Below are 54705 nucleotides of genomic sequence, written 5' to 3' on the forward strand. Positions count from 1 at the left end.
AACTCATTGTCCACGGCGCGGAACTTCTTGCGCATCCGCTTCACGTGGCTGTCGATGGTGCGGTCGTCGACATAGACCTGGTCGTCGTAGGCGGCGTCCATAAGGTTGTCGCGGCTCTTCACGAAGCCCGGACGCTGGGCCAGGGCCTGCAGCAACAGGAATTCGGTGACGGTCAGCTTGACCGGCTTGCCGTCCCAGGTCGATTCGTGACGGGCGGGGTCCATCGACAGCTTGCCGCGCTTGATCGCGCGACCCGAGACCTCGGCCGCCGTCTCCGGCTCGCCGCCGTCCGCGCCCGTGCGGCGCAGCAGCGCCTTGACCCGTTCGATCAGCAGACGCTGGCTGAACGGTTTGTGGATGTAGTCGTCGGCGCCCAGGTTGAAGCCGAGGATCTCATCGATTTCCTCGTCCTTGGACGTCAGCATGATGACCGGAATCTGCGAGGTCTGGCGCAGGCGACGCAGCACCTCCATCCCGTCCATGCGCGGCATCTTCACGTCCAGGATCGCCAGATCGGGCGGCGAGGATTCCAGCGCGGCCAGGCCCGATGCGCCGTCGTGATAGGCGGTGATCTTGTGGCCATGGCTTTCCAGCGCCAGCGATACGGACGCCACGATGTTCTCGTCGTCATCGATCAGGGTGATGTTGGCCAAGTCTGTCTTCTCCTGAACTTGCGTTCTCGCGAACGACAACGCGCAACAAGCGTAACCGTTCGATCGCGGTCACATTAGGGCTGGAGCCCGGCGGGCAGAAGGGAATTCGATCCACAATCTCCAACAGCGCGCGAACGCCCAAGATGGTTCGTCGCCCCGCCCATTTCAACGCGGCGCCAAATTCGCCTCTGCAAACCTCGCCTTAAAGCCTTGCCCGCCAAGGTGGCGCAATGGCCGGTCCGATCCACTACGAAGTCTATGTCCGCAAGAGCGCCCCGTCGTCGTGGACCCTGCTGATCGCAACCGAAGACCGCAAACACGCCATCGAGACCGCCGAAGACCAATTTCACGACCGCCTCGCCGTCGCCTCGCGCGTCACCAAGGAGACGCTGGACCCCGACACGATGGAGTTCAGTTCCCTGACAATCCTGACGCTGGGCGCGCCGGAAGAGAAAAAGAAGAAGGTCGCCGACCCGGCGATCCGCCCGGCCTGCAGCGGCCCGGCCGATTTCTATTCCCCCCACGCCCGCGCCCTGATCGGTCGGGTGCTGGAGGACTGGCTGAAGCGCGAGGGCGTCACCCCCTTCGAACTGCTGCACCGTCCCGACGTCGCTGAACGGCTCGAAGCCTCGGGCGTCGAGCTTCAGCACGCGATCCAGAAGGTCTCCGTTCCTGAAAGCCAGGCCACGGGCCAGGACGTCCACTCCGTCGTCCGCCACTATCAAAAGCTGGTCGATCAGGCGATGGCCCGCCTGCGCAAGGCCGGGCGCGACGGACTCTTCCCCGAGCTGCAGGATCGCTCGATCGCCGACCTGGCGCACCGCCTGGCCGGGGCCTCGACTCGCGCCTTCAGCATGGGCGGCGTCATCGCCGACGCGATCAAGGATCGACGCGGCGCGCGCGAACGGCTGGGCTTGCTGATGGACCTGATGGATGGAGCGCCGATCGACGGGCCGCCGCGCGCCCTGGTGGTCGTCGCGGTCGAACAGATCGTCGCCGAAATGCTGGAAGTGCGATCCAACCTGACCGAAATCCTCGGCCCTTCGCTGGATCAGGGCGCGAATCTCGCGGCCATCGTGCGAATGGTGGCGCCGTCCGAGATGGACAGCCTTCTGCGCATGGACCCGCGCCTGGCCCTGATGATGCCCGATGTCGAAGGCCCGGCCGCACGCCTGGGCCTGCACCTGGCCGCCGGCGAGTTTCCGCTTTTAGCCGCGTCTCTGGCCCGGCTGGTCACGCGCGAACTCACCAGCCAGCGTCGTCTTCGCCCCCAGGATCCGGTCGGAGAGATCGACATCCTGCGCCTGCTGGCCATGGCCCTGACGGCTTCGGCCGGTCGTCTGCTGACTTTGGAAGAGGTCCAGGCGGCGTTCGTTGAACGTTCCAAGAGCTTGGTCACGGCGGACTTCGTCGGCGCCTACGTCAATCCCTGCCCCACTGTCCTAGCCGAGGCGGAGCAACTAACCCGACTGTGCGAGAACGTCACCGGCGGGGCCAACAAGCGCGCGGCCGCTCGTTGGCTCGGGGCCTGCATCGGCTCCCTACGGTTCGAAAAGGAGATGCGCCAGTCGCTTCCGGGCGGCCCCAGCGCGTCGCAGAAGCTGGCGATCCTGGCCCGGTTGCAGCGCTCGGTTCAGGCGGCGCACCTGGGTGAACACGACGAGAGCCAGATCGCACAGGCGCTCGGCGTGATCGGGGGCAATCTGGAAGCCGACGCCAAACTGGTGGCCCATATCGTTCGCGCTCAGGCCCCCGCGCCCCAAAAACTGACGGCCCTGCTCAAACTCGCCACGGGAGAAGCCGGCCCATTGGGTCCGGCGGCCGACCGCGCCCGGTCGGAAGCGATCAAACTGCTGCGCGCGCCGGACATCCGCACAGCTCTGTCGTCCGCACCCGAAAGCGTAGCCTCCCTCAAGGGCCTGATGCAGGCGGCAGGTCTCGCCGCCTGACGGTTCAGTCGAAGATGTCGAAGATGCTGTCGCGCTTCTTTTTCTTGTATCGATAGTCGTCGTCGCCGTGGCGGCCGTCGCGGTATTTGTCGCTCTTGTAGCCCCGGTCGTCGCGATAGGGCTGTGGCGCGGCGCCGCCCCAGGGCTGAGGCGGGGCCTGCATATGCGGCTGGGGCTGAATCGGCGGCGGGGCGTAAGCCTGCGCGGGCGCGGCCGGCGGCGCAGAAGCGCGGCCTTCCTCTACGGCGGCGGCCATCAGTTTTTCCAGTTCGCCGCGATCCAGCCAGACGCCCCGGCAGTCGGGGCACATGTCGAACTGGACGCCGTTGCGCTCCAGCGTCTGCATGGCGGCATTGTCGTTGGGGCACATCAGAAGAGGCATTTCGGGCTCCGTTCGAAAGAGTCAGGATCGGGCGGTCGATACGACGGGCCAGGAGGGGGGAGAAAGCCCCATCGCATCGACGCACCCGTGCGGTCCGACATCGCGTCGCACAGCCCGGCGCAAGGAAGGGGGAACGCCAGACCGCAACAACGCCAGAGGGGCCCGTTCCGCTCCCTCAAGCTAGGCGCCGCCCTGCCCCGCCGCCATGCGTCGCGGGGCCGCAGGCGTCGCATTTCGCGGCGCACCTGCGCCAGCCGGCATGGTTTCAGTGATGAAGCGTCGCGTTTACAGCGACTTGAGATCAAGCAACGGCAATCGACCATACACACCAGCGACAGGGGCTATGATCCCCCTTCGGTCTTTGACATCGCCATTGGAACGGACGGGAACAGACTGGACTGTTTTCGTTTGGAATTGAGACCGTCTGAATTTTGTCGAACGAAAAGTTGTTTTGAAACAGAGGCGCGATCTTGGAAGTGCACACTATGCACTCTGTTTTTGTCGCGGCCGGAGTCTGAAACCTGTCCGCCTAGCAGACCTGCCCGGCCGCCCAGCCAGACGACCAGGCCCACTGGAAATTATAGCCGCCCAGCCAGCCGGTCACGTCCACCGCCTCGCCGATGAAATACAGGCCGGGAACGGCCTTGGCCTGCATCGTCTGCTGATCCAGCGCCGCCGTATCCACCCCGCCCAGGGTGACCTCGGCGGTGCGATAGCCTTCCGACCCGACCGGCTTGACGGCCCAGGCGTTGACGGCCTGATCCAGACGCCTCAGCACCTTGTCCGACAGGTCCGCCAGATTGCCCGACGCGCCCTCGCGCACGCACAGGCTTTCGGCCAGGCGACGCGGCACGATATGGCCCAGCGCCCTATGCACGGCCTGACGCCCGTTCGTCGCCTTGGCCGTCTTCAGTTCCTCGAACACGTCGCGGCCCGGCGCCATGCTGGCCACCACCGCCTCGCCCTCGCGCCAGTAGGAGCTGATCTGCAGAATGGCCGGGCCGCTCAAACCCCGGTGTGTGAACAGCATCGCCTCGTTGAAGCTGGCCTTGCGCGCCTTCGCCCCTTCGGGCGCCGAGGCGACCGAGGCGTCCACCGCCACCCCCGCCAGCGGAACCAGCGTCTCCAGCAGCCCCGCCTCGAACGTCAGCGGCACCAGGGCCGGCCGCGTCTCGGTGACTCGAATGTCGAACTGGCGCGCGACCTCATAGGCCCAGCCGGTCGCGCCCATCCTGGGAATCGACTTGCCGCCGGTCGCCACGACCAGGGACGCCGCCGCGACCTCCGATCCGTCCGACAGGGTCGCCGACCAGCCGTCGCCCGAGCGCGCGATCCGCTCCACGCCGGTCTTCATGTTCAGGGTGACGCCCGCCGCCGCCATGTCGTCGGTCAGCATACGGACGATCTGCTTGGCGCTGTCGTCGCAGAACAGCTGGCCCAGCGTTTTTTCGTGCCAGGCGATACCGGCCTTGTCGATGCGCTTGATGAAGTCGTGCTGGGTATAGCGCCTCAGGGCCGAGGTCGCGAACCGGGGATTCTCGCCCAGGAAGTTCGCCGGCCCGCAGCCCAGATTGGTGAAGTTGCAGCGCCCGCCGCCCGAGATGCGGATCTTCTCGCCCGGCCGGTCGGCATGATCGACCACCAGCACCCGGCGCCCGCGCCGCCCCGCCTCGATGGCGGCCATCATCCCGGCCGCCCCTGCCCCCACGACGAGGACGTCGAACGACGCCCTCGTCATGACAGGTCCCTCGGTATGAGGGTCTTAGTAACGGTAGTGGTCCGCCTTGAACGGGCCTTCGACCGGCACGTTGATATAGTCGGCCTGGTCCTTGGTCAGCACGGTCAGCTTGGCGCCCAGCTTGGCCAGGTGCAGCATGGCGACCTTCTCGTCCAGATGCTTGGGCAGGGTATAGACCTTGTTGTCGTAGGCCTTGGCGTTGGTCCAAAGCTCGATCTGGGCCAGGGTCTGGTTGGTGAAGGACGCCGACATCACGAACGAGGGGTGGCCCGTCGCATTGCCCAGGTTCACCAGACGGCCTTCCGACAGCAGGATGATCTTCTTGCCGTCCGGGAACTCGACGTGGTGGACCTGCGGCTTGATCTCGTCCCACTTGAAGTTCTTCAGGCCGGCGACCTGAATCTCCGAGTCGAAGTGGCCGATGTTGCAGACGATGGCGTTGTTCTTCATCTGGCGCATGTGGTCGACGGTGATGACGTCCTTGTTGCCGGTCGTCGTCACATAGATGTCGGCGCGGCCGGCGGTGTCGTCCAGCGTCTGGACCTCATAGCCTTCCATCGCGGCCTGCAGGGCGCAGATCGGGTCGATCTCGGTCACGATCACGCGGGCGCCGCCCTGGCGCAGCGAAGCGGCCGAGCCCTTGCCCACGTCGCCGTAACCGCAGACCACGGCGACCTTGCCCGACAGCATGACGTCGGTGCCGCGACGGATGGCGTCGACCAGCGATTCACGGCAGCCGTACAGGTTGTCGAACTTGGACTTGGTGACGCTGTCGTTGACGTTGATGGCTGGGAAGGGCAGCTCGCCCTTTTCGGCCATCTGATACAGGCGGTGAACGCCCGTGGTCGTCTCTTCCGACACGCCGCCGATGGCGTCGCGGATGGCGGAGTAGAAGCCGGGCTTCTCGGCGATGTAGCGTTTCATCACCTTGAAGAGGGCTTCTTCTTCTTCGTTCTGCGGATTGGCCAGGACCGAGATGTCCTTCTCGGCCTTGGGACCGAGCACGCAGAGCAGGGTGGCGTCGCCGCCGTCGTCCAGGATCAGGTTCGGATAGCCGCCGTCAGCCCATTCGAAGATCTTGTGCGCATAGTCCCAGTATTCTTCCAGGGTCTCGCCCTTGGTGGCGAAGACCGGCGTGCCGGCTGCGGCGATGGCGGCGGCGGCGTGGTCCTGGGTCGAGAAGATGTTGCACGAGGCCCAGCGCACTTCGGCGCCCAGGGCTTCCAGCGTCTGGATCAGGACCGCCGTCTGGATGGTCATGTGCAGGCTGCCGGCGATGCGGGCGCCCTTCAGGATCTGCTGCTCGCCGAACTCCTCGCGCAGAGCCATCAGGCCCGGCATTTCGGTTTCGGCGATCTCGATTTCCTTGTTGCCCCAATCGGCCAGGGTGATGTCGCGCACGATGTAGTCGGTCATGTCAGGGCTCCGAGCCGCAGGAAGGTTTGGGGCCTCTTAGCCCGGTGAGCGCCAACTATCAACAAACACATAAAGATATCCTTATGCGATCTGGATGCGCGACGGCGTTAACGCCTCGAAAACCCACACAGACTATGGGGACAATACCGTGACGGGGGCGTCCGGCAATCAGTAAGAGGCTTGCGTGCATGTCACAGACGTCGATCCAGCAGCGAACGGCCTTCGCCGGCCTGTCCAGCCCGTCGTCCGCCTACAAGGCGATCCAGAGCACAATTCGCCGCGCCGTGCCGGCCGCCCTCGACGCCTTCTACGACCGCATCCGCGCCACGCCCGAGACCCGGCGCTTCTTCCGTGACGAGACCCATATCGGCCGCGCCAAGTCCGCCCAGGTGGGCCACTGGGATGCAATCGTGGAAGGGCGCGCAGACGCCGACTATGCCCGCGCCGTCACCGTCATCGGCCAGACCCACGCACGCATCGGCCTGGAGCCGCGCTGGTATATCGGGGGCTACGGCGTGCTGCTGGCCGAGGTGATGAAGGCGGTGGCGACGCGGCCCCGCAAACGGTTCGCCGGCGCCGCCCACGACCGCGAAACCGGCGAGGGCCTTGCCGAATTGACCCAGCGCGCCCTGCTGGACATGGACCTGGCCATCTCGACCTATTTGGACGCGCTCCAGCAAGAGCGGGACAGCGCCGCTGCGGCCAAGGCCGAGGCCGATGCGCGTCAGGCCGAGGTGGTGGCGGCCCTGGGACAGGCCCTGAAAACCCTGGCCAGCGGCGACCTCAGCATCGCCATCCAGACCGAATTCCCCCAGGAATATCGCACGCTGAAGGACGACTTCAACAGCGCCGCCGCCAGCCTGCGGAGCGCCTTCGGCGCCGTCGCCGAGAGCGCCGAGGCGGTGCGGACAGGCTCGGACGAACTGGCCAGCGCATCGGACGACCTGGCCAACCGCACCGAACGCCAGGCCGCCGGGCTGGAGCGCACCGCAGCCACCACCGAAGAGATCGCCGCCGGGGTCGAACAGACCGCCAAGGGCGCCCAGAACACCGCCCAGGCCGTCGCCGCCGTGCGCCGCGACGTCGAGAACGGCGGCGCCGTGGTCGGCGAAACGACCCAGGCCATGACCGCTATCCAGGAGTCGTCAGTCGAGATCGCCCGCTTCACCTCCCTGATCGACGAAATCGCCTTCCAGACCAATCTGCTGGCCCTGAACGCGGGGGTCGAGGCGGCCCGTGCAGGCGAGGCCGGTCGCGGCTTCGCCGTCGTCGCCTCCGAAGTCCGCGCCCTGGCCCAACGCTCCGCCGAAGCCTCCGGCGAGATCCGCACCCTGATCGCCACCTCGGCCGCCCAGGTCGCGCGCGGCGTGGACCTGGTCGAACGCGCAGGCCAGGCGCTGGACCGGATCGGCGAACGGGTCGCGGCGGTGGACGACCTCGCCGGCGACATGGCCTCGGCCTCGCGACATCAGGCCGACCGACTGTCCGAGGTTCGCCAGGCCCTGGTCCAGCTGGACGAGATCACCCAGCAGAACGCCGCCATGACCGAACAGGCCACCGCCGCCAGCCGCCAACTGGCCGGAGAAGCCGAGACCCTGGCGCGTCAGATCGCGGGCTTCCGGTTCGAGGCCTCGATCGATGACGGCCGCTCCCCGCACCGCCGCGCGGCGTGAGGGTTTCTTAAGCCGTCGGGACTAGGGTCGATCTCATGGAACGCCGCGCCCTTCTCGGTCTCGCCGTCGTCGCGACGGCCGCCGCCTCATCGACCGCTCGCGCTTCGTCGAGCGGCGGCGCCGCGCCGTCCGCCGACACCTATTTCCGCCTGCCTGTCATCACCGCCTCGATCATCCAGGCCAGCGGCCGTCGCGGCGTCCTGACCATCGAGACCGGCGTCGATGTGCCCGACGCGGCTCTTCGCACCCGCGCCCAGCAGTCGGCCCCGCGCCTGCGCGCCGCCTACAACACCGCCGCCCAGCGCTTCGCCAACGGCATCCGTCCCGGCGCCGTGCCCAATATCGACCAGTTGTCGGCCGAGCTTCAGGCGGCGACAAACGCCACCCTGGGCCGGGCCGGCGCCCGCGTGCTGCTCGGCACGGTGATGGCGGTCTAAGCGCTTACAAGAAAGAATAGGGGTCCACGTCCACCGTCAGGCGGACCGAGGCCGGGACCTTCACCCGCGCCAGCCAGGCCCGAAGGAAGGCCTGGATATTCACGTCGCGGTCGGCCCGCACCAGCAGCCGCTTGCGCCGTCGCCCCCGCACCAAGGCAAGCGGCGCGTCGGCGGGGCCATAGACCTCCAGCCGTTCAGCGTTGGGAATGGCCTGGGCCAGATCGTTGGCCGTCTTCTCCACCGCAACCGCATTCTCGCTGGACAGGATGATCGCCGCCAGCCGGCCATAGGGCGGCAGGGACGCCGCCTCGCGCTCGGCCATCTCGGCCTCGACGAAGGCGTCCCGGTCGCCCGCCGCCAGCGCCATCAGCACCGGATGCTCGGGCGTCCAGGTCTGCAAAATGGCCCGTCCCGGTCGATCGGCCCGCCCCGCCCGCCCCGTCGCCTGGGCCAGCAGCTGATAGGTCCGCTCGGCCGCGCGCAGGTCTCCGCCGCGTAGCCCCAGGTCCGCGTCCACCACCCCCACCAGCGTCAGGCGCGGGAAGTTGTGGCCCTTGGCGGCGGCCTGGGTGGCGACAAGGATGTCGATCTCGCCGTCCGTCATCCGCTGGATCAGGGCGCGCGCCGACCTGGCGTCGGGCGCGGTGTCGGAGCTGAACACCGCCGTCCGCGCCTCGGGGAACAGCTGGCGCACCTCCTCCTCGACCCGCTCCACCCCCGGCCCGACCGAGACCAGCGAATCCTCGGCCCCGCAGGACGGGCACAGCTTGGGCCGCGCCATGGAAAAGCCGGTCAGGTGGCAGACCAGCCGGCCGGTATAGCGATGCTCGACCAGCCAGCTGTCCGTGTCCGGGGCCGTCAGCCGATGCCCGCAGGCGCGGCACAGGACGACGGGCGCATACCCCCTCCGGTTCAGAAACAGCAGCGTCTGCTCGCCCCGCGCCAAGGTCTCGCCGATGGCCAGCCGCAGGGGCTGCGACAGCCAGGTCTGGGGATCGGGCGTATTCTGGCGCAGGTCCAGCAGGGCGATGTCCGGCAGCACCGCCGTCCCGTGCCGCGCGCCCAGCTTCAGCCAGTCGTAACGCCCGCTCTGCGCGTTCCACAGAGTCTCCAGCGACGGCGTCGCCGAGGCCAGAACCACCGCCGCCCCCTCGATCCGCGCCCGCGCCACCGCCAGGTCGCGCCCGTGATAGACCAGCCCTTCTTCCTGCTTGAACGAGCCGTCGTGCTCCTCGTCCACGACGATCAGGCGCAGATTGACGAAGGGCAGAAACAGGGCCGACCGCGCCCCGACCACGATGTTGCAGCGCCCGGCGACCACCGCCTCCCACACCTGGCGACGGCGCGGCGGGGCGACGCCGGAATGCCATTCGGCCGGGGCGGCGCCGAACCGGGCCGTGATCCGCTCGATCAGGGCCTGGGTCAGGGCGATCTCAGGCAACAGGATCAGGATCTGCGCCGCCGGATCGGCCCGCAACACCCGCGCGATCGCCTCCAGATAGGCTTCGGTCTTGCCGGACCCCGTCACCCCGTCCAGCAAGAAAGGACGAAAACCGCCGCCCGTCACGCCGTCCGCCAGGGCCGTCGCCGCCGCCGCCTGGTCGCCGTTCAACGAGGCGGGCGCATGGTCGGGATCGGGTCGGTCGAATGCCGCCTCGGCCGCGATCTCGATGATCTCCAGCACGCCTTCGTCGATCAGTCCCTTGATCACGCCCGACGACACGCCCGCCGCCCGCGCCAGATCGGCGCCCGCCATGGACCGCTCGCCCAGGGCCTCCAGCACGCCCGTCCGCGCCGGGGTCGCCCGCGACGGCAGCCGCTCGCCCACCCGCCGCACCCGGCGTTCCGGTCGGGGACGCGGCGCCCGCAGGCCCTTCAGCGCGGTCGCCGCCATCTCGCCGGGTGGGGACAGGGTCCAGCGCCCGGCCCATTCGACGAAATCCACCACCCGCGACGGCAGGGCCGGATCGTCCAGCAGACTGTCCACCGCCTTCAGCCGCCGGTTCGACCCGGTCGTCTCGAACACCTCGGACACGATGCCCCGCATCAGGCGCGGTCCCAGCGGCACGGCGACCTGATCGCCGCGCGCCAGGGTCAGCGCCTCGGGAACCTCGTAATCGAAGGCCTCCGGCACCGGCAGGGGAATAAGGACTGACGCGACTTTCACTTGATCCTCCCCCATCGGGGGAGGGGGACCGCCCGAAGGGTGGTGGAGGGGGCTGACCGCGAACAGGATGTCTGGGGCTGGCCCCCTCCACCGCTTCGCGGTCCCCCTCCCCCGATGGGGGAGGATTGGGCTCGATTCCTGTCGTCGGTGGCGCTAAAAGCCCTGCCCATGAAACTCTTTCTCGATACCGCCGACGTCGCCGTCATCAAGGACATGGTCCCCACCGGAATGGTGGACGGCGTCACCACCAATCCGTCGCTGATCGCCAAGTCGGGTCGGAACATCGCCGAGGTCATCGCCGAAATCTGCGCCCTGGTCGAGGGGCCCATTTCCGCCGAGGCCGTCTCGCTCGATTTCGAGACCATGGTCAAGGAGGGCGACAAGCTGGCCGCCATCGCCCCGAACGTGGTCGTGAAACTGCCCCTGACCTGGGACGGCCTGCGCGCCTGCCGCGTCTTCACCGACAAGGGGATCAAGACCAACGTCACCCTTTGCTTCTCGGCCGCCCAGGCGCTGCTGGCCGCCAAGGCGGGCGCCACCTTCGTCTCACCCTTCGTCGGCCGTCTGGAAGACAATGGCGCCGACGGCATCGGCCTGCTGGAAGAAATCCGCGTCCTGTATGACGTGCACGGTTTCGACACCCAGATCCTGGCGGCATCCCTGCGCAACGTGGCCCATGTGGCCGCCGCCGCCGTCGCCGGATCGGACGCCGCCACCTTCGGCGCCGACACCTTCAAGGCCCTGGTGAACCACCCGTTAACCGACAAGGGTCTTGATGCCTTCGTGGCGGACTGGGCCAAGACCGGTCAGTCGATTCTGTAACATCGCGTTTCCCGGAGAGGTCTGTTTGAGCGGCTCATTGGACCTTTTCGAAACGTCGGAAGCGGACGCAACGCCCCATGTGGGCGACGGCCTGCATTGGCCCGACGTGCGCGGCTGGCTGCAGACCCATCCCCAGACCCTGCTGGACGACCGGTCCCTGCTGGAAGAGATCGGCCTGCGTCCGCACGGCCGCAACGTGATCGAGTTCGGCGCCGCCGCCCTGACCCGGCTTGAGGCGGTGGTCGAGCGCGAGACCGGCGCCCGGCGCGAGATCGAACTGATCGCCCGCGCCAACTTCGCCGCCCAGACCCAGACGCACGTCGCGACCCTGGACCTGATGGAGGCGCGCAACCATTCCGACCTGGCCCGGCGGCTGGATGCGGCGGCGCAGGGTCGGTTCGGCCTGGCCGGTGCCGCCATCGCCCTGGAAAAACCCGGCGGCGTGCCCTTCGGCTGGCGCGCGCTGGAAGAGGGCGACGTCGACAACCTGCTGGGCGAGCACGGCCTGACCTGGCTGGGTCCGATGATCTCGGGGCTGAACTTCTTCGGCGCGACCGAGGATCAGGTGAAGTCCATCGCCCTGGTCCGCATGGCCCCGCACCTGACGCCCGGCGGCCCACCGCGCCCCTGCATCTGCGCCTTCGGCTCGCCCGAGCCGGAAGGCTTCACCCCGAACATGGGCTGCGAACTGGCCGCCTTCCTGGCGCGGGTAACGGAGCGGATGGCCGAGCGATGGCCCGTCCTGAACTGAAAAGCTCTCAACTGACCGCCTCCGACGCCCTGCGCGCCTGGCTGGACCATCTGGCGCACGAGCGTCGGCTGTCGCCGCGCACGCTGGAAGCCTATGGCCATATCGGCCGGCTCTATGTCGCCTTCCTCGAACGCCATCGCGGCGAGACCCTGTCGCTGAAGGACATGGGCACGATCACCGCCGCCGAGGTCCGCGCCCACATGGCCGAGCGACGCTCGGGCGACCACCCGCTGGCGGCGCGGTCGCTGAGCCAGAGCCTGTCGGCCATTCGTGGATTTCATGCCTTCCTCGACCGGCGGCTGGACACCCCCGCCCCGCAACTGGCCCTGGTGCGCGGGCCGAAGGTCAAACCGTCCCTGCCCCGGCCGGTGACCGAGGATCAGGCGCGCGGGCTGCTGGCCGAACCGGACGCCGATCCCGACGCCGAACCGTGGGAGGCCGCGCGCGACCGGGCGGTGCTGACCCTGCTCTACGGCTGCGGCCTGCGGATCTCCGAGGCCATGTCCCTGACCCGCGCCGATGCGCCGCTGGGCGAGACCCTGCGCATCGTCGGCAAGGGGTCCAAGGCCCGGATCGCCCCCATCCTGCCCGCCGTGCGCGCGGCTGTGGACGCCTATCTGGCCCTGCTGCCCTTCCCGCTTCAGCCCGCCGACGCCCTGTTCCGCGCCCGACGCGGCGGCCCGCTCAGCCCCCGTCACGTCCAGGCCTCAGTCCAGAAGCTGCGCGGGCGGTTGGGCCTGCCCGAACGCACCACCCCCCATGCCCTGCGCCACAGTTTCGCGACCCATCTGCTGGGCGCCGGCGCCGACCTGCGTTCGATCCAGGAACTGCTGGGCCACGCCAGTCTGTCGACGACCCAGAAATACACCGGCGTCGACGCCGATAGACTTTTGACCGCCTATGCGGCCGCCCATCCCCGCGCCTAGAACGGCCGGATGAGCATCGACATCCTGGCCATCGGCCTGCCCGCCCTCGCCGACACGATGCTGACCCAGCGCGCGCCCGACCTCGGTTGGACCCTGCATCGTCCCGGCCCCGACGGCCTGGCGCCGCCCGAGGTCGCCGACCGGATCGTCGGCGTCGCCGCCTCGGGCGCCGCGACCGTGGACGCCCGACTGATCGACGCCCTGCCCGCGCTGAAGATCGTCTCGGTCCATGCTGTCGGCTACGACCTGACCGACGTCGCCTACGCCCGATCGCGCGGCGTGATCGTCACCCATACGCCCGATGTCCTGAACGAGGATGTCGCCGACCTGGCCCTGCTGCTGACCCTGGGGACCTTGCGTCGCCTACCGGCCATGGACGCCTATATCCGCGCCGGGCGCTGGGTGTCGGACGGGCCGCCGCCGCTGTCGCGCAGCGCCACGGGCCTGCGTTACGGCCTGCTGGGCCTGGGCCGGATCGGCCAGGCCATTGCGCGGCGGCTGGAGCCGCTCACCGGCAATATCGCCTATCACACCCGCAATCCGGTCAAGGATGCGCCCTGGCGGCACGTGCCGAACCTGGTCGATCTGGCGGCAGAGGTCGATGTGCTGATCGTCATCGTGCCGGGCGGCGCTGCGACGCGCGGCCTGGTCTCGGCCGAGGTGCTGGACGCCCTGGGTCCGACCGGCGTGCTGATCAATGTCGCGCGCGGCGAGGTGGTGGATCAGGACGCTCTGGTCGCCGCCCTGACCTCGGGCCGGCTGGGCGGCGCGGGCCTGGATGTCTTCGCCGACGAGCCAAACGTGCCCCAGGCCCTGATCGACAGCGACCGCTGCGTCCTGACGCCCCACGTCGCCTCGGCCACCATCGAGACCGCAACGCCATGGCCGAACTGATGATGGCCAACCTGGAGGCCGTGCTGGCGGACAAGCCGCCGGTCACACCTGTGCCGGATTAGCCTACTGACCCGGCCGTGAGGCACGGTGCGGCGTCACCGACACGGTCGGGCCGAACACACGGCCCAGGGCGCGCGGTTGATCGGGGATCGCATAGCTGATCGGCAGGGGACAGTTGTTCCGGTCGCGCCGATCCAGAAGCAGATAGCGCCGCGCCTGGCCGTCATCGAGAGAACGGTCAAGCAAGGCCTCCGCGCGGGCGCCTGTCCTCTGCTCGGCCTGCATCAGAGGGTCGGGGCAAGGCATGGCCGCCCGGTTCACGACAGGCGCGCCCCGGACCATGGCATGGTCGGCGACAGGCGCAGGCTGGACGGTCACGGCGTTCGACAAGGCCAGCATCAGCAAGGTCAGCATGGCATTCCTCCCAATTCCGGCCAGAAGCTACACCCGCAACCCTCGATTGACTAGATCGCCTTGATCGCTCCGCCGTCCAGCCGGATCAGCGAGCCGGTGACATAGGCCGCCAGGGGGCTGGCCAGGAAGGCGGCTGTGGCGCCGAACTCCTCGGTCGTGCCGATGCGGCCGACGGGGATGGACTTGACGGACTCGGCTCGCGCCTCCTGCGGCGTGAGCCCGGTGCGTTCGGCCGCCGCCTGGTCCAGCCGTTCGATGCGCGGGGTGTCGATCCGGCCCGGCAACAGGGTGTTGACCGTCACCCCGTCGGGTCCCACCTCGTTCGCCAGCGTCTTGGCCCAGGCGGCGACCGAGGCCCGCAGGGTGTTGGACACGCCCAGCGCCGCCGACGGCTCCACCACCGTGATCGAGGCGACGTTCAGAATCCGCCCCCAACCGGCCGCCCGCATGCGCGGCAACACCCGGTCCGTCAGGCGGAAGATCGACAGCACCATCGATTCGAAATGATCGCGCCAGACCGCCGGCTCCAGCCCCGACACCCCCGACGGCGGCGGCCCGCCCGTGTTGTTCAGCAGGATTTCGATATGACCGCCCAGCAGCTCTTCGGCGAGGTCCGCCGCCTTCAGCAGCGCCTCGTGATCCGCCAGGTCCGCCGTGACCACGACCGCCCTGCCCGGCCCGGCCGCGTTCAGCGCATCCGCCACGGCCTGAAGCTTTTCCGCATCGCGCGATAACAGGGCGACATGCGCCCCCTCGGCGACCAGGGCCGTCGCCACGGCGCGGCCCAGGCCGGAGGATCCGCCGCAGATCAGGGCGCGCTTGCGGTCCAGTTTCAGGTCCATGGTCGATCTCCGGCTTTCGATTTCCAGCCCCGGATATCGGACGCCCGCCTGCCCGGCGCAACGCGGCGTTAACCGACGGGGCGCACCTTCATGCCGAAGCGGCCGCCATCAGCCGCCATCAGCCGCCAGGACAGGCCGGGGAGGGCTCGCCCATGTCGACCAAAATGACGTCGAGCATCCGCCGACACAGCGATCATTTCGAGCCGCAGGACACCGATCCCCAGGAACAGCGGCGCCTGCGCGGTCAGCTGGAACAGATCGACTACGCCGCCTACATCGCCAACAGGGAGGTGATCGGCCAGGCCCTGACCGGCGTCGACGCCTCGTCTCTGCAAAAGCTGGCGGTCATGACCGCCACGGCCCGCGCCAAATGGGTGGCGGAATCGCTGCGCCTGGCCCACTCCGGCTCAGCCGTGACGCCTGACCAGGTCGCCCGCCTGACCGCCGCCCGCACCGCCTACGACGAACTCGCCGAAGCCTACGAGGCCCTGCGCCGCATCATCGAGCGGGGTTACATCGCGCTGCGGTGAATCGCCTTCAGGAACCCGGCTCCAGCTAGGCCGTTCAGCGGCGATGAAGATCGCACGCACAGCCGCCATCGCCCTTCTCGCCGGCGCAGCCCTGGCGCTGGGCGCCTGCGCCACCCTGCAACGCGGCCCCGTCGGAAACGCCGCCGTGCCCCAGCCGGCCAAGGCGGTGGATCTGAACCGCTACGCCGGCCTCTGGTACGAGATCGGACGCTACGAGAACGGGTTCGAACGCGGCTGCGAGGGCGTGACCGCCCAATATACGGTGCGCGACGACGGTCTGGTCGGGGTGCTGAACACCTGCCGCCAGGGCGCGACCACCGGCCCGGTCAAGACCTCCGAAGGCAAGGCCAAGGTGGTGAAGGGCAGCGACAACGCCCGGCTGAAGGTCTCCTTCTTCGGCCCCTTCTACCTCGGCGATTACTGGGTGCTGGATCACGCCGACGACTATTCCTGGTCCATCGTCGGCGAGCCGTCCGGCCGCTACCTCTGGCTGCTCAGCCGCACGGCCCAGCCCTCAGCCCAGGCCCGCGACGCCATCCTGACCCGCACTCGCGCCCTCGGCTACGACCTGACCTTGATCAGGCCCACCCAGCACTGATCGACCCGCATCCGGCGTGACGCCGACCGCGTAGAACCTCGAACTGTTCAAGGATCCTCCCATGCGTATCGCAACCCTCGTCGCCCTGTCCGCCACCCTCTTCTCGGCCGCATCGGCTTCGGCCGAGACGATCTCGACCCACGTGCTCGACCTCGCGCGCGGCGTGGGCGGGCGCGACGTGCCCGTGACCTTGGAAATCAAGGATGCCGACGGCGGCTGGCGCCAACTGGCGACCGTCCGCACAGACGAGAACGGCCGGGTGCGGTCATTCGGCGATCAGATCACGACCCAGGCCGCCACCTACAAACTGACCTTCGACATGTCGCACTATGGCGACACAGACGCCCAGCCGTTCTTCCCCGAGATCGACGTGGTGTTCCAGGTCCGCGACCCCAGCATCCACTACCACGTCCCCGTCGTCGTCAGCCCGTACGGCTACAGCACCTACCGCGGTAACTAGGCTGATTAGCGTGGTGAACGACTTGTTGCCGTTGTGGCAACTTTTGGTGGGTGGCACGAGACGCAACGGCTGCCACCAAGAGTGGGCTTCGCCACCACTGCATGTTATCGCTATGCATGCCTCTTCAGCCGCGCATCGCACCCATCGAAAGTCTGAAACCGCAAGAGGTGATGGGTCGTAATGGTCGTTGCTGGTGCGGGTCAGGCGATAAGTGGAAGGCCTGCCACCGCAACCGGCACTTAGAACCACGCCCAAGCTATCACGAAGTGAAGCCTGGGATGGCGAAGCTATTCGCCAAAGGGGAATGTGGTCACCCAGATGCCCCCAAAGGCTGTAGCGGAGAAGCGATAAATTCACACACGCTTCAAAAAGGCGGAGCGCTTGCGGCATTGGCGGAGAACGGCCACGTGATTTCGGCTCGCCAAGCCACGCAACGGCTTTTCCAGAATAAGGGACGACTTGTCCCGCAGAAGACGGGTGTGAATTCTGCTTCAACCTTCCCGGGTTTTTGCAACGCCCACGATACGGCGTTCTTTTTGCCCATCGAGTCTGGAGTCTTGCCGCTCACTAGAGCGTCGGCGTTCCTATTGAGCTATCGAGCTATGGCTTACGAAAGGCATACTAAAACGGCTGGCCTGGCGGGCCTTAGCGAGATGCGCCGGAAGGGAGATGCTGGTTTGCCATTTTCTGCTCAGGTTGATGTGCAGCAGGGCCTACATCACATGACTGCAGGAATGCGCCTTGGCCTTGAGGACCTAAGGGTTTGGAAGAACCAACTCGACCAGATGTACAGATCAGGCGACACGAGCGACATCGGACTTATGGCAGTAACCTTCGAAGGAGTACTTCCTTTCGTGGCTGCCTTTGGGAAACTCCCTACGGTGGATTTTCAAGGACTAAAACGTCAGTCTCTGATGTCTCGTAACGTCCCAACTCTCTCGCTGACGGTTACCGTCGCGGCAGGTCGAACCATTGCAATTTTCTCATGGTTCGATGGCCCCAAGAGCGCCGGAGCGAAAATGGCCGAATCCTTCTCCAACGTTGGGGAAAACGAAAAGCCGTCGGCATTGTTGCGCTACTGCCTGAGCAGTTCTGAAAATATCCATATGCGACCCTCTTGGTGGGACGGCCTGACGATGGAAGATCTTTCAGATGCTGACGTTCTAATCCACATGGGTCTGCCACTTTCGGACGAAGGCGACCCAGCCCACTTCGTAGTCGGCAAGGGGCCTTTAAGTCTTGCCCCTATGGCGTCCGAGGTCGTTCATCTATGATGTGAAGGCCTTGAGTAGGTCTTGCTCGCTCTTAGAATTCAGGCATGTCTTCGAATTCAGGCATGTCTTCACATCACCGCAGGGAGATATACGACCGGTTGGATGATGCGTCGCAGAGCCTCGTAGTTTTCGGGTGCCTGGTGGAGCCGAGGGGAGTCGAACCCCTGACCTCGTCATTGCGAACGACGCGCTCTACCAACTGAGCTACGGCCCCGTTTCCAGCGTGGGATCGGGTTCACAGGCGTCGCGGACATAGAAGGCGGGCGGGCGTGGTGTCAACGGGCTTGTGCGCGCAATCCGCGCAGCTCGGAAACGGCCGTTGTCGGACCGGGTGCGAACACGCTAGAAGCGCCGATCCAAGCAGGAGTTACGGTTCATGGGCTACGCCCTCGTCTGGTTGATCAACGCCATCATCAGTCTGATGATCTGGTTCATCATCGCCCAAGCCATATTGAGCTGGCTGGTGGCGTTCGACGTCGTCAACTATCGCAACCGCTTCGTCTATTCGGTCGGGACCTTCCTGGACCGGGTGACTGCGCCCCTGCTGGAGCCGTTTCGCCGCATCATTCCGAACCTGGGCGGCATCGACATCTCGCCCATCGTGGTGATCCTGCTGCTGCAGTTCATCAGCGTGTTGTTCAACCGCACGGCGGCGCCGGCCCTGGTCCAGTTGCTGGGCTGAGGCGACACGGCGGGCGGAAATCTGACGTCGGGGGGCCGATCCGCTCTTGCGCCGCGCGCCGTCCTTCCTAAAGGTGCCCGCCCGACCACTTTCGACCACGGTTCATGACCACGATCACCACAGTCGCCATTCTGGGCGCCGGACAGATGGGCGCAGGCATCGCCCAGGCGGTGGCGCTCGGGGGCTATTCGGTCCGGCTCTATGACGTCGTCGCCGACCGGCTGCCGCTGGCGCAGGGCGAGATCGCGGCCAGCCTGTCGCGCCATGTCTCGCGCGGCTTGATCGATCAGGCCGCCGCCGACGGGGCGCTGGCCCGCATCGTCACGGCGCAGGTGATGGCCGACGCGGTCGCCGGCGCCGACCTGGTCATCGAGGCCGCGCTGGAAGACGAGGCGATCAAGAAGGCGATCTACGCCCAGGTCCTGCCGCACCTGGGACCGAACACCCTGCTGGCGTCCAACACCTCTTCGATCTCGATCACGCGCCTGGCGTCCTCGACCGACCGGCCGGATCGGTTCGTCGGCCTGCACTTCATGAAGCCGGCGCCGATCATGAAACTGGTCGAGATCGTGCGCGGCATCGCCACCTCGGCCGAGACCCATTCCGCCGCCGTCGCCTTCGCCGAGAGCCTGGGCAAGACGACCACGGACGCCGAGGACTTCCCCGCCTTCATCGTCAACCGCATCCTGGTGCCGATGATGAACGAGGCGATCTTCGCCCTGTACGAAGGCGTCGGCAACGTCGCCTCGATCGACAAGGCGCTGCGCCTGGGCGCCAACCATCCGATGGGGCCGCTGGAGCTGGCGGACTTCATGGGTCTGGACGTCGTCCTGGCCATCATGAACGTGCTGTATGATGGCTTAGCCGACAGCAAATACCGGCCCTGCCCCCTGCTGGTGAAATATGTCGAGGCCGGCTGGCTGGGCCGCAAGAGCGGACGCGGCTTCTACGACTATTCCGGCGCTGCGCCGGCGCCGACGCGATGAGCCGGTTCGAAAGCTATTCCGACCTGCCGGGTCAGGCGACCATCGCCGCACGGCCCGCGCCTCTGTATCCGATACTGGCCTGTTTGGCGGGCGCGGCCTGGCCCCCGCTGTGGCTGACCCTGCCGTTCTGGCGGCCCCATGCCTTCATGCCCGGTCGCGACATGGACTGGCGGCTGGTGGTGATGGTGATCGGCCTGATCACCGTGCCGCTGGCGCTGTATCGCATCCTGAACGAGCGCAAGCGCGACGGACGTCCCGGCACGCGGCTGGGCGTCGTCTGGCGCTTCATGATGTACGGCGGCCTGGCGGCGGCCCTGGTCCAGATCGTCGTCGCCCTGGGTATGAGCGTCATGGGCTGGATCGAGGCCGGCGACTTCATGCAGGCCCTGGGCGCCACCGAGACGACCCTGCTGATCTTCGGCGTCGGCGGCCTGCCAATCGCCATGATCGTGGGCGTCAGCTACGCCCTGTGGGCCGGACTGTGCGCCGCCTTCATCGCCTTCGAGGCGCGGCCGGCGGTCAAGGACAGACTGGGTTTGATGCCCAAGCGCTGAGGCGGCCGCGCTTAAGGCTGACATCTGGGGATTGGGGGATCCGCACATGACCATGGACGATAACGAAGCCGACGCCGCGCCGATGCTGTCGCCGGTCGTCGCGACCTCGCGCATCGCCAGCCTGGACGTCATGCGGGGGCTGGCGGTGCTGGGCATCCTGGCGGTCAACGTCGTCTCCTTCGCCCTGCCCTTCATGGTCTATGAAGACGCGAGCCTGAGCCCGTTCGCGGTGACGGGCGCCAACGCGATTGCGCGCTGGACCATGGACGTCTTCTTCCACCAGAAGTTCATCACCCTGTTCTCCATGCTGTTCGGCGCCTCGATCTTCTTGGTCGGGGGCGAGCGGGGCGATCCGGCGCGCGGGCGGTTGCTGCGGCGGCGCCTGTTCTGGCTGGCTGTCATCGCCCTGATCCACGGCTTGGCCTTCTGGTACGGCGACGTGCTGCTGCTCTACGCCTGGTCCGGCCTGTTCGTGATGCTGATGCGGTCGATGCGCGCCGGGACGCTGATCGGGGTCGGCCTGGGCGTCACCCTGGCGCTGGGCGCGATGCAGGCCCTGGCCACCTGGCTGATGGTCGCCGGACCGCCCGAAGTCACCGAGGCCATGGGCCAGGGCGGGCCGCACTACACCGCCGCCATGGTCGCCGAGGCCATCGCCGCTTATCGCAGCGGTTGGGCCGGGGCGATGGGCCAGAACCTTCAGAGCTGGATGTTCCTGCAAGGGGCCAGCCTGACCATGTTCGTCTTCTCGACCGTGGCCCTCATGATGCTGGGGATGGGACTGTTCAAGTCGGGATTCTTCAGCGGTCGGGCGCCGACGTGGGTCTATGCGACGCTGATCGCCGTGGGCGGGGCGGTGCTGGCCCTGCTGGGCGTGCTGGAATGGACCGAGGCCATGGCGGCGCCGAACACAGACCCGACGCGCGGCTTGGCGGGGGCGGTCGCCTCATTCCCGATCTTCGTCACCCTGGCCTATGTCAGCCTGATCGTGCTGGCGACAACGCGAGGTCTGGCGTGGATCACGGCGGCGCTGCAGCCCGTGGGCCAGATGGCCTTCACCAACTATCTGACCCAGACCCTGATCATGACGACGATCTTCTACATGCCTTGGGGGCCGCGCCTGTTCGGGCAGGTGGACTATGTGCAGATGTGGGGCCTGATCCTGGGCGTCTGGGCGCTGCAGCTGGTCTGGTCGCCGCTGTGGTTGTCGCGGTTCAGCATGGGGCCGCTGGAGTGGGTTTGGCGCTGTCTGACCTATGGTCGTCGGGTGCCGATCCAGAAACCCGGCTGACGGCGCTTTTATCGCAGGCGCGAAGGGATTAACTGAGGGCCATGGCCGCCCAGGATACTCCCGCTGAAACCTTCAAACGCGCGCTGGGTCATGCCGCGCGGGCGCTGGCCGAACAGCCCGAGCTTGAGGTGACGTTCGGATCCGACGGCCCAAAGCTGTCGAACGGCGTCCTAACCCTGCCCCATCCGCCGCGCGATCCATCCGGGCCCGAGAGCGCGTCCCTGCGCGGCCAGGCCGACCGGCTGGCGCTGCGGCTGGCCAATCACGACGCGGCGGTGAACGTGAAGATGCGGCCGGCGGACGCCAAGGCCGCCGAGGTGTTCGATGCGGTCGAGCAGGCGCGGGTCGAGGCGTTCGGCTCGGAGCATCTGGCCGGGGTGCGCGACAACCTGGGCGCCGCCCTGATCACCCGGCTGGAAAAGACCGGCGCCCTGCGCATCAATGACGCCGACCGCGTGCCGGTGTCCGAGGCCGTGGCGCTTCTGGTGCGCGAGCGGCTGACCGGACGGCCCGCCCCCGACGGCGCCAGGGCCATGCTGGATCTGGTCCGCGCCAATATCGAGGCCAAGGCGGGCGCCAAGCTGGACGCCCTGGCGGGGACGGCGGGCGACCAGGAAGGCTTTGCGCTGAAGATGCGCGAGGTGCTGCGCGCCCTGGACCTCGACCCCGGCGACGGGCGTGGCGAGGACTCTTCCGAAGATCCCGGCGACGAGGAACCCGATCCCCAGGATCCGGCCGCCGACGACGATCAGGACGAGGAGGAAGAAGAGGACGGCGGCGAGGGCTCCCAGTCGATGGAGGGCGACGCCGACGATCAGTCCTCGGACGAAGAACGCGAGAGCCGCCCCGAGGGCGCGCCCGCCGATCCCGACGGCGAAGGCTCCGACGACGGCCCAGAACTGCAGGAAGGCCAGCAGCCGAACCGCCAGCAGACGGCCGACGACGGCCGCGCGGTCGACTTCTACCGCGTCTTCACCACCGCCTTCGACGAGGTGGTGGACGCCGCCGACCTGTGCGACCCGGTCGAACTGGACCGGCTGCGCGCCCTTCTGGACGGCCAGCTTGCGATATTGTCGAGCGTCGTCTCGCGCTTGGCCAACAAGCTGCAACGCCGCCTGCTGGCCCAGCAGAACCGCTCCTGGGTCTTCGATCTGGAAGAGGGGATGCTGGACACCGCCCGTCTGACGCGGATCGTCACCGACCCGACCGCGCCCTTGTCGTTCAAGGCCGAGAGCGAGAGCCCGTTCCGCGACACGGTCGTGACCCTGCTGCTGGACAACTCCGGCTCGATGCGCGGGCGGCCGATCATGGTGGCGGCGGTCTGCGCCGACATCCTGGCGCGCACCCTGGAACGCTGCGGCGTCAAGGTCGAGATCCTGGGCTTCACCACCCGCGCCTGGAAGGGCGGACAGAGCCGCGAGGCCTGGATCACCGCCGGCAAGCCCGCCAATCCGGGACGCCTGAACGACCTGCGCCACATCATCTACAAGGCGGCCGACGCGCCCTGGCGCCGGGCCAAGAAGAACCTGGGCCTGATGATGCGCGAAGGCCTGCTGAAGGAAAACATCGACGGCGAGGCTCTGCAATGGGCGCACAATCGCCTGCTGGCCCGGACCGAGCAGCGCCGCATCCTGATGGTCATCTCCGACGGCTCGCCGGTCGACGATTCGACGCAGTCGGCCAATGCGGCGCTGTATCTGGACAAGCACCTGCGCCAGGTCATCGCCGAGATCGAGGATCGCTCGCCCGTCGAACTGCTGGCCATCGGCATCGGCCACGACGTGACCCGCTGGTACCGCAAGGCCCTGACCATCGTGGACGTGGAACAGCTGGCGGGCGCCATGACCGAGAAGCTGGCCGAACTGTTCGAGAACGAAGGCTCGGCCGGTCCCACGCGACGGACGCGAAAGAAGCTGGCGGCATGAGCCGTTTCGGTCGTCTCGCCTCCGTCTGGATCGCCCTGTCGCTGACGGCCTGCGCCGCCTCGCTCGGCGCGCCACGGCCCTATCCACTGTCGTCGGACGGCTGGACGCCGGCGGTCGCAGAACTGAGAAGCGTCAGCCTGGGCCTGCCCGGCGGGGCGCAGTTGGCGGAGGGCGTGCGGTTCGCCGGAGGCCTGCAGCTCATCGCCGCCCCGACTTCGCCCCTGCACAGCCTGTCGGACCTGAAACTGACCGGCGACGGCGGCTTCGTCACGGTATCGGATGCCGGCGATCTGGTGCGGGGCGACATCCGCCTGGACGTCGGCGGGCGACTGATCGGCCTTGATCATTTCCGGTCGCGTCGGCTGACGCTGGAAGACGGTCGGGCGATCTCCGACAAGCAGGACGGCGATGCCGAAGGCCTGCTTGTCACCCCGTCCGGCGATCTGCTGGTCAGTTTCGAACGGCGTCACCGGATCTGGAACTACGGCCCACTGTCGGCCCTGAAGGGCCAGCCGACGCCGATGCGGGCGCCCGACTTCGCCTTCACCGAAAACGACGGGATGGAAGGCCTAGCCGTCGCGCCCAACGGCTGGCGCGTCTCGGGCGAGGCGGGCGGCGCCTGGGACTGCTCATCGGCCCGGTGCACCGTCGTGACCGCTCCGCCCGAGAAGCCCATTCCCGACAGCGATTACCACATCACCGGTCTGGATCGCGATCCGTCCGGCGACGGATGGTTCGTGGTTCAGCGGCTGTACCGCGCGCCCATCGACATGCGCGCACGCGTTCGCCGGATGGCCCCGGACGGAACTCTGGGGCCGATCCTGATCGAGCTGAAACTGCCCGGCACCACCGACAATTTCGAGGGGATCGCCGCCGAGACGCGCCACGGCAGGACGCGCCTCTACATCCTGTCCGACGACAACTTCAATCCGGCCCAGCGCACCCTTATGCTGGCCTTCGACCTGAGCTGATCTTCAGGCGGCTCCGGCCCACTGGGTCGATTGGGCCGTCGTGTCGTCGGCGCTCAGAGCACGCACGAAGTCGTCGCGCCAGATGCCCACGTCGGTGGCGCGCACCACCTCCATCAAGGCCTCCCATTTCCGAATACGTTCGGCCTGCGGCATGGTCAGCGCCTTCTGGATGGCGTCCGACAGCTCCTCGCGGCTGTAGGGATTGACCAGCAGGGCCTCGCCCATCTGTTCGGCCGCCCCGGCAAAGCGCGACAGGATCAGCACGCCCGGATCTTCCGGATTCTGGGCGCAGACATATTCCTTGGCCACCAGGTTCATGCCGTCGCGCAGCGGCGTGACCAGGCCCACCCGCGCCGCGCGATAGATGCCGGCCAGCTGGTCCCGGCGATAGGTGCGGTTCAGATAGCGGATCGGCTGCCAGTCCATATCGCCGAAGGCGCCGTTGATCCGCCCCGCCAGGGCGTCCAGCCGCGCGCGGATATCCTGATAGGAATCCACGTCGTCGCGCGAGATCGGCGTGACCTGCAACAGGAAGACCTCGCCTCGCATCGAGGCGTTGTCCTGCAGGAACTGCTCATAGCCGAGCAGCCGCTCCTCCAGCCCCTTGGAATAATCCAGCCGGTCCACGCCCACCATCATCGACCGGAAGGCCGAGGACGCCGCCATCCGGTCATAGGTCCGCGCCCCCAGGGTCGAGTTCCGCGCCGCCAGGAAGCCGTCCACGTCGATGCCGATGGGGAAGACGCCAGTCTGAACCTTGCGTCCGAAACACTCCAGCCCGCCAGTCCCATCCAGTTCGCCTTGAGCCTCCGAGACCACATAGTCGGTGAACAGATCGCTCCATTCCTGGGTGTGGAAACCGATCAGGTCGAAGTCGAACATCGACTCCACCAGCCGCCGGTGATGCGGCAGGGTCACCAACAGCTGACGCGCGGGCCAGGGCGTGTGCAGGAAGAAGCCGATCCGGTTCCTAATGCCCAGGCGGCGCAGATCCCGCGCCATCGGGATCATGTGATAGTCGTGGATCCAGATCATGTCGTCGGGCTGGATCAACGGGGCCAGCACCTCGGCGAAGCGGCGGTTCACCCGCTCATAGCCTTCGCCATACGACCGCTCGTACTGCGCCAGGTCGATGCGGTGGTGGAACAGCGGCCACAGCGTCTTGTTGGCGTAGCCGTTGTAGTATTCATCGACGTCCTGGGCTTCTAGATCGACCAGGCCCACGGTCACGCCGGCCCGGTCCTCGATCTTCACCTCGCCGGTGTAGTGGTCGATCGTCTCGCCGGACCAGCCGAACCACAGGCCGTCGTATTTTCTCAACGCAGCGGACAGGGCCATGGCCAGGCCGCCGGCAGACCCTGCGGCAGGGTCTGCCGGGGCGGAGACCCGGTTGGAAACGACGATAAGGCGGCTCATGACTTCACTTCGAACGGCGACCCCAGCCCCGGGGTCCGGATATTAACGCACATCGGTCCACGAACGGCTCAACAGCACGGCGCAATTGATGATCCCGACAAGCGAATAGGTCTGCGGATAGTTGCCCCACAGTTCGCCGTCGTCGATCGAGATGTCCTCGCTCAACAGGCCTGCGGCCGTGCGGCGGTCCAGCATTTCCTGGAAGATGGTGCGCGCCTCCTCGATCCGGCCGTTCTGGTGCAGGGCCTCGATGAACCAGAAGGTGCAGAAGTTGAACGCCGTCTCGGGCTCGCCGAAGTCGTCCGGCTCGACGTAGCGGAACAGGAACGGCCCCTTCTTCAGATCGCGCTCGATGGCGTCGAAGGTGGCGACCTGACGCGGATCATGCGCCTCCAGGAAGCCCAGATCGGTCATCTGCAGCAGCGAGGCGTCCAGCTCGCGCCCGCCGAAGCTGGCGGCGAACCGGCCTTCGTCGGGCAGGTAGGCCTCGGCCTCGATCCGCTCGCGGATGATCCGCGCCCGCTCGCGCCAGAACTCGCCCCGATCCGGTAGGCCCAGATGGTCCGCCGCCTTGGCCAGACGGTCGCAGGCGGCCCAGCACATGACGGAGGAATAGGTGTGGACCCGCGCGATGGTGCGGAACTCCCACAGGCCCGCGTCGGTCTTGTCGTGCATGGCGAAGGCCCGCTCGCCGATGGTCTCCAGCGCATGGAAGTCGTCGAGCGTGCCAGGGCGCAACAGGCGCACGTCGTAGAAGGCCTGGACCAACGGCAGGACAATCTGTCCGTACACGTCATGTTGCAGATGCTCGTGCGCCTGATTGCCGATCCGCACCGGCTTCATGCCGCGATAACCCTCGACGGAATCGACGATGCTTTCGCCGATGCCCGGCTCCAGACCCACGCCATAGACCGGCTGGACGTGACCGCCGGCGGAATCGTCGACGAGATTCCTCAGATAGACGAGGTAGTTCTCCAGAATATCCACGGCACCCAGCCGGTTCAGCGCCCGCACCGTGTAATAGGCGTCGCGGATCCAGCAGTAGCGATAGTCCCAGTTGCGCCCGCTCTCCTTGAACTCGGGCACCGAGGTCGTCATGGCGGCGACAATGGCGCCGGTCTCTTCATAGGCGCAAAGCTTCAGCGTGATCGCCGCGCGGATCACCGCCTCCTGATAGTCGAGCGGCAGATAGAGTTTGCGCACCCAGTCCTGCCAATAGGCGACGGTGCGATCCAACGCGCCCTGGACCCCGTGACCGACATCCTGGTCGTAACCCTCGTCCGGACCCAGGAAAAAGGCGTGCGGCCGTTCGAGGCGGAACACCCGCTCTTCCAGCACGTGCGACACCGGACAATCGGTCGTCAGGCGGAAGGTGACGTCGGCGCACATATAGCGGACGTGGTTGGAGCCGGAGGTATGCGGCGCCGGCCGCGCGCCCCAGTCCGTCGAGGGACGCAGCCTGACCCGAATGCGCGGCGTGCCCGACAGCGGCCTCACCATCCGCGCAAAGGCCAGCGGGCGATAGGTGCGCGAATGTTTGGGATGGCGCGGAGCGAAGTCGATGATCTCGGCGCTCGACCCGTCCTCGGCCGTCATCACCGTGCGCAGCACCGGGGTATTGCGGACATAGGCCTGCTCGATCGATGTCATCCCCTCCATCTCGATGGCCCAGAAACCGTGCTCGGGTTCCTCGCCGTCCATCAGGGCGGAAAAGACAGGGTCGCCGTCCACGCGGGGCGCACAGGCCCAGACGAAGCGGCCCTGACGGTCGATCAGGGCGCTGACGCCGCAGTTGCCGATGGGGAAAAGATCAAGATTGGGCTTCATCGGTTCAGGCCTTCGCTACGGCTTCAAGCCAGGTCAGTACGGCGTCGACATCATCTAAGCGGTAACGCGCCGCCGTCTCGCGTTCAGGTCCGACCAGCACGCCATAGCCGCCCAGGACCGCCGCCGCCTCGAACCCGTATTCATCGGTCAGGTCGTCGCCCAGCATGACCGGAACCGCGCCCTTGAACGGCGCCTCCTGCATGAAGGCGGTGACAGCCGTGCCCTTGTCGGCCCCCGGAGTCTTCAGTTCCAGCACCATATGGCCGGGTTGAAGCGTCAGGCCGGTTTCGGATTGAAGCTCGGCGGCCAGCGCCTTGGCGGCGCCCGCCTCGTCTGGCGCCTGTCGGTAATGCAGGCCGACCGATACACCCTTGTCCTCGACGATGACACCGGGTCGGTCGGCGGCAAAGGCCTCGAAGGCCTCCATCGCCTCGGCGACCCCCGCATCCGCCGTCTTTCGCTGGATCGAGCCGTCTTTCAGACGACGCTCCAGCCCATGCACACCGGAGCCAGACACCAGAGCGTGGTCGGAGATGCGGTCGATCTCGGCGATGGTGCGCCCGCTGACGATGGCGACGCGACCGGACAGGCGCGCCTCGACCGCCTTCAGCGCCGACGTGCGTCGCGCTGTGGGCAGAACCGCGTCAGGCGTCGGAGCCATCGGCGCCAGGACGCCGTCCATGTCCAGAAACAGGGCGATCCCGTCGGCGACGACAGGCGGTGTCGGGAGCAATAGCGAAGCGGCTCCGGCATGAGACGGCATTGACGATCAGACTCTTTGTTTGGCTTCCCCGACGATCCTAACGCGCCAATGCGGCAAAGGTTGACCAGAAACCGACAAAGTCGTCTGAAAGGAGGGCGGCGCGCGCCAAGCAGTCACGGTGGATCGCGCACGTCAAAGAAGGAGAGCCCGGTTGCGGGCCGTCAAAGCATGACCGAGATCGTTCACTCGACCCCCGAAGACATCGCCGGCATGACCGACCGCGCGCGCGAGGTCGTCCGACTGAACATCGAGGCGCTGGAGGCGCTGGAGCGTTCGATCGATGTGTCGATGGCCCGCGCCGTCGATGTGATCATGAGCCGGCCCGGCTATGTCGTCGTCACCGGCATGGGCAAGTCGGGCCATATCGGCAACAAGATCGCCGCGACCTTGGCTTCGACCGGCACCAACGCCTTCTTTGTCCACCCGGCTGAAATGAGCCACGGCGACCTGGGCATGCTGCGCCCCGACGTGACCCTGCTGGCGCTGTCGAACTCGGGCGAGAGCCGCGAACTGCGCGACCCGCTGATCTATTGCCAGCGCAACGGCATCCCCGTCATCGCCATCACCCAACGCCCCGCCAGCTTCCTTGGCCGCAACGCCGCCGTCTGCCTGACCATGCCCAAGGTGGCGGAGGCCTGCCCCAACGGCCTGGCGCCGACGACCTCGACCCTGATGGCACTGGCCCTGGGCGATGCCTTGGCCATGGTGCTGATGGATCGTCGCGAGTTCACGGCGATGGACTTCGGCCTGCACCACCCCGGCGGCGCCCTGGGCATGAGCCTGCAGAGCGTGCGCGAATGGATGGGCGACAACGCCGCCGCTCCGGCCAGCGTGCCGCTGACCGCCAGCTTCGGCGACGTGGTGTCGGCCGTCACCGAGGGCCGCAAGGGCGCCGTCGCCGTGCTGAATGACGATGGAACCCTGGCGGGGATCGTCACCGACGGCGACCTGCGCCGCGCCTTCCAGCGCGACACCACTCGCTTGACGGCGGCCGACATCATGGGCGCCAACCCGATCACCGTCGATCCCGACGCCCGCATGAGCGACGTCGTGGACCTGCTGACCGCCAACAAGATCGCCAACCTGTTCGTGATCGAGGACGGAAAGCCTACAGCCATCGTCCATGTCGCCGAACTGATGCAGGCCGGTTACGTCGCCTGACATGCGTATTCTCTATGACGCCAGCCGGCTGATGAGCCGGGCAGATCGCTCCGCCCCGACCGGCGTGGACCGGGTCTGTCTGGCCTATGCGGAATGGTTGCTCGCCTCGCCCAACGTGACGACCATTCCGGTGCGGGGTCGCAAGAACCGGCTCGTCGCCGTCGAGATCGACTGGTTCCGACGTTTCGTCGTGAACCTGCGGGCCAAATGGAACGGGGCGGCCAGCTCGCCCGCCGATCTGGCGCACGAACAGCGACTGCTGGCGGCCCTGACCTCAGAGACGCGACCCGCCGCATCGGTGCTGGGCGCGCCCCCGGCCCCCGTTCAGGAGAAGCCCGCCGACAAGACCCGCGTGCTGAAACAGTTCTTTCGGTCCCGTCATGCCAAGTCTTTGCCGGAGGCCGACCTTTATTTGACCGTGGGGCACACCACCCTGCACGATCCTGCGGCGCTTGAAGATCTTCAGGCGGCCGGAATCGAGCGGGTCGTTCTGATCCACGACCTGATCCCTGTGACCCATCCCGAGTTCTGCCGCCCTGGCGACGGCGAGAAACATCATGCGCGCGTCGCCAACACCCTGCGCCTCGCCAGCCGGATCATCGTCAACTCGGCCTACACAGGCGAAGAATTGCGCGCCTTCGCAAGTCGTGAAGGCCTGCCCCAGCCACCCATCCACGTCGCCCACCTTGGGCTGGAGCCGGCCTTCGTCGCCGGCGACGCTGTCGCGGCGTCACGCCCCTATTTCGTCCATGTCGGCACCATAGAGGCGCGCAAGAACCTTGCCCTTCTGCTGACGCTGTGGCGCCGGCTGGAGGAGCGGCTGGGCGAGCGCACCCCGTCACTGGTGCTGGTCGGCCGCTACGGCTGGGAGAACGAGGCTGTGCTGGACCACCTGCAACGCTCGCCCAATCTGCAGGGGGTGGTGCATCAGGCCTCCAACCTGTCCGACGCCGTCCTCGCGCGTCTGATGCGCGGCGCCCGCGCGGTGCTGGCCCCCTCCTCCGTCGAGGGGTTCGACCTGCCGGCGGTCGAGGCCTGCGCCATGGGTTTGCCCCTGATCGCCTCCGACATTCCGCCGCACCGCGAGTTGACGCCGAACGCCGAGTTGATCGACCCGCTGGACGGCCTGGGATGGCTGGCCGCCATCGAGCGCGCGACGCAGGCGGCCTCGGCCTCGCCGCCGGCCTATGTCGCCCCGGACTGGCCGGGGCATTTCCGCATCGTCGCCGACGCGATCGGCCTTGAACACGCCTAGCCTCTGGCGAGCGCGTTCAAAGGCTTGTAATCAATCCGCGAACAAGGGCTATCGCGCTTCATGACTCGCACCATCCTGCCGCTCGCCATCGTCGCCATTCTGGGCGGCTGCTCCACCCTGCCGCGCGACGGACCGTCGGGCGCCTCGGTCAACGCCGGCGCCACCACAGCTTCCGCCTTGGGCAGCTACGCTCTGGTGCCGCTGACCTATGAGGTCACCGAGCGGATGAAACAGGTGCCGCCGCAGTTCTTCGGCACGCTGGCCGCCGGATCCAGCGATCAGCCCGCCGACGTGATCGGCGAAGGCGACACCCTGGCGATTTCGATCTTCGACCCTTCCGGCTCGCTGTTCGGCGGAACCCTGGGCTCCGGCTCTTCGTCCTCCAGCCGCACGAACACGACCCTGTCCGGCGGCAACCAGGCCCTGCCGGGCGCCGTCGTCGATCGCTCCGGCTCGGTCGCCATTCCGTTCGGCGGTCAGGTTCGCGTCCAGGGCCTGACCTCGACCCAGGCGGCGGCGGCCATCCGACGCGCATTGGTCGGCAAGGTCGCCAACCCCCAGGTTCTGGTGTCGATCGCGGGCAACGCCTCCAACACCGTCAACGTCCTTGGCGACGTGCGCCAGCCGGGCCGTGCGCCCCTGGGCGTCAACAGCGACCGCATCCTGGACGTCATCGCGGCGGCCGGCGGCTCGGCCCGCACCACGGACGACCTGATCATCTCGATCCAGCGCGAAGGCCAAACCTACACCGCCCCCTTGTCGGCTGTGACGACCGAGTTCGGCGAGAACGTCCGCCTGCAACGCGGCGACGTGGTCAATGTCCAGTACAAGCCTCGCCGTTTCTCGACCTTCGGTGGTTTGAACGCCGTGGCCCAGGTCGACATGCCGGCCGGCCCCATGACCCTGACCGGCGCCATGTCCAAGGTGGGCGGGCTGAACACAAACACCGCCAACGCCCGTCGCGTCCTGATCTTCCGCTTCGAACGTCCCGAGGTGGCCCAGGCCCTGGGCATCACCCAGCCCGCCACCCCGCGCGGCGTGCCGGTGGTCTATGAGCTGGACTTCAGCGACGCCGCCAACGTCTTCGCCGCCACCAACATGCAGGTCATGCCGGAAGACGTGATCTATGTGCCCCTGGCCGGCGCCGCCGAGCTGCGCAAATTCTTCGAGGTGGTTCAGAGCCTGACCCGCGTGGTCTACGATGTGTCGGTGACCAGCACCCTGAACAACTGATCATGGCCGGACGGCGGGCATTGCTGTCGGGACTGTTTTCACGCAGGCCCGCCGCGCCTGCTGAAGACCACGTCGACCCGTTCGAACGCCCCGCCGATCTGGACCCCGCCGAACCCGACGCTCTCAGCCTGGCGCTGGACGAGATCGAGACCGGCGCGCTCGACATCTACGCCGGCGCCGGCCTGCCGACGCGGCCCGGTCACTACCAGCGCGAGCCCGACAGCGAGGATTGGACGTTTCTGGCCGCCGACATTGGGCCATCCGAACGGTTCGCCCTCGCGCTGGAATATCCGCCGGAAAAGGGCTGGCGGTTCGCCCCACTTCAGGATCTGGGCGCGCGCTCGGAGCGCGAAGACCTCCGCGCCGCCGCCCATCTGCTGAGCGATGTCGCAGCCTTGCGAAACTCCCGGCGGGAAATCCTGACCCAGGATCACCTTCTCACCGCGATGGAGCTTGGCGCCGCCTGGCGTGCGCTGCGTGACGCCCAGGCCGTGCGAACCTCTCGCCTGGCCTTGTCTGTGCCTGCGCGAACAAAATCGCTCAAAGGCGACAAGCCGCAAAAGCCGCGCTAGAGAGCCCGCCTCCCCGAACAGCAGGCCTCTTTCATGTCCGACGCCCCCGAACACCCGCCCGAGTACCAGCCCGTCGGCCGCATCATCGCCATGCCGGCGGACACCAATCCCGAGGGCGACATCTTCGGCGGCTGGCTGCTGGCGCAGATGGACGTGGCGGGCGCGACGCCGGCGTTTGAACTGGCCTGCGGACGCTGCGCCACAGTGGCGCTGGACGGCATGGTCTTCCACCAGCCCGTCTCGGTCGGCGACGAGGTCAGCATCTACGCCCATGTCGTCAGCACCGGCCGCACCTCCATCCGCGTCCACGTCGAGGCCTGGAAGCGCGCGCGGGGCCAGCCCCAGGCCGCGTCCGTCCGCGTGACTCAAGGCGTCTTCACCTATGTCGCCATCGACGAGCACCGCAAACCGCGCGCGCTTCCTGGCAAGGAATAGGCGCAAATCTTGACCTGACGCCGGGGCGGGCTTACGTCCCGGCCATGGCCATCCGACGCATCCTCACCATCGACAACGCCGCCGACCTGGCGATCCTGAAGCAGGTTTCCACGCCCGTCGCGGCGGTGGACGACGCCGTCCGCGCCCTGATGGACGACATGCTGGAGACCATGTACGACGCGCCGGGCATCGGCCTGGCCGCCGTGCAGATCGGCTCCCTGGACCGGGTCATCGTCATGGATCTGGGCGATCGTGACGGCACGATCCCCGAGACCGAGGAAGAAGACACGCCCGAGGCGTTCGAGGCGCGCAAGAACCCGCGCTTCTTCGCCAACCCGGAGATCCTGTGGACCTCGGACGAGCTCTACACCTACGAAGAGGGTTGCCTGTCGATCCCCGAGTATTTCGACAAGGTGGAACGCCCGGCCCGCGTCCGCATTCGCTATCTGAACCGTGACGGTCAGTCGGTGGAGGAAGAGGCCGAGGGTCTCTACGCCGTCTGCATCCAGCACGAGATGGACCACCTTAACGGCGTGCTCTTCATCGACCATCTGTCGCGTCTCAAGCGGGATCGCGCCGTGACCAAGGTCAAGAAGGCCGCCCGCGACAGGATCGCCGCCTGATGACCAAGATCGTCCGCCCCGAACGTATCGAACGCGCCGCGCGCCGCATCGCGCCGTCCATTCCGCGCGGCCGCTCGCTGATCATCGATTCCTCGGGCCGTCGTCGCCTGACCCGCAGCCAGAAGATCGGCGTCGCCGGGGTCGCGACCCTGGCCGGCGTGGCCCTGCTGGGCGTGGTGGCGGGCCTGCTGCTGGACAAGCTGCTCGACTTCGACGACGCCCTGGATGCGGGCGGCGAGTGGGACGAGGGCGGCGGCGTCTTCACCCGCTGGCAGTAAACCTCTAAAGGCGTGCCCATGCGCCTTGCCTTCATGGGAACTCCCGACTTCGCCGTGCCGTCTCTGGCCGAGCTGATCGCCTCGGGTCACGAGATCGTCGCCGTCTATTCGCAGCCGCCGCGCCCCAAGGGCCGGGGCCAGAAGCTGACGCCGTCGCCGGTCCACGCCTTCGCCGAGACCATGGGCCTGCCCGTTTTCACGCCCGAGAGCATGAAGTCGCCCGAGGCCATCGCCGACTTCCAGAGCCTGGACCTCGACGCCGCCTGCGTCGTCGCCTACGGCCAGATCCTCAAGGCCGAGGTGCTGGATGCGCCCCGCCTGGGCTGTTTCAACCTTCATGGTTCGCTGCTGCCCCGCTGGCGTGGCGCCGCCCCGATCCAGCGCGCCATCATGGCCGGCGACGCCCAGACCGGCGTCCAGATCATGCAGATGGGCGTCGGCCTGGACGAAGGCCCCATCCTGCTGACCGAGCTGATGGACATCCGCGCCGACGATACGGCCGCCACCCTGTCCGAGCGCATGTCTCATGTCGGCGCCGGCCTGTGGCCCCGGGCGCTGGCCGCCATCGAGCGCGGCAGCGTCACCGCGTCGGAGCAAGTCGGCGAGCCGACCTACGCCAGAAAGATCACCCCCGCCGAAGCCCGCATCGACTGGGCCCGTCCGGCCGCCGAGGTGGACGCCCATATCCGCGGCCTGTCGCCCTTTCCCGGCGCCTGGTTCGAGGCCCCGTCTGAGGCGGGGCCAGTGCGGATCAAGGCCCTGCTATCGGCGCTGGCGGCGGGTTCGGGCGCGCCGGGCGAGACCCTGGACGACGCCCTGACCGTGGCCTGCGGGACCGGCGCCGTGCGCCTGATCCGGGTTCAGCGCGAGGGCAAGGCGGCGCAGTCGGCCGAGGAGATGCTGCGCGGCTTTTCCCTGCCGGCCGGGACCATATTAGGCTGAGAGATTGAACTCGCGGCCTAGGATTTCCCAAAGAGCCTTGGCGCTGTCCGAGGTCAGCTGAAAAGTCTGGCTCTGGCTGTTCGGTTTGGCTCTATCTGCTGATCCGAGGGTGTCGATCTGCAAAAAGGCGCGGCCATCACGTTTAAAAACGCCATAGTGGCCGACGACGTGAGTTGGGTGCAGCTTGAGCTCCCGCTCTCTATCGAGCGGCTGGAACTGGTCGATGACGGCCATGTGGAGTCCTGAGTGCCTAGGTACAAACTGACTATTGAATACGACGGCACGGCCTACAACGGCTTTCAGGCTCAAGAGGACCAGCCGACGGTTCAGGGCGCGGTCGAGGCCGCGATACTGGCCTTTTCGGGCGAGCGCATCCGCATCGCCGCCGCCGGCCGCACCGACACCGGCGTTCATGCGACCGCCCAGGTCATCCATGCCGATCTAGACCGCGACTGGCCGGTCGATACGGTGCTGAACGCCATCAACGCCCATCTGATCAAGCAGGATGTCTGCGTCCTGTCTGCGGACTATGCGCCCGATCCCGAATGGCACGCGCGGTTCTCGGCCACCGGCCGGGGCTATCTGTACCGGATCCTGAACCGCCGCCCCCAGCCGGTGCTGGAGCGCGACCGGGTCTGGCACGTCAAGAAGAGCCTGGACGCCGAGGCCATGCACCATGCGGCCCAGGTCCTGGTCGGCCTGCACGACTTCACCACCTTCCGCGACGTGGGCTGCCAGTCCAAGTCGCCGGTCAAGACCCTGGACGTCGCCCGCGTCAGCCGTTTCGGCGAGGAGGTGCATCTGGTCTTCCAGGCCCGCAGCTTCCTGCACCGCCAGGTTCGGTCGATGGCCGGGACCCTGGTCGAGGTGGGTCTGGGGCGCTGGACCGCCCATGACGTCAAGGCGGCGCTGGAGGCGAAGGACCGCGCCCGGTGCGGTCCCGTCGCCCCCTCGGCGGGGCTCTATCTCAGCGGCGTGCGCTACGACTGAACCCCGCTTGGAGACTGGTCAGCCGCGCTGCTGCACCAGAACCTCGGCGATCTGCACCGCGTTCAGGGCCGCGCCCTTCCTCAGATTGTCGTTTGAGACGAACAGGGCCAGGCCGTGCTCGACCGTCGGATCGGGACGCACCCGGCCGACGAAGACAGGGTCCTGTCCCGCCGCCTCCAGCGGGTTCGGTACGGCGGTGACGACCACGCCCGGCGCCTGGGCCAGCAGTTCCAACGCCTGGGCCGCCGACAGCGCCCGCTCGAACTCGACATTGATCGACAGCGAGTGGCCGGTGAAGACCGGCACGCGCACGCAGGTGCCGGACACCGGCAGGCCGGGGATCTCCAGGATCTTGCGGCTCTCGTCGCGCAGCTTCAACTCCTCATCGGTATAGCCGTCCTCACCGAGGCTGTAGTTCAGGGCCACGACGTTCGCGGCGATCGGCACGACCCACTTTTCCGGCGCGCCGAAGTCCACGGCCCCGCCGTCGCGGGCCAAGGCGGCGCCCTGTCCCACGGCCGCCCGCGCCTGGTCCTCCAGCACGCGGATCCCCTCGACCCCGCCGCCCGAGACGGCCTGATAGGTCGAGACGGTCAGACGCTTCAGGCCCGCCGCATCGTGCAGGGGCTTCAGCACCGGCATGGCGGCCATGGTGGTGCAGTTGGGGTTGGCGATGATCCCCTTGGGCAGGTTGGCCAGGGCGTGGGGGTTCACCTCGGCGACCACCAGCGGGACCTGGGGGTCAGAGCGCCAGGCCGAGGAGTTGTCGATCACCACCGCCCCGGCCGCCGCGACCTTGGGCGCCAAAGCCTTGGACGTATCGCCGCCGGCCGAGAAGAAGACGATGTCCAGACCGGCGTAGTCGGCGCTGGCCGCATCCTCGACCACGATGTCGGTCTCGCTGAAACGGATCGTCTTGCCCGCCGACCGGGCCGAGGCGAACAGGCGCAGTGAGGCCAGCGGGAAGTTCCGCTCGGCTAACAGCCCGCGCATCATCTCGCCGACGAGGCCGGTGGCGCCGACGATACCCAAGTGGACGGGGCCGACATGCGGCGGATTGGACGGGGAAAAGGACATTCAGGCGTCTCCTGGAAGGATGGAGGCGCGGGGTTCAGCCGGATCGACCGCCCCGCGCATCGGCGGGGTTCGGGATCGGGGTTCGGCGCTTCAGACCTTGCGCACACCCGAAACCGCCCCGCCGAAGCCGGTGGTTTTCGAGGTCATCGCTTTGGTCAGGCGCTGGGTCACGGCGACGCTCTCTAAGGGTGAGAATCGGTCGTGTAAACAGCCAAGTTGAGAATGATCGGGCGCGGGCGCCCCCATTGAGAGTCCCGCGCGCAAAAACTTCGTCATCCCCGCCCTTGTGGCGAGGATCCAGACTCCCGGTCCATCCGCAGGGTGCGCCATCGTTGAACACCGGGCGTCTAGATCCCAGGGACAAGCCCTGGGATGACGGGTAATCGGTAGAGGGTCAGACCTTCGACAGGATCAGCGTGCCGTTGGTGCCGCCGAAGCCGAAGCTGTTTGACATGACGTGGGTCAGTTCGCCCTCGTGGCGCTGACGCAGGATCGGCATGCCCTCGAACGCCGGATCGAGAGTCTCGATATGGGCGCTCTCGGCGGCGAAGCCGTTCTGCATCATCAACAGGCAGTAGATGGCTTCCTGCGCGCCCGCCGCGCCGAGCGAGTGGCCCGTCAGCGACTTCGTCGAGGAGATCATCGGCATCTGGTCGCCGAAGACGGCGCGGACGGCCTCCATTTCCTTGGAGTCGCCGACCGGGGTCGAGGTGCCGTGCGGGTTCAGATAGTCGATCCGGGGATTGCCGGCCTGTTCCAGCGCGATCTTCATGCAGCGCTGGGCGCCCTCGCCAGAGGGGGCGACCATGTCGTGACCGTCGGAATTGGCGCCGTAGCCGGTGACTTCGGCATAGATGGTCGCGCCGCGCGCCTTGGCCCGTTCGTATTCCTCCAGCACCACGATGCCCGCGCCGCCGGCGATGACGAAGCCGTCGCGGTTGACGTCATAGGCGCGCGAGGCGACCGACGGATTGTCGTTGAAGTCGGACGACATGGCGCCCATGGCGTCGAACATGTTCGACATGGACCAGTCGATGTCCTCGCAGCCGCCGGCGAAGACCACGTCCTGCTTGCCCCACTGGATCTGTTCGACCCCGGCGCCGATGCAGTGGGCGCTGGTCGCGCAGGCCGAGCTGATCGAATAGTTGACGCCGCGCATCTGGAACCATGTCGACAGAACAGCCGACGGGCCGGACGCCATGGCCTTGGGCACCGCGAACGGGCCGATGCGCTTGGGCGAGCCGCGCTCCACCGTGGTGGCGGCGGCCTGCAGGATGACCTGGGTCGAGGGACCGCCCTCGCCCACGATCAGACCGATGCGGTCGTCCTTGATCTCGTCGGCCGTCATGCCCGACGACTTCAGCGCCTCTTCGAAGGCGATGTGCCCCCAGGCCGTGCCGTTGGCCAGGAAGCGGGCCGCGCGACGATCCACCAGTTCCTCCCACGGGCCGATCTTGGGCGGCGCCCAGACTTGGCTGCGGAAGCCGTATTTGGCGTGATCGGGGGCATGGACGACGCCCGAACGGGCTTCGCGCAGGGACTGGGTGACCTCTTCGGCGCCGTGACCGATGGAGGAGACGATGCCCAGGCCAGTGACGACGACACGACGCATGGTGTTTCCTTCTGATGCTTCTCGACCCGAGGGTCTTCCGCCTTGTTCGCGGTTATATAGGGGCTTAAGCGCCCGCCGCCTCATCCTTGGCCCCGAACAGGCCGACCCGCATGTCATTGCAGGTGTAGATGACCTGACCGTCGGCCTCCAGCACGCCGTCGGCGATGCCCATGACCAGTTTGCGGTTGATGACGCGCTTCAGGTTGATCTTGTAGACCACCTTCTTGATGTCGGGCGTGACCTGACCCGTGAACTTGACCTCGCCGACGCCCAGGGCGCGGCCGCGGCCCGGGCCGCCGATCCAGCCGAGGTAGAAGCCGACCAGTTGCCACATGGCGTCCAGGCCCAGGCAGCCGGGCATGACCGGGTCGCCGATGAAGTGGCACTGGAAGAACCAGAGCTCGGGATTGATGTCCAGTTCGGCCTCGACATAGCCCTTGCCGTGCTCGCCGCCGTCCGCATTGATCGTCGTGATCCGGTCGAACATCAGCATCGGAGGGGCAGGCAGCTGGGCGTTGCCGGGACCGAACAGTTCGCCGCGGCCCGAGGCCAGCAGGGCCTCATGATCAAAGGACGAAGGGTATTGGGACTGGGTCAAGGCGCTTCCGTTTCTTGATACGTTGCGCGCGGGTTACACGACCGCGCCGCTTCGCTCAACAGCGTGCGGTCAGTTGCGCCCCGTGCCCGCCGGCCGATTGGCGTTGCACAGCGCCCTTTCCTGGGTTCCGAACACCGCCCGTTGCGCCACCCAGCCTTCCAGCCGCCGCGCCCGGACCTTGCACCAGCCCTCTTCGCATTCGTCCAGCAGCACCAGGGCGCGCGGCGACAGGCGCGCGCGCACCGAGGCCGTCTCGGACCGGCCTGAGCGGATCGGCACTTCTTGAGCGGTCGTGTTGAAGACATAGCGCCGCCCCGACGAGACGGTGCGGTGGATCCAGGCCACGGCGCCGTCCGGATCGCAGATCTTGCGCCATTCAGTCGTCTCGGCGATCACCTGAACCGGCAGGCCGGCGGCGCGGTATTCCCACAGGATCGGATAATCCAGCCCCGGCCCCTGACGGGCGCGCACGTGCGAGGACTTCAGAGAAATCCAGCGCGGCACCTCCAGCCCGGTCGGGGTCGGGCGGCCGTCAGGCATGGTCGCGCCCCCGCTCGCCATCACCCCGAGACCGAGAATCGCCAGAACGACGGCGGTGCGGCGTCGCAGGCTTTGGAAGATGGCGGCGGCTTTGCTAGACACTGAATGGAACGACCCGTCGCGCGGGCTTTCGATCCGTCTGAATCGCCGCCCGCAAACCAAGGCCCGCAATGTCCGCCCGCAAGCTTAAGGTCGTATTAACCAGACGCCTGCCCGACGCGGTGGAAACGCGGATGCGCGAGCTGTTCGACGCCGAACTGAACCTGAAGGACCAGCCGATGGACCGCGCCGCGCTCCAGGCCGCCGTCCAGCGCGCCGAGGTTCTGGTCCCGACCATCACCGACGTCATCGACGCCGACCTGATCAACGACGCGGGCGAGCAGTTGAAGATGATCGCCAACTTCGGCGCCGGGGTGGACCATATCGACATCGACGCCGCCGTGGCGCGCGGCATCATCGTCACCAACACCCCCGGCGTCCTGACCGAGGACACGGCCGACCTGGCCATGAGCCTGATCCTGGCCGTCAGCCGCCGCATCGTCGAGGGCGCCCAGGTGGTCGCCGAAGGGCGGTTCGAGGGCTGGACCCCCACCTGGATGTGCGGCCGCAAACTGTGGGGCAAGCGGCTGGGCATCGTCGGCATGGGCCGGATTGGCCAGGCCCTGGCCCGCCGCGCCAAGGCCTTCGGGCTCCAGGTCCATTATCATAACCGCAAACCCGTCCCGGCCCTGATCGAGGAAGAACTGGGCGCGACCTATTGGGACGATCTGGACCAGATGCTGGCGCGGATGGACATCGTCTCGCTGAACTGTCCGGCGACGAAGGACACCCATCACCTGCTGTCGGCCGAGCGTCTGGCCCGGCTCCAGCCCCACGCCATCCTGATCAACACCGCGCGCGGCGAACTGATCGACGAGGCGGCCCTGTCTCAGGCCGTGGCCATGCGCGCCTTGTCAGGCGTCGGCCTGGACGTGTTCGAGAACGAGCCGGACATCCACCCCGGCCTGCTGGGCCAGCCGAACGTCGTCCTGCTGCCCCACCTGGGCTCGGCCACCCTGGAGGCCCGCCAGGACATGGGCGACCGGGTCATCGCCAACGTCATGACCTACCAGAACGGCCACCGCCCGCCGGACCGCGTCATTCCAGCGATGCTCTAGGGCGCAGCCAGCAACCGCTCGGCCGCATCGGGGTATTTTTGCGCCAGCCGCGCCGCCCAGTCCGTCTTCAACGGCAGCGGCGCTCGGACCTCGCGGATGCGGCGCTCGACCAGGTCGGCCGCCTCTCTGTGCGCGGGCCAGTCCATCAGGAAGCCCAGCGCCGTCTCGAAATCGGCATAGGTGGCAGCGTGGGCCAAGGCGCGGTCCAGCGCCTCGACGTCATCGAAGTCCGGCAGGCCCGCCAGATAGGCCCTCAGCACCGGCGCCGACAGGTCGCGTTCGAACATGGCCCAGCGAAGCTCCTGCGCCTCGTCCTTGCGGCCCTCGGCTTCCAGCAGGTCGATCGAGGTCGCCTCCCAGGCTGGCGTCAGGCTCGGCGGGCCGGCCTGGGGCGAACGCCCGAACGTCCAGCGCCGATTGCCCGCCGACGGCGCCAGCGCCGCCTCCAGCGCCTGTCGCGCCTCTGGGATGCGGTCGGCGACCAGCAACCGCTTGGCCATCACCGCCGCGAAATCCGGCGAGCCCCGCTCCTCCGGCGTGGTCAGCGACAGCCACAAATCGAGATCGCCCGCCCGATCCGCCAGCCGCCGCATCACCGTCCGCATCCCGCGCGCGCTCGATGTCTTGTCCAGAGGGTCCAGCAGCCGCCTGGCCAGGTCTGCCGTCAGTTCCTCGCCGCCCGCCCCGATCCAGCGAGCGTATTCCAGCGGCTGACGCTCCACCGCCTGAGCCAGCGGCGCGACAGCCTTCTCGTCGGCCTGAACCGCAGCCCCGGCAACCCGCCACAGGTCCGGCGCCGCCGTCTCGAACGCGGCCGCCACCTCGCCCTTCTGATCCTTGACCCGCGTCGCCAGACCGCGAAACAGGTCGAACCAGGCGATCAGCCGCTCCAGCCCCTGCCCCGGCGCCGCCACGGCCAGATCGTCCACGATGGCCCCGCGCAGGATGTCCAGATCGCGCAACAGGTCGGGGCGCTTGCGCCACGACACCCGCGCGCGGCTGGTGGCGATGGTCGACAGACGCTTGTCCAGTTCCAGCGCCAACAGGTCCGGCCCGGCCTCGGCCGCCAGCACCAGCCGAAGACGGCGCTTCAGAATGGCGTCCGCGTCGGCCGCCTGCATCAGCAGCTCGCCCAGGCGATCAGCCCCCAACCCGCTCAGATTGGCGGCGTTCAGGCGTTTGGGCGAGGCGGGACGTCGGGCCATCGGGCCTCCTTTTCACAAGTCTGTCGGACCGGACTCACACGGCTGTCGAAAACCACGGGCAGGGGAGGAACCGCCGCGAGCGGGCTTCGTTTCCGGCGACCTGTCTGAGGAAGTGTTGCGTTGGACTCCTACTATTGCATCGTCAACCTGCCCGGCGTTCCGGTGCGGGACATCTGCGTGCTCGACGCCGCCAACGACACGGCTGCCAATCAGGCGCTGGAGGGGATCGCCCGCAACTGGGTCGGGTTCGAGACCCTGTATCTGTATTGCGGCGAACGACTGGTGACGGTGCTCAGCAATCCCGCCCTGGGTTTCGCCGCGCCCTTGCCGGATCTGGACCTGGCCGACATCCGCTTCGCCACCGCCGCCTGAGGCTCAGCCGCCGCACACGTGGCAATGGGGGTCTGCCCCCACCCGCACGGTGCGCGCCGTGCCCGCCAGACCGTCATAGAGCAGCAGCCGTCCGGTCAGGGCCTCGCCCGCCCCCGTGATCAGCTTGATCACCTCCAGCGCCGCCATCGACCCGATCACGCCCGCCAGCGCCCCGACCACCCCGACGCGCGAGCAGGTTTCCGCGTCCGGCGGAATCTCCGGCGTCAGGCATTGATAGCAGGGCCGGCCCGCAAACACCCCGACCTGACCATTCCAACGGCCCAACGCCCCCGACACCAGCGGCTTGCCCACCGCCACACATGCTGCATTGACCCAGAGCCGGGTCTGGAAATCGTCGGTGCCGTCCAGCACGATGTCGAACGCGGCCACCCGCGCCGCTGCATTGTCGAGCGTCAGCCGCTCGGCGAAGGTCTCGACCGTCACATGAGGATTGAGACCACCCAGCCGTTCAGCCGCCGCCTCGACCTTGGGCCGGCCGACCTCCGCAGTGGAAAAGGCGATCTGGCGCTGCAGGTTGGACAGGCCCACCACGTCGTCGTCGATCAGGCCCAGCGTCCCGACGCCCGCCGCCGCCAGATATAGCGCCGCTGGCGATCCCACGCCGCCCGCGCCGACGATCAGCACCCGCGCGCGTTTCAGCGCCTGCTGCCCCGGCCCGCCCACTTCGGACAGGACCAGATGCCGCGCATAGCGTTCGACTTCGTCTTCGGAAAAGATCACCGCCCTATCTAGCCCTGCCGACGACGGGGCGCGAGGGGCGCCGCGTCAAACGGCGTCGGCCATTCTCTCGACCAGGCGCGCCAGAACGCGATCCGCATGGACCGCCGCGTCGGGCTGCATCAGGTCCGAGGCCATGAACGCCTCGGCCTCGGGCGTCGTCTCCAGCCGCGCCATGGCCCAGTTCGGGAACAGACGCTCCGCGACCGACTGGTCGGACACGATCCGCAGATTCTCGTGGCGGCGATCTTGGCTCAGCCGCCCCATGACGCGGTTCAGATCGGCGCGCGCGCCTTCCAGAACCTGCAGGAACCGTCCGTCGTGGCGCATCAGCACACCCGTCAGATGGTCGCGACGATTATTCTGTTCGGACACGCCGATGATGTCGATCAGGGGCATCAGGCCGGAACCGACCAGCCCGGTCGCCTCGCTGACATAGACAATACGGAACAACGCCATACCCACTCTGTACGCAACTCAGGGCCAAGGCCCGACATCGCGACAGCTAGGCGATGAGGGTTAACAGAAGGCGCCAGCCTATGGGCCGGGTCAGAAGGGCCGGGCTAAGGGGCCGGTTCAGGCGGCCATCGTGACGTGTTCGCACGACAGCAGCTTTTCCAGCCCCGCGCTGGACAGATCGCTCAATCGCCGACCATGCAGAATGTCACGGGCCTGGGCGTCGTTGAGGGCGCGCAACCGGGCTGAGTCCCGCATCCGGCGCTGCATCACAGGACGATCTTCCAGAACGCGGAGGTTGCGATGACGCGGATCGTTCGACAGGCGCGTCAGCAGCCGGTCCAGGTCGGCCCGCGCACCTTCCGCCACCTGGGCCGCTTCGCCGTCGTGGAACATCATCGCGCTGCTGATCTCGTCGCGACGGTTGTTGCGCTCCGACACGCCGAGGATTTCTGCGACCGACTGCACGTCACGACCTGACGCACCGATCATTTCACTCACGAAAACGATGCGATAAAGCACGACTTATCCCCCGATAGCGCCGATCATTGAGATGATCTGCGCCTTCTAGCCATTATTGGGGTCAAAATAAGACGCCGTTATCCCAATCGACCCCGGACTTGATGCACGCCGCCCGGCGCGCCATCTGACGGGGATGACACAGAGCGCTTCAAACTTCCCCGACTGGCACGGCACAACCATCCTGGCGGTGCGCAAGAACGGCCGCACCGTCATCGCAGGCGACGGCCAGGTCTCCATGGGGCCGACCATCGTCAAGGGCGCGGCGCGCAAGGTGCGGGTGCTGGCCGGCGGCAAGGTGCTGGCGGGCTTCGCCGGGGCCACGGCCGACGCCTTCACCCTGATCGAGCGGCTGGAGGCCAAGCTGGAGCAGTATCCTGACCAGCTGGCCCGCGCCTGTGTGGACCTGGCCAAAGACTGGCGCACCGACCGCTATCTGCGCCGGCTTGAGGCCATGCTGCTGGTGGCGGACAAGTCGTCCATCTTCACCGTGACCGGCGTCGGCGACGTGCTGGAGCCGGAGTACGGCGTCGCCGCTGTTGGTTCGGGCGGCAACTACGCCCTGTCGGCCGCCCGCGCACTGATCGATGAGACCGAGCTGGACGCCGAACAGGTCGCCCGCAAGGCCATGAAGATCGCCGCAGAGATTTGCGTCTACACCAACGGCAATCTGACGGTGGAAACGCTTCAGGCTTGATCCGGCCGCCGTGTCAGATCACTTCCGCGATCAGGCCCAGCGCCTTGGCCTCCTGGGCCTCGATATACCAGTTGGCCGGGGCGCGTTTCAGCACCTCCTCCATGGTGACGGAGGATCCCCGCACCAGGTTCTCGAACCCCTCGTTCTGGATGGCGATGGAGTGTTCGAGCTCGTTCAGCATCGCCCGAACCGAGGCGATGCAGGTGGTCAGCGGCCCGGTGACGTGCAGCTGCTTGTCCATCTTGCGCTCATGAATCATCACCCGCGCGCCCCGTGTCAGATAGCGGTTCTCCACGGCGAAGAAGCTCATGAAGGTGGCTCCGGCGGAATAGATCGCCGCCTTGCCAAGGAAGACCAGCCGCCGCGAAGGATTGATGTCGCTCTGGAACCGGACATCCTCGCCCATCATCCGCGCCACTTCCGGATCGCCGCCCAGGGTCGATAGCTCGATGACCGTCAGGCCGCTGTCCGGCGCCTCAGTCATCTGCCGCCTGAAGCGTTCGTACATGGCGTAATCGACCGCGCCGGCCAGCAGGATGCGCGGCGTATCGAAGGCTTCTGCGGTCAGAACGCCCTTCGGCGCCGCCCTGGTCATCAGACTTCGCGGGACGACGAGGCGTCTTCGCTGACGGGATACCCCTGCGCCGAGGCCCAGGATTTCGCCTCGCCGATGGAGAAGAAGGCCTGGTCCCGGACGTGTCGCGACCCGTCCGTATCGACCAGTTCGCACTCCCACCAGCGGATCGTGCGTCGGTCCGACGTGTTGCAGGTGCGGGGTACGAGAAGGGCGTGCGGCGTCATGGCCTCAACAACGAAAAACCCGCGCCCAGGTTCCGCCGCATTGCGATTTCTCTTTGCGTAACAATCGTCTGCATCCATCAACCGACATTCGTCGATCCTCCCATATCGCTCTCGCCGCCCATGCAATTTGCGATGGCCCTCCCCTTGGCTTAAGCGCGCGGCATGAGCACCGCCGACAAGACCTCGTCATCCTCGGGCGAGACCCGAGGACCCATTGCCCGCAACCCGCGCGGTTTCGCCGACAAGCGCGGCCGCGACCTGACCGCTGAACGCCGCATCGTGGCGCGCGTGTCCGAGGTCTATGAGCGCTGGGGCTTCGAACCGCTGGAGACGCCGGCCTTCGAATACGCCGATGCGCTGGGCAAATTCCTGCCCGACGCCGACCGCCCCAACGAAGGCGTGTTCGCGCTTCAGGACGACGCCGGGTCGGACGAGCCGGGCGAATGGATGGCCCTGCGTTACGACCACACCGCGCCCCTGGCCCGGTTCGCGGCCCAGACGTGGGAGACCCTGCCCAAGCCGTTCCGGCGCTACGCCTATGGCCCGGTGTGGAGGAACGAGAAGCCCGGCCCCGGTCGCTTCCGCGAGTTCTGGCAGTGCGACGCCGACACCGTCGGTTCCGACCGGCCCGAGGCTGACGCGGAGATCATCGCCATGGCTTGCGAAGGCCTGGGCTCCGCCGGCCTCGACGCGGGCCAGGCCCAGATCCGCGTCTCGAACCGCAAACTGTTCGACGGCCTGTTCGACGCCGGCGGGGTGACCGAGGCCGGTCAGCGGCTGACGGCGCTTCGCGCCATCGACAAGTTCGACCGCCTGGGCTGGGAGGGCGTGGTCCAGCTGCTGGGCGAGGGCCGCCTGGACGACTCCGGCGACTATACCAAGGGCGCGAGCCTGCCGGCCAAGGTGACCGGCGCCATCGAAGCCTTCCTGGCTTCAGCCAACACCCCCGGCCTGTCGCGCGCCGAGACCCTGGATGCGGTCGCCCGCTCCGGTGACCTGGGCGCGGCGGGCGAAGCGGCGCTGAACGAACTGGCCGCCATCGACCGGGCGCTGGGCGCCATGCGGGTCGGCCAGGAGGCGGTGAAGTTCGACCCCACCATCGTGCGCGGCCTGGAATATTACACCGGCGCCGTGTTCGAGGCCGAACTGCTGCTGGACACCGTGGACGACAAGGGCCGCCCGGTTCGCTTCGGCTCTATCGGCGGCGGCGGCCGCTATGACGACCTGGTCGCCCGCTTCACCGGCCAGAGCACGCCCGCCACCGGCTTCTCGTTTGGCGTCTCGCGCCTGGCCTCAGCCTTGCGCGCGGCCGGTCGCGGCGCCGAGGACGCCGTGCGCGGCCCCGTGGTGGTCATCGTCTTCTCCGAGGACGACATGGCCCATTATCTGACCGCCGTCGCTGAACTGCGCGCCGCGGGCGTATCCGCCGAGCTCTATCTGGGTCGCGCAGGCATGAAGGCCCAGATGAAATACGCCGACCGGCGCGGCGCCCCTGCCGTCGTCATCCTGGGCGGGGACGAGATCGCCGCCGGCGAGGTCACCATCAAGGATCTGGACGCCGGCCGCGCCGCCGCCGCCGCCATTACCGACAACGACGCCTGGAAGGCCGAACGTCCGGGCCAGATGAAACTCCCTCGCGAAGGTCTGGTCGCCGCCATCAAATCCATTATCGAATAAGCTTCGATAATAAGAGGTCTCGAAGATGGGTTATCAGCGATAAGTCGAAGAAAGTTCGACTCGGGCGAAACCCGCCGTTGACGCGGACGGGGCCGATGCGTCAAATGAACTCACTCGAGGGCAAGCGTTGCTCAAGCGCGCAGCACTCGAAGGCGTTTCGGGGAGGAAACGTCCGCTCTTCAAAGAGCGCGAAAGCCCGCTGCGATGTATCCCCCGCAGCGGGCTTTTTCGCGCCTGGAGCCCAGCGCAATCTCTGAAAAACCTCGACAAATTGTAGATGCGATGTCGAGGTTTCGAGAGGCGATCATCGACATGAAAAGGGCCGGGGCGAACCCCGGCCTTTTCCGTTTATCGAAGAAGCGTCACCTTACCAGAGGCGAACGCGTTCCTCAGGCGTCAGATAGTATTTCGTGCCCGGCTGAACGTCGAAGGCGTCGTACCAGGCGTCCATGTTGCGCACCGGGCCGATGACCCGGAACTGGGCCGCCGAGTGCGGGTCGGTGGCGACCTGCTGCTTCAGGGCTTCGTCGCGGTATTTCGACTGCCAGACCTGGGCCCAGCCGTAGAAGAAGCGCTGGTCGCCCGTCGCCCCGTCCAGAACCGGCGCCGGCTGGCCATTCAGCGAGAGGTGATAGGCCTCCAGGCCCACGGCCACGCCCGAGGCGTCGCCGATGTTCTCGCCCATCGTCAGGCCGGGGTTGATGGTGTAGCCGGCGATCGGCTCGTAGGTCGCATATTGCGCACCCAGACGCGCCGTCAGGGCCTCGAAGTTGGCCTTGTCCTGCGGCGTCCACCAGTTGCGCAGCACGCCGTCGCCGTCGGACTTGGAGCCCTGGTCGTCGAAACCGTGGCCGATCTCGTGGCCGATCACCCCGCCGATGCCGCCATAATTGACCGCCGCATCGCCGTTCGGATCGAAGAAGGGCGGCTGCAGGATCGCCGCCGGGAAGACGATCTCGTTGTTGGCGGAGTTGTAATAGGCGTTCACCGTCTGCGGGGTCATGCCCCACTCGGACTTGTCGACCGGTTCGTTCAGGCGGGCCAGGTCATAGTTCCACTCGAACAGGCCGCGGCGCTCGGCGTTGCCGACCAGGTCGTCGGGGCGGACCTCCAGGCCGGAGTAGTCGCGCCATTTGTCGGGATAGCCGATCTTGACCGTGAACTTGCGCAGCTTCTCCTGCGCCGCCGCCTTGGTCTCGGTCCCCATCCACGTCAGGTTTTCGATCCGGTGCGACAGGGCGGTGCGCAGGTTGGCGACCAGTTCTTCCATCTTGGCCTTGGATTCGGCCGGGAAATACTGGGCGACATAGAGCCGGCCCGCAGCCTCGCCCAGCGAACCTTCGGCGAAGGAAATGGCGCGCTTTTCACGGGTGCGCTGCTCGGGCTGGCCAGACAGGTCGCGCGAGCGGAACTCCCACTGGGCGTCCGAGAAGCGCTTGGACATCATCGGCGCCATGTCGTCGGCGGTGTGGAAGGCTTCCCAGGCCTGCAACAGCTCGACCGGCGTCTCGGCGTAGATGGCCGCGATCTTGGGCATGGCCGTGTCCTGACGCACGATCAGGCGCGGCACGCCGCCCAGTTCGGCGGCGTCGTAATAGGCCTGCCAGGCGAAGCCCGGCGCGTCCTCGGCCAGCTTGGCGATGGTGAACTCGTTGTAGGTCTTGTCGCGGTTGCGGTTCTCGGCCGGCGACCAGTGGGCCTCGGCGATCTTGCTTTCCAGAGCCACGATCTGGGCGGCGGTCTCGGTCGGATTGGCCCAGCCGATCATGCCCAGCATGCGCGCGACATAGGCCTCGTACAGGACCTTCTTGTCGGCGAAACGCGCGTCCAGATAATAGTCGCGGTTCGGCAGACCGATGCCCGATTGGCCCGTCGAGACGACGTAGCGGGTCGGTTGTTTGGAATCGATGGTGATGCCGGTGCCGAAGAAGGACGAACCGAAGCGGCCGACTGTCTGGCCCATATAGACGGCCATCTTTTCATGGCTGTCGGCGGCGCGGATCGCGGCCAGATAGGGTTGCAGCGGCTGGGCGTCCAGCTGCTCGATGCGCGCCTCGTCGATATAGGAGCGATAGGCGTCGGCGACCTTGGCCTCGTCCGAACCGGGCGCCAGGTCGGTGCGGTTCGCCAGGCCCAGCACCAGTTCCTTCATGCGGTTGTCCGACAGTTCGCGCAGCAGGGCGAACGAGCCGTAGCTGGTGCGATCCGACGGGATGACCAGTTTTTCCAGCGCCTTGCCGTTGGCGTACTGGAAGAAGTCGTCGCCCGGCTTCACCGATGTGTCGCGGCCGGCCATGTCGAAGCCCCAGGTCCCGTAGCGGGGCGCCTCGACGCCTTTCCAGCCCGCCGCCGCCTCTTCACCCGAGAACAGCGAAACGATCGAGCAAGCGTCGTCGATGCAGGCGTGGTCGTGGCCGATATCCTGAGCCAGAACCGTGCTGGCGGGCAGAAGAAGGGCGCCGACGGCGGCCCCGATAAGCAGACGTTTCATCACTATGTCCCTGTTCCCACCCGGCATTTGGATGGTTCGGCGCAGACCCTAGTCCGGCGAGGGGGGGTGTCGCCTTAAAAAAAGTTCATGATTCAGATGCGACCTCTCGCCACGGCGCGGGGATCAGGGTCTGATACGTGGACATAAGGGGGGCGGATGCACGGTCAGGGCGGGGACTATAAGGATCTGGTGGTCTTTCTGGCCGCCGCCGGCGTCATCGTGCCCCTGGTCAACCGGCTCAAGATCAGTCCCATCCTGGGTTTCCTGGCGGCGGGGGTGCTGCTGGGGCCGGACGGCCTTGGCCGGTTCGCGCAGAGCGTGCCCTGGCTGTCGTGGTTGACCATCGGCGATCCGGGTCAGTTGGCCCAGCTGTCGGAACTGGGCGTCGCCTTTCTTCTGTTCATGATCGGGCTGGAGCTGTCGTGGGAGCGGCTGCGCGCCATGCGCCGGCTGGTGTTCGGCCTGGGCCTGATGCAGGTCGTGGTCTGCACCGCCGTTCTGGCCTGTGGTTTCCTGCTGATGGGTCAGACGCTGGCCAGCGCCGTGGTGCTGGGCATGGGCCTGGCCCTGTCCTCGACCGCCGTGGTCATGCCGGTCCTGGCCGAACGCGGGCGACTGAAGGGGACCGTCGGCCGATCCACCTTCGCCATCCTGCTGGCCCAGGATCTGTCCGTCGCCCCCATCCTGATCACCGTCACCGTCCTGGCGGCCTTGGCCCAGCAGGGCGGCGCGCTGGACACCGCCGTCCTGGGGCGCGCCCTGTTCACCCTGGTGCCGGCCGCCATCGGCCTGGGGCTGATGGTCCTGCTGGGCCGCGTCGTGCTGCGGCCCATGTTCCGGTCGGTGGCCAAGGCCCGCAAGGTCGATCAGGGCGGCGAACTGTTCGTCGCCGCCTCCCTGCTGGTGGTGGTGGGCGCCGGCCTCGCCGCCCAGGCCAGCGGCCTGTCGATGAGCATCGGCGCCCTGCTGGCCGGGGTTCTGCTGGCCGAGACCGAGTTCCGGCGCGAGGTCGAGGTTTCCATCGAACCGTTCAAGGGCCTGTTGCTGGGCGTCTTCTTCGTCGGGGTCGGCCTGGGGCTGGACCTGGACGCCATCGCCGCCGATCCCGTCGGCGTCTTCGGCCTGGCCCTGGCGCTGACGGTCGTGAAGACGGGCGTCATCTTCAGCCTGGCGCGGTTTTGGGGCCTGGGCGCGCGACCGGCGCTGGAGACGGCCCTGGTCCTGGCCCCGGCGGGCGAGTTCGCCTTCGTCGTCTTCGCCACCGGCCTGGTCGAAGGCCTGGCGCCGCCCCAACTGACCAACACCGTGGCCCTGTCGGCGACGGTCAGCATCTTCTCCATCCCCCTGCTGGCCCTGCTGGGTCAGCGGCTGGCGCGCAAGACGGCGCCGGATGGCGAGCGCCTGCCCGACCTTCCTCCGCCCGAGGCGATGGACGGGGCCGTGATCATCGTCGGCTTCGGCCGTGTCGGGCGGCTGATCGGCGAGATGCTGAAGGAGCACGACCAGGCCTTCATCGCCCTGGACACCGATCCCGGCGCCGTCTCGGCCGGCCGGCGCGACGGCTTCGACGTCTTCTATGGCGACGCCGGCCGCCGTGAGATGCTGCAGCACTGCGGCGTGCAATCCACCCGCGCCCTGATCGTGACCATGGACGCCCCGACCAAAGTGGACGAGGTGGTCACGGCCGCGCGGTCGATGCGCGAGGATCTGATCCTGATCGCCCGCGCCCGCGACGACCAGCACGCCATGCGGCTGTATGGACTGGGCGTCACCGACGCCGTGCCGGAGACGACCGAGGCCAGCCTGCAGCTGGCCGAAAACACCCTGGTCGATCTGGGCGTGCCCATGGGTCTGGTGCTCGCTTCCATCCACGAACGGCGCGACCAGTTCCGCAAGGCCTTCCAGGCAGCGACCCCGATCGAGCGCCGCAATCGCCCCAGCCGGGCGCTGCGCCGCACTGTCCGTCCGGCCAAAACTGCCCCCAGCCAAGACTAGGGACTCATACCTACGGTCGCCAAGCGGACCCATTTTCGTCATGGTTCCATGATGCAAGCGCGGCTTCCGTATCCCTGCATCTTCGGAGCAGCAGCGCCCATCCGTCCCGCCCTCGGGCCGAGATATTCACCTGAAGTCGATGGCGGATGCTCCCCCTCATCCGCGACTTAAAGTAGAGTAAAAGCCTGATTTATGACTGATACTGTCGCAACCCTCGCCGTCGAACCCCGCCTGAACCGGCGCCAGGCCGCCAAGATCCGCACGCGACAAAAGGTTCTCGACGCCGCCCGTTCGCTCTTCGCCGAGCGCGGCTACGAGCCCGCCACCATCCGCGACATCGCCAAGGGCGCAGGCATGTCCACCGGCGCCGTCTTCGCCAACTTCCAGGACAAGGCCGAACTGTTCGAGGCCGTCCTGACCGAGGACATGACGCGTCTCGCCGAAGTGGTCGAGGCCGCCGCCCCCAAGGGCGAGCCCGTCCGCCAGCGTCTCGTCACCGCCCTCAGCGCCGGCTACCACTCGTCGCTGGACCAGCTGCCCCTGTTCCAGGCCATCGTCGCCCGGTCGTGGTTCCAGCCCCTCGCTGCCGAGATGCGCGCCCGCGCCGCGACCAAGAACCTGCTGCTTGCCATCGGCGGCATCCTGCAGGAGGCCGTGGCCAAGGGCGAACTGTCCAAGGACGCCGACAGCCGCCTGCTGGTCGAGCTGATCTGGGACGCCTATCTGTCGAACTATCGCCGCGCCGCCTATGACGAATGGGACGCGCAGGCCCTGTCGGACCATATGGGCAAGCAGATCGACGTGATCCTGGCCGGCGCAATCACCGCCAAGTAAGTCGAAGAGAAGCCGCTTTCGAAAAGGCCGGGTCCGCCAGCGCGGGTCCGGCCTTTTTTCTTGGCCGTCAGAGGCGCCTTTTCAGGGTGACGTAGAAGGCGCCGTTTCCGCCGTGCCGCTGGTGGGCGACGGTGAAGCCCGACACCACGCCGCGCAGCGCGGGTGACGACATCCATTCCGCAAAGGCCGAGCGGATGACCCCGCCGCCCATCCGGCCCTGGCCGGTGATAACCAGCACCGCCCGCATCCCGCGCGCCTGGCACGAGGTCAAAAAGCCTCGAAGCTGGTCCTCGGCCTCGAACCGGCCGAAGCCGTGCAGGTCGATGCGCGCCTCGATGGGATCGCGCTCTCGCGACAGCCGCTGCTTGCGACGAGGCTCCAGATCCTCGGGCGCAGGCTTGGGGCGTGGGGGCGAAGGGCGCTTCTCGACCGGGGACGCGACGGCGACGCGTTTCGGCGACGACTTGGCCAGCGAACGCGGGCGCTCCATCGGCGTGACGACGATCTCGGGCGGGGTTTCGGCGCCGGGGGTGACGCGGGCGGCCTTGCGCGTTTTCGGCGCCGACACCGATCCGGCGACGCGGGTCCAGATGCGACGGTCTTCGGGCGTCAGTCCGTTTTCGTCGCGGCTCGGACCCTTTCGCCTCATGCCTCGCCGTCGTCCTCGATCGTGTCGCCCGGTCCAGGCTCGTGCGCCAGAAGATCCCCGGGCTGGCAGTCCAGTTCGCGGCACAGGGCGTCCAGGGTCGAGAACCGCACCGCGCGCGCCTTGCCCGTCTTCAGGATCGACAGGTTCGCCACCGTCACCCCGACCCGGTCGGCGAGTTCGGTCAACGACATGCGGCGTTCCACAAGGACGCGGTCGAGCTGGACGCGGATGGCCATGCGGAAAATCCTATTCGAAACGGCTCAGATCGTCAGTTCGGATTCGCGGCGCAGGCGCGCGCCCTCGCGGAACACCTCCGCCAGCACGAAGACGATCAGCACGGAAAAGATCGGGGTCAGCAGCTCGCCGAACCCTTGCGGGTCCATGACGCCGGGCGCCAGCCGCTTGGCGACGAAGCCTTGCGCCACCCAGACGCCGCCGGTCACGACCGCCAGGGTCAGGCCGATCTGGCGCAGACGGCGCACATTGTCGGGCTGGAACGGATCGCCCATGGTCAGGGTGCGAATGATGCGGCGCAGACTGCGCAGGATCAGCATGAAGCCGCCGAAATAGGCCGTCGCGGCGCCCAGGCCAAACAGCAGCAGGGTGCGCGTCAGCGGCAGTTGCTTGCCGCCGGAATCCCCGCTGACGGTGATGTTCACATTGTCCAGGGGTATGAAGATCGCCGCGATGACCAGCAGCAGCAGCAGGCCGGTGATCAGCCAGAGCAGGATATAGGCGACGTCCAGCACCACCTTCAGCACGCTGGAGACCGAGCCCGGCCCCATCGCTTTAAAGGGGACACGCAGGGTGCTCAGCCCCTTCAGGGCGCTTGCCTCGCCTCGCTTCAGCGGATTTGGCGGCGTCGGCAGGCGCATGGTCTTTCTGATCTCAGGCCGGGGAAGGCGGGGCAGTGGCCACGCGGGGTCCGGCGAACCCGCGCGCGGCTCTATACATCGCGGTCTTCATACAGGTCGTCAAAGCTCTCTTGATCGAAAAAGGCTAGATCAGAAGCCTTGGAACAGAATGACGACCAGGGCGGTCGGCAGGGCGGCGATCAGAACGGTGCTGACAAAAGCAGCGCCGACCTTGTCGAGCCACATCGAGACGTTCATCGTGTGCATGGTATTTCTCCGTCTTTCCTGTTTGGGCGATTATCGCCCTTTGCATTTGTTATTCGCATGATCGTGTCCGCTTTTGCGGAAGTCATGAACGTTGCGACCTCGTTCCTGACGATCAATAGATAGGCCGTGCGGACGGAAAAGGCACGTTACATATCGTTTAACGATATTAAACTTTGGCAATAGACTGTTTCAGGGGCGTGATCGTCGATGAATCTCAAGCTTATCAAGGGGATGCGGCTCGTCGTCGCGACTCATAACCCCGGCAAGGTCCCAGAAATCTCGGCGCTGCTGGGCGGAAATTACGAGATCGTCACCGCAGGCCAGTTGAATCTGCCT

Annotated in this window: 58 protein-coding genes, 1 tRNA gene and 1 pseudogene (2 of these 60 running past the window's edge); 34 read left to right on the forward strand and 26 right to left on the reverse strand. The window is 67.3% G+C overall.

The genetic code is table 11. The features are described from left to right. A protein-coding gene (locus ACP7BH_RS14705) for a response regulator transcription factor (protein ID WP_409719397.1) crosses the window boundary here: on the reverse strand, positions 1-653 show its 5' portion. The gene continues 52 nt to the left of window position 1, outside the view; the window shows 653 of its 705 coding nt (coding positions 1-653); the start codon lies at positions 651-653; the stop codon falls past the left edge of the window. A gap of 230 nt (positions 654-883) precedes the next feature. On the opposite strand from ACP7BH_RS14705, the gene ACP7BH_RS14710 reads away from it, so the two are divergent. Continuing rightward, the gene (locus tag ACP7BH_RS14710; RefSeq protein ID WP_425986411.1) at positions 884-2602 is read left to right on the forward strand and encodes a hypothetical protein; all 1719 of its coding nucleotides are present in this window, start codon (positions 884-886) and stop codon (positions 2600-2602) included. A 4-nt stretch (positions 2603-2606) separates the two neighbouring features. On the opposite strand, the gene ACP7BH_RS14715 is transcribed toward ACP7BH_RS14710, so the two are convergent. The 3 genes from ACP7BH_RS14715 to ahcY form a co-directional block, all read right to left on the reverse strand. Then, positions 2607-2984 (reverse strand): zf-TFIIB domain-containing protein, encoded by a 378-nt coding sequence (locus ACP7BH_RS14715; protein WP_425986413.1) that lies wholly within the window; start codon positions 2982-2984, stop codon positions 2607-2609. Positions 2985-3513: 529 nt separating this feature from the next. Beyond that, a complete protein-coding gene (locus tag ACP7BH_RS14720; protein ID WP_425986415.1) occupies positions 3514-4722 on the reverse strand; it encodes an NAD(P)/FAD-dependent oxidoreductase in 1209 nt (402 codons plus the stop codon). A gap of 24 nt (positions 4723-4746) precedes the next feature. Further along, entirely contained in the window at positions 4747-6138 is a 1392-nt protein-coding gene (gene ahcY, locus ACP7BH_RS14725) for an adenosylhomocysteinase (protein WP_425986417.1), read from the reverse strand. A gap of 188 nt (positions 6139-6326) precedes the next feature. On the opposite strand from ahcY, the gene ACP7BH_RS14730 reads away from it, so the two are divergent. Together ACP7BH_RS14730 and ACP7BH_RS14735 are read left to right on the forward strand one after the other, a co-directional pair. Beyond that, entirely contained in the window at positions 6327-7811 is a 1485-nt protein-coding gene (locus tag ACP7BH_RS14730) for a methyl-accepting chemotaxis protein (RefSeq protein WP_425986419.1), read from the forward strand. Between the two features lie 35 nt (positions 7812-7846). Continuing rightward, positions 7847-8248: a Tat pathway signal protein gene (locus tag ACP7BH_RS14735; RefSeq protein ID WP_425986421.1), complete on the forward strand. Its 402-nt coding sequence runs from the start codon at positions 7847-7849 to the stop codon at positions 8246-8248. Between the two features lie 4 nt (positions 8249-8252). Here ACP7BH_RS14735 and ACP7BH_RS14740 read toward each other — a convergent pair whose 3' ends face one another. After that, positions 8253-10415 carry a primosomal protein N' gene (locus ACP7BH_RS14740; RefSeq protein WP_425986423.1) on the reverse strand — a complete coding sequence of 721 codons (2163 nt, stop codon included), beginning with the start codon at positions 10413-10415 and terminating at the stop codon, positions 8253-8255. Between the two features lie 168 nt (positions 10416-10583). On the opposite strand from ACP7BH_RS14740, the gene fsa reads away from it, so the two are divergent. The 4 genes from fsa to ACP7BH_RS14760 are packed head-to-tail and all read left to right on the forward strand — an operon-like array spanning position 10584 to position 13808. Then, the gene (fsa, locus tag ACP7BH_RS14745; protein ID WP_284876490.1) at positions 10584-11237 is read left to right on the forward strand and encodes a fructose-6-phosphate aldolase; all 654 of its coding nucleotides are present in this window, start codon (positions 10584-10586) and stop codon (positions 11235-11237) included. Positions 11238-11274: 37 nt separating this feature from the next. Then, positions 11275-11988, forward strand: coding sequence for a DUF484 family protein (locus tag ACP7BH_RS14750; RefSeq protein ID WP_425986425.1), 714 nt, complete (start codon positions 11275-11277; stop codon positions 11986-11988). Next, positions 11970-12914, forward strand: a complete 945-nt coding sequence (locus ACP7BH_RS14755; RefSeq protein ID WP_425986427.1) for a tyrosine recombinase XerC — start codon at positions 11970-11972, stop codon at positions 12912-12914. The genes ACP7BH_RS14750 and ACP7BH_RS14755 overlap by 19 nt, the downstream gene beginning before the upstream one ends. A 9-nt stretch (positions 12915-12923) precedes the next feature. Beyond that, positions 12924-13808, forward strand: a complete 885-nt coding sequence (locus ACP7BH_RS14760) for an NAD(P)-dependent oxidoreductase (RefSeq protein WP_425986430.1) — start codon at positions 12924-12926, stop codon at positions 13806-13808. 63 nt (positions 13809-13871) lie between these two features. Here the strand turns inward: ACP7BH_RS14760 and ACP7BH_RS14765 are convergent, their stop codons facing one another. Beyond that, positions 13872-14222 (reverse strand): hypothetical protein, encoded by a 351-nt coding sequence (locus tag ACP7BH_RS14765; protein ID WP_425986432.1) that lies wholly within the window; start codon positions 14220-14222, stop codon positions 13872-13874. 50 nt (positions 14223-14272) lie between these two features. Then, on the reverse strand, positions 14273-15064 hold the full coding sequence (locus ACP7BH_RS14770) for an SDR family oxidoreductase (protein ID WP_425986434.1): 792 nt from the start codon (positions 15062-15064) through the stop codon (positions 14273-14275). Positions 15065-15216: 152 nt separating this feature from the next. On the opposite strand from ACP7BH_RS14770, the gene ACP7BH_RS14775 reads away from it, so the two are divergent. The 5 genes and pseudogenes from ACP7BH_RS14775 to ACP7BH_RS14795 all read left to right on the forward strand — a co-directional run bounded on the left by ACP7BH_RS14775 (position 15217) and on the right by ACP7BH_RS14795 (position 17926). Beyond that, on the forward strand, positions 15217-15594 hold the full coding sequence (locus ACP7BH_RS14775; RefSeq protein ID WP_425986436.1) for a hypothetical protein: 378 nt from the start codon (positions 15217-15219) through the stop codon (positions 15592-15594). 43 nt (positions 15595-15637) lie between these two features. Further along, positions 15638-16192, forward strand: a complete 555-nt coding sequence (locus ACP7BH_RS14780) for a lipocalin family protein (RefSeq protein ID WP_425986438.1) — start codon at positions 15638-15640, stop codon at positions 16190-16192. A gap of 61 nt (positions 16193-16253) precedes the next feature. Continuing rightward, entirely contained in the window at positions 16254-16652 is a 399-nt protein-coding gene (uraH, locus tag ACP7BH_RS14785) for a hydroxyisourate hydrolase (RefSeq protein WP_425986440.1), read from the forward strand. A gap of 170 nt (positions 16653-16822) precedes the next feature. After that, positions 16823-16882: pseudogene (locus ACP7BH_RS14790) on the forward strand (SEC-C metal-binding domain-containing protein); the annotation flags it as partial. Between the two features lie 48 nt (positions 16883-16930). Further along, a complete protein-coding gene (locus ACP7BH_RS14795; protein WP_425987098.1) occupies positions 16931-17926 on the forward strand; it encodes a hypothetical protein in 996 nt (331 codons plus the stop codon). Between the two features lie 138 nt (positions 17927-18064). Here ACP7BH_RS14795 and ACP7BH_RS14800 read toward each other — a convergent pair. Continuing rightward, positions 18065-18140, reverse strand: a tRNA-Ala gene (locus ACP7BH_RS14800). Positions 18141-18302: 162 nt separating this feature from the next. On the opposite strand from ACP7BH_RS14800, the gene ACP7BH_RS14805 reads away from it, so the two are divergent. From ACP7BH_RS14805 to ACP7BH_RS14830, 6 genes are all read left to right on the forward strand, one after another. Then, positions 18303-18608, forward strand: a complete 306-nt coding sequence (locus ACP7BH_RS14805) for a YggT family protein (protein WP_135193965.1) — start codon at positions 18303-18305, stop codon at positions 18606-18608. A 104-nt stretch (positions 18609-18712) separates the two neighbouring features. Then, positions 18713-19594, forward strand: a complete 882-nt coding sequence (locus tag ACP7BH_RS14810) for a 3-hydroxybutyryl-CoA dehydrogenase (RefSeq protein ID WP_425986442.1) — start codon at positions 18713-18715, stop codon at positions 19592-19594. Continuing rightward, positions 19591-20148, forward strand: a complete 558-nt coding sequence (locus tag ACP7BH_RS14815) for a phthalate transporter (protein ID WP_135193967.1) — start codon at positions 19591-19593, stop codon at positions 20146-20148. Before ACP7BH_RS14810 ends, ACP7BH_RS14815 begins: the two co-directional genes overlap by 4 nt. Positions 20149-20194: 46 nt before the next feature. After that, positions 20195-21439 carry a DUF418 domain-containing protein gene (locus ACP7BH_RS14820; protein ID WP_425986444.1) on the forward strand — a complete coding sequence of 415 codons (1245 nt, stop codon included), beginning with the start codon at positions 20195-20197 and terminating at the stop codon, positions 21437-21439. Positions 21440-21480: 41 nt separating this feature from the next. Then, positions 21481-23364, forward strand: a complete 1884-nt coding sequence (gene cobT / locus ACP7BH_RS14825; RefSeq protein ID WP_425986446.1) for a cobaltochelatase subunit CobT — start codon at positions 21481-21483, stop codon at positions 23362-23364. Beyond that, a complete protein-coding gene (locus ACP7BH_RS14830; RefSeq protein ID WP_425986448.1) occupies positions 23361-24335 on the forward strand; it encodes an esterase-like activity of phytase family protein in 975 nt (324 codons plus the stop codon). The genes cobT and ACP7BH_RS14830 overlap by 4 nt, the downstream gene beginning before the upstream one ends. A 3-nt stretch (positions 24336-24338) precedes the next feature. Here ACP7BH_RS14830 and ACP7BH_RS14835 read toward each other — a convergent pair whose 3' ends face one another. From ACP7BH_RS14835 to otsB, 3 genes are read right to left on the reverse strand one after another with little or no spacing between them, the layout of a single operon-like run. Next, positions 24339-25751, reverse strand: a complete 1413-nt coding sequence (locus tag ACP7BH_RS14835; RefSeq protein ID WP_425986450.1) for an alpha,alpha-trehalose-phosphate synthase (UDP-forming) — start codon at positions 25749-25751, stop codon at positions 24339-24341. 42 nt (positions 25752-25793) lie between these two features. Further along, positions 25794-27578: a glycoside hydrolase family 15 protein gene (locus ACP7BH_RS14840; protein WP_425986452.1), complete on the reverse strand. Its 1785-nt coding sequence runs from the start codon at positions 27576-27578 to the stop codon at positions 25794-25796. A gap of 4 nt (positions 27579-27582) precedes the next feature. Further along, complete coding sequence (gene otsB / locus ACP7BH_RS14845) at positions 27583-28311, reverse strand: trehalose-phosphatase (protein WP_425986455.1); 729 nt, start codon at positions 28309-28311, stop codon at positions 27583-27585. A gap of 198 nt (positions 28312-28509) precedes the next feature. Here otsB and ACP7BH_RS14850 point away from each other — a divergent pair, with 198 nt between their 5' ends. Genes ACP7BH_RS14850 through fmt form a run of 8 tightly spaced genes read left to right on the forward strand, consistent with a single transcriptional unit; the run spans position 28510 to position 34840 of the window. Further along, on the forward strand, positions 28510-29502 hold the full coding sequence (locus ACP7BH_RS14850; protein WP_425986457.1) for a KpsF/GutQ family sugar-phosphate isomerase: 993 nt from the start codon (positions 28510-28512) through the stop codon (positions 29500-29502). A gap of 1 nt (position 29503) precedes the next feature. Beyond that, on the forward strand, positions 29504-30757 hold the full coding sequence (locus ACP7BH_RS14855) for a glycosyltransferase family 4 protein (protein WP_425986459.1): 1254 nt from the start codon (positions 29504-29506) through the stop codon (positions 30755-30757). Positions 30758-30817: 60 nt separating this feature from the next. Further along, on the forward strand, positions 30818-31990 hold the full coding sequence (locus ACP7BH_RS14860) for a polysaccharide biosynthesis/export family protein (protein ID WP_425986460.1): 1173 nt from the start codon (positions 30818-30820) through the stop codon (positions 31988-31990). A 2-nt stretch (positions 31991-31992) separates the two neighbouring features. After that, positions 31993-32562, forward strand: a complete 570-nt coding sequence (locus tag ACP7BH_RS14865; protein ID WP_425986462.1) for a hypothetical protein — start codon at positions 31993-31995, stop codon at positions 32560-32562. A gap of 33 nt (positions 32563-32595) precedes the next feature. Continuing rightward, positions 32596-32997, forward strand: a complete 402-nt coding sequence (locus ACP7BH_RS14870; RefSeq protein WP_425986464.1) for an acyl-CoA thioesterase — start codon at positions 32596-32598, stop codon at positions 32995-32997. 44 nt (positions 32998-33041) lie between these two features. Next, the gene (gene def / locus ACP7BH_RS14875; protein WP_425986466.1) at positions 33042-33620 is read left to right on the forward strand and encodes a peptide deformylase; all 579 of its coding nucleotides are present in this window, start codon (positions 33042-33044) and stop codon (positions 33618-33620) included. Beyond that, the gene (locus ACP7BH_RS14880) at positions 33620-33898 is read left to right on the forward strand and encodes a hypothetical protein (RefSeq protein WP_236547456.1); all 279 of its coding nucleotides are present in this window, start codon (positions 33620-33622) and stop codon (positions 33896-33898) included. Before def ends, ACP7BH_RS14880 begins: the two co-directional genes overlap by 1 nt. A gap of 18 nt (positions 33899-33916) precedes the next feature. After that, the gene (fmt, locus tag ACP7BH_RS14885) at positions 33917-34840 is read left to right on the forward strand and encodes a methionyl-tRNA formyltransferase (protein WP_425986468.1); all 924 of its coding nucleotides are present in this window, start codon (positions 33917-33919) and stop codon (positions 34838-34840) included. Here fmt and ACP7BH_RS14890 read toward each other — a convergent pair. After that, positions 34832-35074 (reverse strand): hypothetical protein, encoded by a 243-nt coding sequence (locus ACP7BH_RS14890; protein WP_287396799.1) that lies wholly within the window; start codon positions 35072-35074, stop codon positions 34832-34834. The two genes, fmt and ACP7BH_RS14890, sit on opposite strands and share 9 nt — an antisense overlap. A 12-nt stretch (positions 35075-35086) precedes the next feature. Between ACP7BH_RS14890 and truA the strand changes: the two genes are divergently transcribed. Beyond that, entirely contained in the window at positions 35087-35830 is a 744-nt protein-coding gene (gene truA / locus ACP7BH_RS14895; protein ID WP_425986471.1) for a tRNA pseudouridine(38-40) synthase TruA, read from the forward strand. Positions 35831-35848: 18 nt separating this feature from the next. Here the strand turns inward: truA and ACP7BH_RS14900 are convergent, their stop codons facing one another. The 4 genes from ACP7BH_RS14900 to ACP7BH_RS14915 all read right to left on the reverse strand — a co-directional run bounded on the left by ACP7BH_RS14900 (position 35849) and on the right by ACP7BH_RS14915 (position 39759). Then, a complete protein-coding gene (locus ACP7BH_RS14900) occupies positions 35849-36907 on the reverse strand; it encodes an aspartate-semialdehyde dehydrogenase (RefSeq protein WP_425986473.1) in 1059 nt (352 codons plus the stop codon). A 394-nt stretch (positions 36908-37301) separates the two neighbouring features. Then, entirely contained in the window at positions 37302-38519 is a 1218-nt protein-coding gene (fabB, locus tag ACP7BH_RS14905; RefSeq protein WP_425986475.1) for a beta-ketoacyl-ACP synthase I, read from the reverse strand. 64 nt (positions 38520-38583) lie between these two features. Continuing rightward, positions 38584-39117, reverse strand: a complete 534-nt coding sequence (gene fabA, locus ACP7BH_RS14910) for a 3-hydroxyacyl-[acyl-carrier-protein] dehydratase FabA (protein WP_425986477.1) — start codon at positions 39115-39117, stop codon at positions 38584-38586. A gap of 69 nt (positions 39118-39186) precedes the next feature. Continuing rightward, on the reverse strand, positions 39187-39759 hold the full coding sequence (locus tag ACP7BH_RS14915; RefSeq protein ID WP_425986479.1) for an SH3 domain-containing protein: 573 nt from the start codon (positions 39757-39759) through the stop codon (positions 39187-39189). Between the two features lie 68 nt (positions 39760-39827). On the opposite strand from ACP7BH_RS14915, the gene ACP7BH_RS14920 reads away from it, so the two are divergent. Next, positions 39828-40814: a 2-hydroxyacid dehydrogenase gene (locus ACP7BH_RS14920; RefSeq protein WP_425986481.1), complete on the forward strand. Its 987-nt coding sequence runs from the start codon at positions 39828-39830 to the stop codon at positions 40812-40814. Here ACP7BH_RS14920 and ACP7BH_RS14925 read toward each other — a convergent pair. Continuing rightward, entirely contained in the window at positions 40811-42019 is a 1209-nt protein-coding gene (locus ACP7BH_RS14925; RefSeq protein ID WP_425986482.1) for a DUF6880 family protein, read from the reverse strand. The two genes, ACP7BH_RS14920 and ACP7BH_RS14925, sit on opposite strands and share 4 nt — an antisense overlap. A gap of 120 nt (positions 42020-42139) precedes the next feature. Between ACP7BH_RS14925 and ACP7BH_RS14930 the strand changes: the two genes are divergently transcribed. Continuing rightward, a complete protein-coding gene (locus ACP7BH_RS14930) occupies positions 42140-42391 on the forward strand; it encodes a hypothetical protein (RefSeq protein WP_409719555.1) in 252 nt (83 codons plus the stop codon). 3 nt (positions 42392-42394) lie between these two features. On the opposite strand, the gene ACP7BH_RS14935 is transcribed toward ACP7BH_RS14930, so the two are convergent. The 3 genes from ACP7BH_RS14935 to ACP7BH_RS14945 all read right to left on the reverse strand — a co-directional run bounded on the left by ACP7BH_RS14935 (position 42395) and on the right by ACP7BH_RS14945 (position 44107). After that, positions 42395-43132: a HesA/MoeB/ThiF family protein gene (locus ACP7BH_RS14935; protein ID WP_425986484.1), complete on the reverse strand. Its 738-nt coding sequence runs from the start codon at positions 43130-43132 to the stop codon at positions 42395-42397. Positions 43133-43177: 45 nt separating this feature from the next. Next, positions 43178-43588, reverse strand: a complete 411-nt coding sequence (locus tag ACP7BH_RS14940; RefSeq protein WP_425986486.1) for a BLUF domain-containing protein — start codon at positions 43586-43588, stop codon at positions 43178-43180. A 117-nt stretch (positions 43589-43705) separates the two neighbouring features. Then, the gene (locus ACP7BH_RS14945) at positions 43706-44107 is read right to left on the reverse strand and encodes a BLUF domain-containing protein (RefSeq protein WP_425986488.1); all 402 of its coding nucleotides are present in this window, start codon (positions 44105-44107) and stop codon (positions 43706-43708) included. A gap of 133 nt (positions 44108-44240) precedes the next feature. On the opposite strand from ACP7BH_RS14945, the gene hslV reads away from it, so the two are divergent. Then, positions 44241-44801 (forward strand): ATP-dependent protease subunit HslV, encoded by a 561-nt coding sequence (hslV, locus tag ACP7BH_RS14950; protein WP_425986490.1) that lies wholly within the window; start codon positions 44241-44243, stop codon positions 44799-44801. Between the two features lie 13 nt (positions 44802-44814). On the opposite strand, the gene ACP7BH_RS14955 is transcribed toward hslV, so the two are convergent. After that, positions 44815-45396, reverse strand: a complete 582-nt coding sequence (locus ACP7BH_RS14955; RefSeq protein ID WP_425986492.1) for a ClpP family protease — start codon at positions 45394-45396, stop codon at positions 44815-44817. Then, the gene (locus ACP7BH_RS14960; protein ID WP_425986494.1) at positions 45396-45602 is read right to left on the reverse strand and encodes a hypothetical protein; all 207 of its coding nucleotides are present in this window, start codon (positions 45600-45602) and stop codon (positions 45396-45398) included. Before ACP7BH_RS14960 ends, ACP7BH_RS14955 begins: the two co-directional genes overlap by 1 nt. Before the next feature lie 162 nt (positions 45603-45764). Here ACP7BH_RS14960 and hisS point away from each other — a divergent pair, with 162 nt between their 5' ends. Then, a complete protein-coding gene (gene hisS / locus ACP7BH_RS14965) occupies positions 45765-47279 on the forward strand; it encodes a histidine--tRNA ligase (RefSeq protein ID WP_425986497.1) in 1515 nt (504 codons plus the stop codon). 367 nt (positions 47280-47646) lie between these two features. Here hisS and ACP7BH_RS14970 read toward each other — a convergent pair whose 3' ends face one another. After that, positions 47647-49770 (reverse strand): M13 family metallopeptidase, encoded by a 2124-nt coding sequence (locus ACP7BH_RS14970; RefSeq protein WP_425986500.1) that lies wholly within the window; start codon positions 49768-49770, stop codon positions 47647-47649. A 156-nt stretch (positions 49771-49926) separates the two neighbouring features. Between ACP7BH_RS14970 and ACP7BH_RS14975 the strand changes: the two genes are divergently transcribed. Then, positions 49927-51765, forward strand: a complete 1839-nt coding sequence (locus ACP7BH_RS14975; protein ID WP_425986502.1) for a cation:proton antiporter — start codon at positions 49927-49929, stop codon at positions 51763-51765. Positions 51766-51957: 192 nt separating this feature from the next. Then, on the forward strand, positions 51958-52599 hold the full coding sequence (locus ACP7BH_RS14980) for a TetR/AcrR family transcriptional regulator (protein ID WP_135193997.1): 642 nt from the start codon (positions 51958-51960) through the stop codon (positions 52597-52599). 67 nt (positions 52600-52666) lie between these two features. Here the strand turns inward: ACP7BH_RS14980 and ACP7BH_RS14985 are convergent, their stop codons facing one another. From ACP7BH_RS14985 to ACP7BH_RS14995, 3 genes are read right to left on the reverse strand one after another with little or no spacing between them, the layout of a single operon-like run. After that, positions 52667-53248, reverse strand: a complete 582-nt coding sequence (locus ACP7BH_RS14985; protein ID WP_425986504.1) for a Smr/MutS family protein — start codon at positions 53246-53248, stop codon at positions 52667-52669. After that, positions 53245-53484, reverse strand: coding sequence for a helix-turn-helix domain-containing protein (locus ACP7BH_RS14990; protein WP_017504942.1), 240 nt, complete (start codon positions 53482-53484; stop codon positions 53245-53247). The genes ACP7BH_RS14985 and ACP7BH_RS14990 overlap by 4 nt, the downstream gene beginning before the upstream one ends. 24 nt (positions 53485-53508) lie before the next feature. Continuing rightward, on the reverse strand, positions 53509-54123 hold the full coding sequence (locus tag ACP7BH_RS14995) for a DUF2975 domain-containing protein (protein ID WP_425986506.1): 615 nt from the start codon (positions 54121-54123) through the stop codon (positions 53509-53511). Positions 54124-54576: 453 nt separating this feature from the next. On the opposite strand from ACP7BH_RS14995, the gene rdgB reads away from it, so the two are divergent. Continuing rightward, positions 54577-54705 carry the 5' end (the start) of an RdgB/HAM1 family non-canonical purine NTP pyrophosphatase gene (gene rdgB / locus ACP7BH_RS15000; RefSeq protein WP_425986508.1) on the forward strand. The gene runs 486 nt beyond the window's last position, so only the first 129 of its 615 coding nucleotides appear in the window; its start codon is at positions 54577-54579; its stop codon lies off the right edge, out of view.

Source organism: Brevundimonas sp. TWP2-1, assembly GCF_049897645.1.
Lineage (GTDB): Bacteria > Pseudomonadota > Alphaproteobacteria > Caulobacterales > Caulobacteraceae > Brevundimonas.

Coding starts and splice junctions, on each gene's coding strand:
- ACP7BH_RS14710 (WP_425986411.1), top strand. CDS start 884: ATGGCCGGTCCGATCCACTACGAAGTCTATGTCCGCAAGAGCGCCCCG.
- ACP7BH_RS14715 (WP_425986413.1), bottom strand. CDS start 2,984: ATGCCTCTTCTGATGTGCCCCAACGACAATGCCGCCATGCAGACGCTG.
- ACP7BH_RS14720 (WP_425986415.1), bottom strand. CDS start 4,722: ATGACGAGGGCGTCGTTCGACGTCCTCGTCGTGGGGGCAGGGGCGGCC.
- ahcY (WP_425986417.1), bottom strand. CDS start 6,138: ATGACCGACTACATCGTGCGCGACATCACCCTGGCCGATTGGGGCAAC.
- ACP7BH_RS14730 (WP_425986419.1), top strand. CDS start 6,327: ATGTCACAGACGTCGATCCAGCAGCGAACGGCCTTCGCCGGCCTGTCC.
- ACP7BH_RS14735 (WP_425986421.1), top strand. CDS start 7,847: ATGGAACGCCGCGCCCTTCTCGGTCTCGCCGTCGTCGCGACGGCCGCC.
- fsa (WP_284876490.1), top strand. CDS start 10,584: ATGAAACTCTTTCTCGATACCGCCGACGTCGCCGTCATCAAGGACATG.
- ACP7BH_RS14755 (WP_425986427.1), top strand. CDS start 11,970: ATGGCCCGTCCTGAACTGAAAAGCTCTCAACTGACCGCCTCCGACGCC.
- ACP7BH_RS14760 (WP_425986430.1), top strand. CDS start 12,924: ATGAGCATCGACATCCTGGCCATCGGCCTGCCCGCCCTCGCCGACACG.
- ACP7BH_RS14765 (WP_425986432.1), bottom strand. CDS start 14,222: ATGCTGACCTTGCTGATGCTGGCCTTGTCGAACGCCGTGACCGTCCAG.
- ACP7BH_RS14770 (WP_425986434.1), bottom strand. CDS start 15,064: ATGGACCTGAAACTGGACCGCAAGCGCGCCCTGATCTGCGGCGGATCC.
- ACP7BH_RS14775 (WP_425986436.1), top strand. CDS start 15,217: ATGTCGACCAAAATGACGTCGAGCATCCGCCGACACAGCGATCATTTC.
- ACP7BH_RS14780 (WP_425986438.1), top strand. CDS start 15,638: ATGAAGATCGCACGCACAGCCGCCATCGCCCTTCTCGCCGGCGCAGCC.
- uraH (WP_425986440.1), top strand. CDS start 16,254: ATGCGTATCGCAACCCTCGTCGCCCTGTCCGCCACCCTCTTCTCGGCC.
- ACP7BH_RS14795 (WP_425987098.1), top strand. CDS start 16,931: ATGGCGAAGCTATTCGCCAAAGGGGAATGTGGTCACCCAGATGCCCCC.
- ACP7BH_RS14805 (WP_135193965.1), top strand. CDS start 18,303: ATGGGCTACGCCCTCGTCTGGTTGATCAACGCCATCATCAGTCTGATG.
- ACP7BH_RS14810 (WP_425986442.1), top strand. CDS start 18,713: ATGACCACGATCACCACAGTCGCCATTCTGGGCGCCGGACAGATGGGC.
- ACP7BH_RS14815 (WP_135193967.1), top strand. CDS start 19,591: ATGAGCCGGTTCGAAAGCTATTCCGACCTGCCGGGTCAGGCGACCATC.
- ACP7BH_RS14820 (WP_425986444.1), top strand. CDS start 20,195: ATGACCATGGACGATAACGAAGCCGACGCCGCGCCGATGCTGTCGCCG.
- cobT (WP_425986446.1), top strand. CDS start 21,481: ATGGCCGCCCAGGATACTCCCGCTGAAACCTTCAAACGCGCGCTGGGT.
- ACP7BH_RS14830 (WP_425986448.1), top strand. CDS start 23,361: ATGAGCCGTTTCGGTCGTCTCGCCTCCGTCTGGATCGCCCTGTCGCTG.
- ACP7BH_RS14835 (WP_425986450.1), bottom strand. CDS start 25,751: ATGAGCCGCCTTATCGTCGTTTCCAACCGGGTCTCCGCCCCGGCAGAC.
- ACP7BH_RS14840 (WP_425986452.1), bottom strand. CDS start 27,578: ATGAAGCCCAATCTTGATCTTTTCCCCATCGGCAACTGCGGCGTCAGC.
- ACP7BH_RS14850 (WP_425986457.1), top strand. CDS start 28,510: ATGACCGAGATCGTTCACTCGACCCCCGAAGACATCGCCGGCATGACC.
- ACP7BH_RS14855 (WP_425986459.1), top strand. CDS start 29,504: ATGCGTATTCTCTATGACGCCAGCCGGCTGATGAGCCGGGCAGATCGC.
- ACP7BH_RS14860 (WP_425986460.1), top strand. CDS start 30,818: ATGACTCGCACCATCCTGCCGCTCGCCATCGTCGCCATTCTGGGCGGC.
- ACP7BH_RS14865 (WP_425986462.1), top strand. CDS start 31,993: ATGGCCGGACGGCGGGCATTGCTGTCGGGACTGTTTTCACGCAGGCCC.
- ACP7BH_RS14870 (WP_425986464.1), top strand. CDS start 32,596: ATGTCCGACGCCCCCGAACACCCGCCCGAGTACCAGCCCGTCGGCCGC.
- def (WP_425986466.1), top strand. CDS start 33,042: ATGGCCATCCGACGCATCCTCACCATCGACAACGCCGCCGACCTGGCG.
- ACP7BH_RS14880 (WP_236547456.1), top strand. CDS start 33,620: ATGACCAAGATCGTCCGCCCCGAACGTATCGAACGCGCCGCGCGCCGC.
- fmt (WP_425986468.1), top strand. CDS start 33,917: ATGCGCCTTGCCTTCATGGGAACTCCCGACTTCGCCGTGCCGTCTCTG.
- ACP7BH_RS14890 (WP_287396799.1), bottom strand. CDS start 35,074: ATGGCCGTCATCGACCAGTTCCAGCCGCTCGATAGAGAGCGGGAGCTC.
- ACP7BH_RS14900 (WP_425986473.1), bottom strand. CDS start 36,907: ATGTCCTTTTCCCCGTCCAATCCGCCGCATGTCGGCCCCGTCCACTTG.
- fabB (WP_425986475.1), bottom strand. CDS start 38,519: ATGCGTCGTGTCGTCGTCACTGGCCTGGGCATCGTCTCCTCCATCGGT.
- ACP7BH_RS14920 (WP_425986481.1), top strand. CDS start 39,828: ATGTCCGCCCGCAAGCTTAAGGTCGTATTAACCAGACGCCTGCCCGAC.
- ACP7BH_RS14925 (WP_425986482.1), bottom strand. CDS start 42,019: ATGGCCCGACGTCCCGCCTCGCCCAAACGCCTGAACGCCGCCAATCTG.
- ACP7BH_RS14940 (WP_425986486.1), bottom strand. CDS start 43,588: ATGGCGTTGTTCCGTATTGTCTATGTCAGCGAGGCGACCGGGCTGGTC.
- hslV (WP_425986490.1), top strand. CDS start 44,241: ATGACACAGAGCGCTTCAAACTTCCCCGACTGGCACGGCACAACCATC.
- ACP7BH_RS14955 (WP_425986492.1), bottom strand. CDS start 45,396: ATGACCAGGGCGGCGCCGAAGGGCGTTCTGACCGCAGAAGCCTTCGAT.
- ACP7BH_RS14960 (WP_425986494.1), bottom strand. CDS start 45,602: ATGACGCCGCACGCCCTTCTCGTACCCCGCACCTGCAACACGTCGGAC.
- hisS (WP_425986497.1), top strand. CDS start 45,765: ATGAGCACCGCCGACAAGACCTCGTCATCCTCGGGCGAGACCCGAGGA.
- ACP7BH_RS14970 (WP_425986500.1), bottom strand. CDS start 49,770: ATGAAACGTCTGCTTATCGGGGCCGCCGTCGGCGCCCTTCTTCTGCCC.
- ACP7BH_RS14975 (WP_425986502.1), top strand. CDS start 49,927: ATGCACGGTCAGGGCGGGGACTATAAGGATCTGGTGGTCTTTCTGGCC.
- ACP7BH_RS14980 (WP_135193997.1), top strand. CDS start 51,958: ATGACTGATACTGTCGCAACCCTCGCCGTCGAACCCCGCCTGAACCGG.
- ACP7BH_RS14985 (WP_425986504.1), bottom strand. CDS start 53,248: ATGAGGCGAAAGGGTCCGAGCCGCGACGAAAACGGACTGACGCCCGAA.
- ACP7BH_RS14990 (WP_017504942.1), bottom strand. CDS start 53,484: ATGGCCATCCGCGTCCAGCTCGACCGCGTCCTTGTGGAACGCCGCATG.
- ACP7BH_RS14995 (WP_425986506.1), bottom strand. CDS start 54,123: ATGCGCCTGCCGACGCCGCCAAATCCGCTGAAGCGAGGCGAGGCAAGC.